Source organism: Aquiflexum sp. TKW24L (assembly GCF_023502205.1).
Classification (GTDB): Bacteria; Bacteroidota; Bacteroidia; order Cytophagales; family Cyclobacteriaceae; genus Cognataquiflexum.
On sequence record NZ_JAMFLG010000003.1, the window covers coordinates 1 to 57,671 of the forward strand.

The 57,671-nt window shown below is 40.1% G+C and carries 48 protein-coding genes and 1 tRNA gene (1 of these 49 running past the window's edge); 32 read left to right on the top strand and 17 right to left on the bottom strand.

Annotated features, from left to right (window positions below; all coding sequences use genetic code 11):
* Nucleotides 1-165 precede the first annotated feature (165 nt).
* The 3 genes from M3O96_RS02935 to M3O96_RS02945 all read left to right on the top strand — a co-directional run bounded on the left by M3O96_RS02935 (nt 166) and on the right by M3O96_RS02945 (nt 3,715).
* Nucleotides 166-1,212 (top strand): LacI family DNA-binding transcriptional regulator, encoded by a 1,047-nt coding sequence (locus M3O96_RS02935; RefSeq protein ID WP_249718609.1) that lies wholly within the window; start codon nt 166-168, stop codon nt 1,210-1,212.
* Nucleotides 1,213-1,290: 78 nt separating this feature from the next.
* The gene (locus M3O96_RS02940; RefSeq protein WP_249718610.1) at nt 1,291-1,506 is read left to right on the top strand and encodes a hypothetical protein; all 216 of its coding nucleotides are present in this window, start codon (nt 1,291-1,293) and stop codon (nt 1,504-1,506) included.
* Nucleotides 1,507-1,705: 199 nt separating this feature from the next.
* Entirely contained in the window at nt 1,706-3,715 is a 2,010-nt protein-coding gene (locus M3O96_RS02945) for an alpha amylase C-terminal domain-containing protein (protein ID WP_249718612.1), read from the top strand.
* Nucleotides 3,716-4,030: 315 nt separating this feature from the next.
* Here M3O96_RS02945 and uxuA read toward each other — a convergent pair whose 3' ends face one another.
* The 3 genes from uxuA to uxaC all read right to left on the bottom strand — a co-directional run bounded on the left by uxuA (nt 4,031) and on the right by uxaC (nt 7,735).
* Nucleotides 4,031-5,212 (bottom strand): mannonate dehydratase, encoded by a 1,182-nt coding sequence (gene uxuA / locus M3O96_RS02950; protein ID WP_249718614.1) that lies wholly within the window; start codon nt 5,210-5,212, stop codon nt 4,031-4,033.
* A gap of 274 nt (nt 5,213-5,486) precedes the next feature.
* Nucleotides 5,487-6,293 carry an SDR family oxidoreductase gene (locus M3O96_RS02955; RefSeq protein WP_249718616.1) on the bottom strand — a complete coding sequence of 269 codons (807 nt, stop codon included), beginning with the start codon at nt 6,291-6,293 and terminating at the stop codon, nt 5,487-5,489.
* A gap of 11 nt (nt 6,294-6,304) precedes the next feature.
* Complete coding sequence (gene uxaC, locus M3O96_RS02960; RefSeq protein WP_249718619.1) at nt 6,305-7,735, bottom strand: glucuronate isomerase; 1,431 nt, start codon at nt 7,733-7,735, stop codon at nt 6,305-6,307.
* A gap of 197 nt (nt 7,736-7,932) precedes the next feature.
* Between uxaC and M3O96_RS02965 the strand changes: the two genes are divergently transcribed.
* Nucleotides 7,933-8,946 carry a LacI family DNA-binding transcriptional regulator gene (locus tag M3O96_RS02965; RefSeq protein WP_249718621.1) on the top strand — a complete coding sequence of 338 codons (1,014 nt, stop codon included), beginning with the start codon at nt 7,933-7,935 and terminating at the stop codon, nt 8,944-8,946.
* 67 nt (nt 8,947-9,013) lie between these two features.
* On the opposite strand, the gene M3O96_RS02970 is transcribed toward M3O96_RS02965, so the two are convergent.
* Nucleotides 9,014-10,369, bottom strand: a complete 1,356-nt coding sequence (locus M3O96_RS02970) for a Gfo/Idh/MocA family protein (protein WP_249718623.1) — start codon at nt 10,367-10,369, stop codon at nt 9,014-9,016.
* A gap of 14 nt (nt 10,370-10,383) precedes the next feature.
* Nucleotides 10,384-11,766, bottom strand: coding sequence for a 3-keto-disaccharide hydrolase (locus M3O96_RS02975; protein WP_249718625.1), 1,383 nt, complete (start codon nt 11,764-11,766; stop codon nt 10,384-10,386).
* A gap of 318 nt (nt 11,767-12,084) precedes the next feature.
* On the opposite strand from M3O96_RS02975, the gene M3O96_RS02980 reads away from it, so the two are divergent.
* Both M3O96_RS02980 and M3O96_RS02985 read left to right on the top strand, forming a co-directional pair.
* On the top strand, nt 12,085-13,929 hold the full coding sequence (locus M3O96_RS02980) for a glycoside hydrolase family 2 protein (protein WP_249718627.1): 1,845 nt from the start codon (nt 12,085-12,087) through the stop codon (nt 13,927-13,929).
* Nucleotides 13,930-14,195: 266 nt separating this feature from the next.
* Nucleotides 14,196-15,017 carry a maleylpyruvate isomerase N-terminal domain-containing protein gene (locus M3O96_RS02985; protein WP_249718629.1) on the top strand — a complete coding sequence of 274 codons (822 nt, stop codon included), beginning with the start codon at nt 14,196-14,198 and terminating at the stop codon, nt 15,015-15,017.
* A gap of 271 nt (nt 15,018-15,288) precedes the next feature.
* Here the strand turns inward: M3O96_RS02985 and M3O96_RS02990 are convergent, their stop codons facing one another.
* From M3O96_RS02990 to M3O96_RS03000, 3 genes are read right to left on the bottom strand one after another with little or no spacing between them, the layout of a single operon-like run.
* Nucleotides 15,289-16,701, bottom strand: coding sequence for an efflux transporter outer membrane subunit (locus M3O96_RS02990; RefSeq protein ID WP_249718630.1), 1,413 nt, complete (start codon nt 16,699-16,701; stop codon nt 15,289-15,291).
* Nucleotides 16,667-19,816, bottom strand: a complete 3,150-nt coding sequence (locus M3O96_RS02995; protein ID WP_249718632.1) for an efflux RND transporter permease subunit — start codon at nt 19,814-19,816, stop codon at nt 16,667-16,669. The genes M3O96_RS02990 and M3O96_RS02995 overlap by 35 nt, the downstream gene beginning before the upstream one ends.
* A gap of 31 nt (nt 19,817-19,847) precedes the next feature.
* Nucleotides 19,848-21,002, bottom strand: a complete 1,155-nt coding sequence (locus tag M3O96_RS03000) for an efflux RND transporter periplasmic adaptor subunit (RefSeq protein WP_249718635.1) — start codon at nt 21,000-21,002, stop codon at nt 19,848-19,850.
* 331 nt (nt 21,003-21,333) lie between these two features.
* On the opposite strand from M3O96_RS03000, the gene M3O96_RS03005 reads away from it, so the two are divergent.
* The 16 genes from M3O96_RS03005 (at nt 21,334) to M3O96_RS03080 (ending at nt 38,130) form a co-directional block, all read left to right on the top strand.
* Nucleotides 21,334-21,750, top strand: coding sequence for a c-type cytochrome (locus tag M3O96_RS03005; RefSeq protein ID WP_249718637.1), 417 nt, complete (start codon nt 21,334-21,336; stop codon nt 21,748-21,750).
* 857 nt (nt 21,751-22,607) lie between these two features.
* The gene (locus M3O96_RS03010) at nt 22,608-22,811 is read left to right on the top strand and encodes a hypothetical protein (protein ID WP_249718638.1); all 204 of its coding nucleotides are present in this window, start codon (nt 22,608-22,610) and stop codon (nt 22,809-22,811) included.
* Complete coding sequence (locus tag M3O96_RS03015; protein WP_249718640.1) at nt 22,808-23,041, top strand: PIN domain-containing protein; 234 nt, start codon at nt 22,808-22,810, stop codon at nt 23,039-23,041. Before M3O96_RS03010 ends, M3O96_RS03015 begins: the two co-directional genes overlap by 4 nt.
* 33 nt (nt 23,042-23,074) lie before the next feature.
* Nucleotides 23,075-23,248, top strand: a complete 174-nt coding sequence (locus M3O96_RS03020) for a hypothetical protein (RefSeq protein WP_249718643.1) — start codon at nt 23,075-23,077, stop codon at nt 23,246-23,248.
* A gap of 1,419 nt (nt 23,249-24,667) precedes the next feature.
* On the top strand, nt 24,668-24,970 hold the full coding sequence (locus tag M3O96_RS22175) for an HNH endonuclease (protein WP_502798896.1): 303 nt from the start codon (nt 24,668-24,670) through the stop codon (nt 24,968-24,970).
* 324 nt (nt 24,971-25,294) lie between these two features.
* On the top strand, nt 25,295-26,281 hold the full coding sequence (locus M3O96_RS03030; RefSeq protein WP_249718647.1) for a toll/interleukin-1 receptor domain-containing protein: 987 nt from the start codon (nt 25,295-25,297) through the stop codon (nt 26,279-26,281).
* A gap of 237 nt (nt 26,282-26,518) precedes the next feature.
* A complete protein-coding gene (locus M3O96_RS03035; protein WP_249718648.1) occupies nt 26,519-27,556 on the top strand; it encodes a nucleotidyltransferase family protein in 1,038 nt (345 codons plus the stop codon).
* 1 nt (nt 27,557) lies between these two features.
* On the top strand, nt 27,558-28,493 hold the full coding sequence (locus M3O96_RS03040; RefSeq protein WP_249718650.1) for an STING domain-containing protein: 936 nt from the start codon (nt 27,558-27,560) through the stop codon (nt 28,491-28,493).
* A 290-nt stretch (nt 28,494-28,783) separates the two neighbouring features.
* Nucleotides 28,784-30,421, top strand: a complete 1,638-nt coding sequence (locus tag M3O96_RS03045) for a type I restriction-modification system subunit M (protein ID WP_249718652.1) — start codon at nt 28,784-28,786, stop codon at nt 30,419-30,421.
* The gene (locus tag M3O96_RS03050) at nt 30,422-31,666 is read left to right on the top strand and encodes a restriction endonuclease subunit S (RefSeq protein WP_249718654.1); all 1,245 of its coding nucleotides are present in this window, start codon (nt 30,422-30,424) and stop codon (nt 31,664-31,666) included.
* Nucleotides 31,667-31,692: 26 nt separating this feature from the next.
* The gene (locus tag M3O96_RS03055) at nt 31,693-32,283 is read left to right on the top strand and encodes a transposase (protein ID WP_249718656.1); all 591 of its coding nucleotides are present in this window, start codon (nt 31,693-31,695) and stop codon (nt 32,281-32,283) included.
* A complete protein-coding gene (locus M3O96_RS03060) occupies nt 32,276-35,188 on the top strand; it encodes a type I restriction endonuclease subunit R (RefSeq protein ID WP_249718657.1) in 2,913 nt (970 codons plus the stop codon). Before M3O96_RS03055 ends, M3O96_RS03060 begins: the two co-directional genes overlap by 8 nt.
* Nucleotides 35,189-35,227: 39 nt before the next feature.
* Nucleotides 35,228-36,292, top strand: a complete 1,065-nt coding sequence (locus M3O96_RS03065) for a hypothetical protein (RefSeq protein WP_249718659.1) — start codon at nt 35,228-35,230, stop codon at nt 36,290-36,292.
* Between the two features lie 7 nt (nt 36,293-36,299).
* Nucleotides 36,300-37,211: a hypothetical protein gene (locus M3O96_RS03070; protein ID WP_249718661.1), complete on the top strand. Its 912-nt coding sequence runs from the start codon at nt 36,300-36,302 to the stop codon at nt 37,209-37,211.
* 215 nt (nt 37,212-37,426) lie between these two features.
* Nucleotides 37,427-37,828 (top strand): HEPN domain-containing protein, encoded by a 402-nt coding sequence (locus M3O96_RS03075; protein WP_249718662.1) that lies wholly within the window; start codon nt 37,427-37,429, stop codon nt 37,826-37,828.
* A complete protein-coding gene (locus tag M3O96_RS03080; RefSeq protein WP_249718664.1) occupies nt 37,807-38,130 on the top strand; it encodes a nucleotidyltransferase domain-containing protein in 324 nt (107 codons plus the stop codon). Before M3O96_RS03075 ends, M3O96_RS03080 begins: the two co-directional genes overlap by 22 nt.
* A gap of 277 nt (nt 38,131-38,407) precedes the next feature.
* Here M3O96_RS03080 and M3O96_RS03085 read toward each other — a convergent pair whose 3' ends face one another.
* The 4 genes from M3O96_RS03085 to M3O96_RS03100 are packed head-to-tail and all read right to left on the bottom strand — an operon-like array spanning nt 38,408 to nt 42,302.
* A complete protein-coding gene (locus tag M3O96_RS03085) occupies nt 38,408-39,286 on the bottom strand; it encodes a 3-hydroxyacyl-CoA dehydrogenase (protein WP_249718666.1) in 879 nt (292 codons plus the stop codon).
* Nucleotides 39,287-39,289: 3 nt separating this feature from the next.
* Nucleotides 39,290-40,318 carry a phosphotransferase family protein gene (locus M3O96_RS03090; RefSeq protein WP_249718668.1) on the bottom strand — a complete coding sequence of 343 codons (1,029 nt, stop codon included), beginning with the start codon at nt 40,316-40,318 and terminating at the stop codon, nt 39,290-39,292.
* Complete coding sequence (locus M3O96_RS03095; protein ID WP_249718670.1) at nt 40,315-41,523, bottom strand: acyl-CoA dehydrogenase family protein; 1,209 nt, start codon at nt 41,521-41,523, stop codon at nt 40,315-40,317. The genes M3O96_RS03090 and M3O96_RS03095 overlap by 4 nt, the downstream gene beginning before the upstream one ends.
* 11 nt (nt 41,524-41,534) lie before the next feature.
* Nucleotides 41,535-42,302 carry an SDR family NAD(P)-dependent oxidoreductase gene (locus tag M3O96_RS03100; RefSeq protein WP_249718672.1) on the bottom strand — a complete coding sequence of 256 codons (768 nt, stop codon included), beginning with the start codon at nt 42,300-42,302 and terminating at the stop codon, nt 41,535-41,537.
* 145 nt (nt 42,303-42,447) lie between these two features.
* On the opposite strand from M3O96_RS03100, the gene M3O96_RS03105 reads away from it, so the two are divergent.
* Complete coding sequence (locus tag M3O96_RS03105; RefSeq protein ID WP_249718674.1) at nt 42,448-43,416, top strand: zinc-dependent alcohol dehydrogenase family protein; 969 nt, start codon at nt 42,448-42,450, stop codon at nt 43,414-43,416.
* Nucleotides 43,417-44,343: 927 nt separating this feature from the next.
* Here M3O96_RS03105 and M3O96_RS03110 read toward each other — a convergent pair.
* The 3 genes from M3O96_RS03110 to M3O96_RS03120 all read right to left on the bottom strand — a co-directional run bounded on the left by M3O96_RS03110 (nt 44,344) and on the right by M3O96_RS03120 (nt 46,612).
* A complete protein-coding gene (locus tag M3O96_RS03110; protein ID WP_249718675.1) occupies nt 44,344-45,045 on the bottom strand; it encodes a TetR/AcrR family transcriptional regulator in 702 nt (233 codons plus the stop codon).
* Nucleotides 45,046-45,130: 85 nt separating this feature from the next.
* On the bottom strand, nt 45,131-45,769 hold the full coding sequence (locus tag M3O96_RS03115) for a hypothetical protein (RefSeq protein ID WP_249718677.1): 639 nt from the start codon (nt 45,767-45,769) through the stop codon (nt 45,131-45,133).
* 330 nt (nt 45,770-46,099) lie between these two features.
* The gene (locus tag M3O96_RS03120; protein WP_249718679.1) at nt 46,100-46,612 is read right to left on the bottom strand and encodes a DUF6266 family protein; all 513 of its coding nucleotides are present in this window, start codon (nt 46,610-46,612) and stop codon (nt 46,100-46,102) included.
* A 592-nt stretch (nt 46,613-47,204) separates the two neighbouring features.
* Between M3O96_RS03120 and M3O96_RS03125 the strand changes: the two genes are divergently transcribed.
* Nucleotides 47,205-49,055, top strand: coding sequence for a serine hydrolase domain-containing protein (locus M3O96_RS03125; protein ID WP_249718681.1), 1,851 nt, complete (start codon nt 47,205-47,207; stop codon nt 49,053-49,055).
* 355 nt (nt 49,056-49,410) lie between these two features.
* On the opposite strand, the gene lhgD is transcribed toward M3O96_RS03125, so the two are convergent.
* Complete coding sequence (lhgD, locus tag M3O96_RS03130) at nt 49,411-50,616, bottom strand: L-2-hydroxyglutarate dehydrogenase (RefSeq protein ID WP_249718683.1); 1,206 nt, start codon at nt 50,614-50,616, stop codon at nt 49,411-49,413.
* A gap of 261 nt (nt 50,617-50,877) precedes the next feature.
* Between lhgD and thrS the strand changes: the two genes are divergently transcribed.
* From thrS to rplT, 4 genes are all read left to right on the top strand, one after another.
* Nucleotides 50,878-52,827 (top strand): threonine--tRNA ligase, encoded by a 1,950-nt coding sequence (thrS, locus tag M3O96_RS03135; protein ID WP_249718685.1) that lies wholly within the window; start codon nt 50,878-50,880, stop codon nt 52,825-52,827.
* An 86-nt stretch (nt 52,828-52,913) separates the two neighbouring features.
* Nucleotides 52,914-53,465, top strand: coding sequence for a translation initiation factor IF-3 (infC, locus tag M3O96_RS03140; RefSeq protein ID WP_249718687.1), 552 nt, complete (start codon nt 52,914-52,916; stop codon nt 53,463-53,465).
* Between the two features lie 20 nt (nt 53,466-53,485).
* A complete protein-coding gene (gene rpmI / locus M3O96_RS03145; protein ID WP_249718689.1) occupies nt 53,486-53,683 on the top strand; it encodes a 50S ribosomal protein L35 in 198 nt (65 codons plus the stop codon).
* 109 nt (nt 53,684-53,792) lie between these two features.
* On the top strand, nt 53,793-54,137 hold the full coding sequence (gene rplT / locus M3O96_RS03150) for a 50S ribosomal protein L20 (protein ID WP_249718691.1): 345 nt from the start codon (nt 53,793-53,795) through the stop codon (nt 54,135-54,137).
* 306 nt (nt 54,138-54,443) lie between these two features.
* Here the strand turns inward: rplT and M3O96_RS03155 are convergent.
* Nucleotides 54,444-54,517 (bottom strand) — tRNA-Met (locus M3O96_RS03155).
* 92 nt (nt 54,518-54,609) lie between these two features.
* Here M3O96_RS03155 and M3O96_RS03160 point away from each other — a divergent pair.
* From M3O96_RS03160 to pnp, 4 genes are all read left to right on the top strand, one after another.
* On the top strand, nt 54,610-55,005 hold the full coding sequence (locus M3O96_RS03160) for an START-like domain-containing protein (RefSeq protein ID WP_249718693.1): 396 nt from the start codon (nt 54,610-54,612) through the stop codon (nt 55,003-55,005).
* Between the two features lie 76 nt (nt 55,006-55,081).
* A complete protein-coding gene (locus M3O96_RS03165) occupies nt 55,082-56,953 on the top strand; it encodes an LptF/LptG family permease (protein WP_249718695.1) in 1,872 nt (623 codons plus the stop codon).
* A gap of 64 nt (nt 56,954-57,017) precedes the next feature.
* Entirely contained in the window at nt 57,018-57,293 is a 276-nt protein-coding gene (gene rpsO, locus M3O96_RS03170) for a 30S ribosomal protein S15 (protein ID WP_249718697.1), read from the top strand.
* Between the two features lie 108 nt (nt 57,294-57,401).
* Nucleotides 57,402-57,671: the 5' end (the start) of a polyribonucleotide nucleotidyltransferase gene (gene pnp, locus M3O96_RS03175; RefSeq protein ID WP_249718699.1), read on the top strand. Its footprint extends 1,872 nt past the window's final position; 270 of the gene's 2,142 nt are visible here — the first part of the coding sequence; it begins with the start codon at nt 57,402-57,404; its stop codon lies beyond the right edge, outside the window.

Sequence of the window (57,671 nt, forward strand, 5' to 3'; positions counted from 1 at the left end):
TTAAAATCAATTTTTCAAATTTTGCTTTTTTCTATTTCCTGACTTTCTCAATCGAATGAAGTCAACCTTCATTTTTTACTTGAATTAAAACAAAAAAGAATTAATCAAGTAAGAAATAGGAATTAAACCCCAAAGACCTTATTATTAACGTAGTCCCAAATTAACATGTTAGAAAAGAAGAAATTAACTCTAAAAGATATTGCGAAAGAACTGAAAATATCAGTCTCAACTGCTTCTCGGGCTTTGAAAGAACATCCCGATATTGCCAAAGAAACCATTCGAGCTGTTAAAGAATATGCTGAGGCCCACCATTATGTTCCCAATTTTTTGGCTGTCAACTTTAGGAAAAGTAGAACGTTCAACATCGGCCTAATCGTACCTGAATTGGTTCATCATTTTTTTTCGACCGTCATCAGCGGTGCGATCGATGAAGCAAAAAAATGTGGTTATAATGTATTGGTTAGCCAATCGAACGACTTGCTCAAAGATGAGATTGTTGCCTGCCGCACCATGTTGGCATCAAGTGTAGATGGACTCTTGATTTCCATCTCCAATGAAACTTTGGAGGGGGATCATTTATTGGATTTCATTTCCGAAGGTAAACCCGTCATCCAATTTGATAAAATCACAGACCAACTAGACACTCCCAAAGTAACGGTAGACGATTTTGAAGGGGCCCACCACGCTGTATGCCATTTGATCGATCAAGGATACCGGCGGATCGCCCACCTCCGAGGAAGGGAAAATGTCAAAAATGCAAAAGAAAGATATGAAGGCTACCGAAAAGCATTGTCTGACCATCAGATGGAGTTTTCTGAAACTTGGGTAAAATCCTGTATCTCTATAAGTGAACAAGAGGGGTTTGATTTTGCAAAAGAACTGATGGAAAGTCCCAACCCTCCGGATGCATTTTTTTGTATTACAGACCTTGTGGCATTGGGTGTGATCAAGTACCTGAAGGAGAAGGGATATACCATACCGGATCAGGTCGGCGTCATGGGATTTAGTAATTGGAAACTGGCCGAAGTAGTAAGTCCCGGATTAAGTTCAGTGGACCAACATGGCTATGAAATGGGAATCAAGTCTATGAATATGCTAATTGAATTGATACAAAATCATGATGTGGAAACGCATGAAACATTTGAAATCAAAACCAAGTTGGTGGTAAGAGGCTCTTCCTTAAAAAACCTTGGCAAGGAAATATTCTCTTAACATTATTTTAAAGATTTTTTAATATAGTTTATCAAAAATTGAATTGAATGCTATATTTGTGTATTCAAAATTCAGATCATGGAGATTTTCTTCACCCTAGCCCTATTAACGATCATTTACTCTTTATTTTTTTTGTCTATTTACCCGGACAAATACCTTAAAAAAGTCAGTCATATTTCTGACCACAGGAATGTACCGGAGTACAGCAAATTCGCATTGAGCGGTCCGATATTTTTCTCTTTTTTGCTTGGTTATTCTTTGGCTGCCACCATGGTTTTTCTTTTTATCCTGTAAAATTACAGGGCCCTCTTGGCCAAGAGTCTTTTCCCATATGAGTCTAATTCCAAAAGTTTAATGAAACCCGGCTTTCAAATGAAAATGATTTCCTAATTGCCCGGACAAATAGGATGATGCTTTTTAATTTTTTAATGGTAAGACATTTGGTTTGCGGGTCGAATATTATTTAAATTAGAAAATTACTAATAGGTTTTTCGTGAACAATCCTGAAATTTTACAAATAATAAAGGACTCTCCCTGGCTTGAACCACATGCCTTGGATATCCAAGAAAGGTATGAAAGATACCTAGCCACAATCCAATTTATTAATTACGATTATGGTAGCCTTTTGGAGTTTGCAAGGGCGCATGAATATTATGGTATCCATTTCGATACTTTCAGAAGAGGGTGGGTTTATCGTGAATGGGCACCAAAAGCTTATAATCTTTTTTTGATGGGGGATTTCAATGGATGGAATAGGTATAGCCATCCCTTAAAAAAGGATCACAGAGGAGATTGGGAAATATTTTTACCGTATGAAGAATATAAGAATTCATTTGTACATCAAAGCAAAATAAAAATCCACGTCGAAGGAGAAAATGGGGCTTTGGACAGGATACCTGCTTATATAAGAAGGGTGATCCAAGATGAAGCCACGCATGATTTCACCGGTCAGCTTTGGTTTCCTGAAAACCAATTTAAATGGTCTGATCAAAGTTTTGATCCAACTCCAAACTTAAATCAACCACTCATTTATGAATGCCATGTCGGTATGGCCCAAGAAAAACTAGGGGTTGGTACCTATCTGGAATTCGCTGAAAATATCCTTCCCCGAATTAAAGCAGCAGGATATAATACCATTCAGATGATGGCGGTCATGGAGCATCCTTATTATGGTTCATTTGGCTATCATGTTTCCAATTTCTTTTGTCCTACATCTCGGTTTGGAACACCCGAAGAATTGAAGTTTTTGATCAATAAAGCCCATGAAATGGGAATTTCGGTGGTGATGGACCTCGTTCATTCGCATGCTGTCAAAAATGTGTTTGAAGGACTGAATAAATTTGATGGTTCTGAGCATCAGTACTTTCATCCCGGAGATAGGGGATATCACGAAGGTTGGGATTCTAAGCTTTTTGATTATGGTAAATTGGAAGTGAAACATTTCTTACTTTCAAATATCCGCTATTGGCTAGAAGAATTCCATTTTGACGGATTTAGATGGGATGGAGCTACGTCTATCATTTATATCCATCACGGTAACCTTTCATTTGATAACCTGAGTAAATACTTCGATGAAGGTGTTGACGTGGATGCAGTTATTTATCTCCAGTTGGCCAATAAATTGATTCATGATTTTTCCCAAAATGCTATTTCAATTGCCGAAGAAGTATCCGGGGTGCCGGGACTTTGCCGCAAAATCGAGGATGGAGGAATCGGATTTGATTACCGACTTGCTATGGGAATTCCGGATTTTTGGATCAAAACATTGAAACATCAACCAGATGAGCATTGGGACCTGTTCAATATGTGGCACGAGCTGAGCAACAGACCTGCCATTGAAAAAACTATCGCTTATGCTGAATCTCACGACCAAGCTTTGGTAGGGGATAAGTCCATCGCCTTTTGGCTGATGGACAAGGAAATGTACTCCAGCATGTCCAAGCTACAAAGCAGTCTCGTGGTAGATAGGGGAGTGGCATTGCATAAAATGATCCGGATGATTACCATTTCACTAGGTGGAGAAGGCTATCTCAATTTTATAGGTAATGAATTTGGGCATCCCGAATGGATTGATTTTCCTAGAGAAGGAAACGATTGGAGCTATCAATATGCAAGAAGACAATGGTCGCTTGTGGATACAGATCACCTTCGTTACCATGATTTGTTTGAATGGGACAAAGCTATGATCAAATTGGTTACTGATTATCAAGTTTTGGCATCACCACCAGCTAACCAACTACACTTGGATCCTGATAAAAAAATCCTTGTTTTTGAAAGGGCAGGGTTGATCTTCACATTTTGCTTCCACGTTTCGGAATCCTATTTTGGGTTTGAATTCAAAGTGCCAGAAAAAGGAAAGTATAAAATCATTTTGAACTCAGATCATAAAAAATTTGGGGGCTTTGAAAGGATCGATGGTGATCCAACTTATCCAACTGACAAGAAACAACAACTTCAGATTTATCTTCCCAACAGGACTTGTTTGATTTTCAAAAAGCAATAAAGGGGCATATAGCCCCTTTATTTTTATACAATAACGTCGTCAACTAAACTACAAGAAAATCCTTACTCTCCGTATGAGCAGAAAGGGATTCTGGGTCATTGTTATAATTTGTACAACGAACTAAAACCCCTAAAGTTGAATTAAATTTATTAATAGGTATCATTGTTTTTTTAATGGTTCTATATAAAAATGAGTTGGAGTTTGTTTGGATCAATTTTTTGGAATTAATGCCAAAGTTCCCATGTCTAGAAATAAAAGAAATGAAATTATCGATGAAATTGTGGGAAGATGACTTAATATAATCCTCTCTTTAGATCACTTTAATATTCCTGAATAGATCAACCCGGACTCTACACCCCTGATTTCTGCCAAACCCTTCAACCTTCCAATTGCGGTATATCCTGGATTGACAATTGGTTTTTGGATATCATCCAACATCTGATGTCCATGGTCAGGTCGCATGGGAATGGAAATTTGACGTTTCTGTTGAACCTTTAAAATCTGATGGATGACAGCTTCCATGGGAACGTCACCCGTCAAATGGTCATCTTCATAGAAGTTACCCTCAATATCCCTTCTTGTACTTCTGAGGTGGATAAAATGGATATGGTCTCCAAACGCTTCCACCATTGCGGGAAGGTCATTGTCAGCCCGGACACCGTAAGAACCGGTACAAAACGTAAAACCGTTGCTAGGACTTGCATTATCTGCAATAAGCCTTTTCATGTCTTTTGCGGTACTCATCACCCTCGGTAATCCAAACACATCAAATGGAGGGTCATCAGGATGGATCGCCATTTTGACTCCGTTTTTTTCGGCAATTGGAAGTATGGCATCCAAAAACAGTTGCAAGTTTCTCTCCAACTCTGCATGGCCAATTCCCTTGTAAGAGTCTAAAGCAGCTTGGAACTGCTCCATGGTATAGCCTTTTTCAGATCCGGGAAGACCCTTGAGGATATTGTCATTTACCCTTTTTAGGGTTTCGGCAGATGCATTTTCGAAAAAGTCTTTAGCCCGTTGGATTTCATTTGAAGTATATTCACTTTCTGCATCTTTTCTTTTTAACATATATAAATCAAAGGCAACAACTTCCTTTTTCTCAAACCGAAGGGCTTTGGCACCGTTGGGAAGTTTCCAAGCCAATTCGGTTCTGGTCCAATCAAGGATCGGCATAAAATTATAACAGACGATATGTATGCCTTCCGATGCAAGATTCTCTAAGGTGGTTTTGTAATTTTCTATGTTTCGAAGGAAGTCCCCTGACCTTGTTTTGATATTTTCATGGACTGGGACAGATTCTACCACGGACCAAGTCAGTCCGGCTGCTTCAATGAGATTTTTTCTGATGCTGATTTCCTCTTTTGTCCAAACTTCTCCATTTGGAATATGATGAAGGGCAGAGACGATTCCTGTGGCACCTGCCTGACGGATATCTGCCAGACTCACCGGATCTTTGGGACCATACCAACGCATGGTTTGCTCCATTTTATAGGCCATAGTATTTTGTTATAAGGGTTGTAGCGGTTGTAATGGTTGTAGGGGTTGTAATTGTTGTAGTGGTTGTAGTGGTTGGAAATGTTGTAGTGGTGGAAATGTTCTCAGGTTCTCAAGTTGTCTGCTGCGCGTTGTCAGGTTCTCGGGCTGTCTGCTGCGCGTTGTCAGGTGGCTTGGTACTTAATACTTTGTTCAATTAAGATTACTTCTTGCCTCTTTTTATTCTCAAATCTCACATCTTTCATCTTGAGTCTTTTGTCTTATGTCTAGCGTCTTTTTATACACCCGAATAAGCACCGAATCCACCATCCACAGCGACGATAGTCCCGGTTACAAATTTGGAAGCGTCAGAACATAGCCATTGAAGTGTACCCAAAAGATCCTCAGGTTTTCCAAATCTTGCCATCGGAGTGTGGGAGATTATCTGATTTCCTCTTGGGGTTAGGCTACCGTCTACTTCGGTGAGCAATGATCTGTTTTGCTCTGTCAAGAAGAATCCGGGAGCAATGGCATTGACCCGAAAGTCAGGCCCGTATTTGGTATTGAGCTCTACTGCCATCCATTTGGTGAGGTTATCGATGGCTGCCTTGGCTGAGGCATAACCCATCACTCTGGTCATCGGTCTGCTCGCCGCCATGGAAGAAATATTGATGACATTTCCTCGTCCATTAGGAAGCATTAATGGAATGAAGTGTTTGATCGGAATAAATGTGCCCTGATAATTCAAATCCATGACATTCTTCATGGCATCAACAGACAAATCACCAATGGTTTGATCTGGCCTCACGACTGCCCCCGGCATATTTCCTCCGGCAAGGTTAATGAGAATATCAACTGTTCCATATCTTGATTTGATCTGTCGGGCGGCAGCTTCCACTTGATTCTCTTTGGTCACATCCGCCAAAAAACCATCAGCCTTTCCGTTTTGGGATCTAATTTCGCTGATCAATTTTTCGACTTTTGATGCTGTCCTGCCAATAATCAAGACATATGCTCCTTCTTTTGCAAGGTGAAAAGCCATGGTCTCGCCCAATACTCCTGTGGCGCCGGTAATGATGATTTTTTTATCTGTGATATCAAACATGCTCTTTTGGGTTAATTGCCGAAATCAAAAAATTCGTTGGCATTGTGGTAACAGATATCGCTGATGATCTTTCCAATCCACTGCTCATCATTTGGTAACTCCCCATTTGCAATATCCCTTCCAAACAAGTTGCATAAAATCCTTCGGAAATATTCATGTCGAGGAAAGGAAAGAAAACTTCTGCTATCTGTAAGCATCCCGACAAAACAGGAAATCAAACCAATATTAGACAGGGAATTGATCTGTTTCTCCATGCCATCTTTCTGATCCAAAAACCACCAAGCCGACCCAAACTGGATTTTCCCTTTGACGCTTCCATCATTGAAATTTCCCGCCATGGTAGCGATTACTTCATTGTCAGAAGGATTGAGGTTATAGATGACGGTCTTAGCCAATTGGTCTGTTTTATCCAATTCATTGAGGAAACCGGATAGGGCAGAAGCCTGACTGAAATCCCCGATGGAATCAAATCCGGTATCAGGTCCCAATTTGGTAAGACTTCTTGTGTTGTTATTTCTCAAGGCACCCAAATGGAACTGTTGCACCCAACCTTTGGCATGGTACATTTTTCCCAATTCGATCAAGGTCCTGTATTTGAAAAATGAGATTTCCTCTTTTGTTAAAATTTGTGCGGTGATGGCTTTTTTGAATATGGTATCCAAATCCTGTTTTGAATCAGGTTCAAAATACAGACTCTCCAAGCCATGATCAGAAATCCTTCCACCCACTTGATGAAAAAAATCAATCCTGTTTTGAAGCGCAGCCAAAAGATCCGAGTAGGATTTGATGGAAATGGAACTGGCTTCTGAAAGCTTTTCGATGTAGCTGTGGTAGGTCAGTAAATTTTCTACCCCATAGGCTTTATCAGGTCGAAAAGCCGGTTTCATTTTTAAATCTTTTCCTTGTGATGCGAAATTCTGATGATGGAACAGGTTGTCTGTAGGATCGTCCGTGGTGCAGACCACCTTCACATTCATTTTAGACAACAAACTCTGGGTACTATAGTCAGGAGATTGAAGTTGACTGTTGGTCAGATCAAAGATTTCCCTGGCATTATTTGGGTTCAAGGTATCATGAACCCCAAAATACCTTAGCAACTCCAGATGTGTCCAATGATAGAGCGGATTTCGCATCGTGTAAGGAACAGCGTAGGACCATTTTTCAAACTTCTCCCGGTCACTCGCCTGTCCTGTGATGTAATGTTCTGAAATCCCCAAAGCCCGCATTGCCCGCCATTTATAGTGATCGCCTGCCAGCCAAATAGATGATATGTTGTCAAATATTTTATTGTTAGCAATTTGGTCAGGCGCTAAATGGTTATGGTAATCTATGATCGGTTGCTTCGCAGCATACTCATGGTATAAGATTTTAGAATACTTATTTTCCAGCAAAAAATCCTCGGTTATAAAAGATGTGTTTACATTAGAAATTGGCACATGCATAGAACAAGATGGTTACAAAATAAACGTCAATTTAAACCTTTAAAGAGAATTGCAATTAACCATAATTCAAATTTTGATGCAAACGATTTCGTGCCAAAGGGTCAATTTGAACTCCAAGATCAAAGATTTGTGATTATTTTGCTGATTGGCCAAAAGGATGGTTATATTAAATTCGAATTATTGGTTTGCAAAGAAAAATGGCCGAAGTCAACATCAAATACCTCGCTGAAAAACTGAAACTTTCGCCCTCGACAGTCTCAAGAGCGCTCAATGACAGTTATGAAATCAGTCAGCCTACCAAAGAGAGGGTCATTGCAATGGCCAAAGAGCTTAATTATCAGGCCAATCCATTTGCAAGAAGCCTAAGGGAACAGAAGAGTAACACCATTGCGGTCATTATTCCCGAAAGGATAAATAACTTTTTTAGCCAAGTGATAGACGGTATTGAAGAAATCACCCAAGAATATGGCTATCACCTTTTGGTCTACAGTACCCATGAAAATGTGGAGACGGAAAGGAAAATAGTCTCTTACCTTTTGAATGGTAGGGTGGATGCTATTGTGATGTCTGTTTCAAGTCAGACAAAGAAAATTGATCACCTTGAAACTGTCTTCGAAAAAGGCGTACCACTGATATTTTTTGACCGGATATGTCAGGAGATTGCTACTACCAAATTTATCAGCAATGATTATGAAAATGGATTCAAAGCAACCGTTCATCTCATCGAAAAGGGATGTAAAAAGATTTTCTTTTTGATGTTGTCTAAAGAAATATCCATAGGAAAAGAAAGGCTAAGAGGATACCTGGACGCTCTCAAAAAACACGGATTGTTATTTGAAGAAGAATGGATCATCCAATGCAGTCAATCTGAGGAAGCCAACATCAAATTGATTTCGGGATTACTATTTGGTATGGACAGGCCGGATGGAATATTGGCCTCAGTAGAAAAGTTGGCGATTGCGACCTATCATGCGGCAAGGGAAACGAAACTTGAAATGCCCAAAGACTTCAGGATGGTAAGTTTTTCCAACATGAAAATCGCAGGTTTATTGAAACCGTCATTGACTACCATTTCCCAACCTGCTTTTGAGATCGGTTCAGAAATAGCCAAACTCCTGATGAAAAAGCTGATTAAACCCAATCAGCCTGCATTTGAAGACAGGATTATTGTCATGCCTTCTCAGATTGAGTTAAGAGAATCATCAAGTTGAATACTTCCAACAAAAAACCCTACCGAAGATTTCCGATAGGGTAGTTTAATAGGTCTTAAAAGAGAAATTAGATTTTCAGTTTTGGTTCCCAGCCTTTTTCATATTGTCTTGACCATAGCGCCATTCCTTTTTTATTTTTTATGTGTCCGTTTGTAGGATCACATTCAAAATTTTCACCGATTCGATGGGAGATATTTGCCAAGTGGCACAGCAAGGTACTGACTGCGCCTTCATCGATTGTTGAGTTTTGTTTTTCTTTGCCTCTGATGGCTTCAAAGAAGTTCATCACATGGACTGTGGTCATGTCGCCACCACCACCAAGGTTTGTACTTCCTTCGACATTGCCCGTTTTCACTTCCTTGATTTGCTTGCCATTACGGTCATAAAGTCTGTATAATTCCCGGTTGACAAAAACGGAACCCTCAGAGCCATAGATGATTGTTCCTCTGTCGGAACCATAAGTGGCGTAGTTGTTCCTGCTTTTTCCATCCCATACAATAGTTTTGTCACCTTCAAATTTGAAAGTAGCAAGCATGGTATCATACATCGTCCATCCGTCGTTGACAAAATGGTATTTACCCGAATCTACGGTCACATGTTTGGGAAATTCTACCTGAAGTGCCCAGCGTGCGACATCCAACTCGTGGGTAGCATTATTACCTGTTTCGGCAGTGCCATAGTCCCAACCGTACCAATGCCAGTTATAGTCCCAGGTATTGTGTGTGTATTTTCTTCTTGGTGCCGGACCTTGAAACAGTTCCCAATCCAATCCTTCAGGCGGGTTTGCATCAGTCTGCAGTGGAACTTCGCCTCGGCCATTGATATAAAAAGCTACTGCTCTAAAAGGTTTACCAATGATGCCATTGTGGATTTGGTTGATAATTTCAATAGTATGGTCAGAAGAGCGCTGTTGGTTACCCATTTGGACTACCTTATTGTACTTGTTTTTGTAAGCAATCAGCAATTCACCTTCCCAAGGATTGTGGCTGCATGGTTTTTCTACATAAACATGTTTGCCTGCTTCCACAGCCATCCAAGTCCCAGGCGCATGCCAATGGTCCGGTGTCGCATTGATCAACACATCGACTTCCTTGTCCTCGATGACTTTTATGATGCTGTTTTCAAGTTTAGCTGTATAATCGATGTGCTTGGAAAAACTTGCGGCAGCCTTATCCCTTTGGGACTTCATGACATCGCACAGCGTCACAAGGCGGACGTTGCTTTTTGGCAAAGCAATCGGCTCGTAAAAAGCTCCCAATCTTCTTCCCAAACCTGCAATTGCGACATTGAGACGGTCATTGGCCCCAATGATGTTCCCGTAGCTTTTTGCTGAAAATCCCACTGCCCCCAAATAAGAAACTCCTGCTGTGGCCAAAGCTGTTTTCTTGAGGAATTCCCTCCGGTTGTTTTTGTTGTTTTCCATGGTTATTGGGTTTTTTACTTCAGTTCCTTGATTTTTATGTTTTTGAAATGTACTTCATTTCCGTGGTCTTGGATCAGGATATGACCTTCGGGAGCCTCACCAAAATTTTCCCATACTTTATACTTACTGATTGAGACCAATTTTTTGTACTCTTCAGAACCTCGGACATATTCTAGTACCTTGACACCGTTGAGATAGTGTTCGACTTTGTTGTCGGGATACACCACAACACGACCTTTGTTCCATTCTCCGGGTCCTTTCACAGGACTTACCTTCTTATCAGCCTTAATCAAGTCGTAGAGGGAAGCCAATGTCCTGTTTCCTTCAATTCCCATTTTGGCATCTGGATGGTTTTTATCATCCAAGATTTGGTATTCTAATCCGATTGCAGAACCGGAAGTCTGTTCATTTAAAGTCACGAAATACTTCAAACCGCTATTCGCCCCTTCGGTAAATTTGAAATCAAAAACCAAGTCAAAAGTGCTGTATTTGTCAACTGTCACAATGTCTCCAAAATTACTTGATTCCCCACCATCGGCACTTTCTACTCTTAAAATTCCATCTTGGATATGCCATCCTTTTTCCGGAAATGTCTCTTTGTTGGCACTTTTCCAACCATCAGCATTCTTTCCGTTAAATAGCAATTTCCATCCTTGGGCTTTTTCCAATTCAGTCAATTCATTCAGCCCTGTATTGACCACAAAAATTTCACTTGTGAATGGGGTAGGAGTCAGGTTTTCAGTTTTGATCCTTACATTTCTGAAATAGGTTTTATTTCCCTCATCCTCCGGTTTTTTTATACTGTGGACCTGAAGACCAATAAAACCTTTGGCATCCATGTCATCTACCACATAGGCAACTTCTTGTCCGTTTACCCATGTTTTAATTTCATTCCCAATGGCTTCAATTTTATAGGAATTCCATTCATTCAATTTGAAAGCAGACTTTGCAGCCGGATTCAGATCCAAAGGATAAATCCAACCTCTTCTTGCCTCATCGTACAAACCTCCAGACCATGCCCTGTCTGTCGGATCAGCCTCGATCTGATACCCAAAGACCAAACCTTTGCCATCTTTTCCCGCCGGATCAAATTGTCCCCTTGTCATGATGCCGGAGTTGGTCGACAAATCCTCTATTTTGAGATCAAGCTCCAAAACAAAATCCCCATATTCCTGCTCAGTCACCAAAAAAGTATTGGGAGTATTTGCTTTGGCGTAACCCACTATTTCGCCGTTTTCGATTTTGTATTCAGCCTCACCGCCTAGGGATTTCCAGCCTTCAAGGTTTTTACCATTGAATAAATCTGTCCAACCTTCCTCTGACTTATTTCCCTTTGGTTGACAAGAAAAAATTGTTGTTAAACATACTAGAAATAGAAATTGAATTGAGATTCTCATTATAAATTGGGGTTTGTTTCAGATACCAAAGTCCTTAAAAACGAGTTCATTTTCAAGGTTGGAGAGTTTTAAATTACGCAATCGATTTCGAGTTCGGATTTTTTCTAATTTAAGGTAGTCAAGGTAAAAAATTCCAAAAGAATTAAATTATTAGACTTGACAGGTGGAAGAAAGCTTGTTTAAGCCTGAACTTAAAAATGAAGAAATTCTAATCTTTTATCCTTTTCGCCTTTAAGCATTTCTTTCTTTCGGATTGGCTTAGTTTCCATTATATTGAAGATTATATCAATTGAATTCAATCTCCCAAAAATAAAACCCATGAAAACCAAAACCTTAAAATACTTCTCGATCGTCCTGAGCTTCCTCCTTGGAACATATTCTATTTCTTTTGCGCAGCAGATCAATACCAAACCAATTCTTTCTCCTTGGGCTGAAAATGTAGACAAAACCTTACCGCATCCCGAATATCCGAGGCCACAAATGGTCAGAGACAATTGGAAGAATTTAAATGGTCAGTGGGATTATGCCATTCAGGAAAAAGGAAAAGCGGCTCCCTTATCATTTGATGGAAAGATCACAGTTCCTTTTCCTGTGGAATCTTACCTGTCTGGCGTGGCCAAATCAGTAGGAGCTGAGAAAGAACTGTGGTATAACAAAGTCATTCAGGTTTCCAATTCCGAAAGAAAAGGAAAGGTACTGTTGCATTTTGGAGCTGTAGATTGGGAGTCGGAAGTTTTTGTAAACGGAAAATCAGTAGGAAAACATCAGGGAGGTTATGACCCTTTTTCCTATGATATCACTGATTTCCTGGGCAAAAGCGTAGATCAGAAAATCACAGTGCGGGTTTGGGACCCAAGCGATAAAGGCCCTCAGCCACGCGGGAAGCAAGTCAACCAACCAAGAAGTATCTGGTACACGCCGGTGACTGGGATATGGCAGACTGTTTGGGTGGAATTTGTGCCAAACTCCTATATCAGCCATGTCAAAACCACACCTGATTGGGATAAAGGAGCTTTTATATTTTCTATAAATGCCATCACTTCAGACCCAACATTGACCTACACCATCGTTGCGATGGACAAAGGCTCCAAAGTGGCTGAAAGCTCAGGGAGCTTTGGGAAAGAAACAGCCCTTAAAATCCCCAATCCAATCAGTTGGTCATTGGAGAATCCCCATTTATATGACTTTGAAATCAGCCTGCTAAAGGGAAAAAAGGTCATTGACAAGGTAACTTCTTATGGAGCATTGAGAAAAGTATCCATCGTCACCGACGCCAAGGGAATGCAACGGTTTTCGCTGAATGACAAACAGATTTTCCATTATGGACCTTTGGATCAAGGTTGGTGGCCTGACGGATTATATACCGCGCCTACGGACGAGGCTTTAGCTTTTGACATCATCAAAACAAAGGAAATGGGCTTCAACATGATCAGAAAACATGTCAAAGTTGAGCCGGCACGCTGGTATTATCATTGTGACAAGCTGGGTATCATGGTTTGGCAGGACATGCCGAGTGGTGATATGGGAAATAGATGGGAACAAAAGCTAGGGGTCATCGGAAAAGGAACCGACAGGGAGAGAACACCTGAATCAGAAGCCATTTTCAAAAACGAATGGAAAGCCATCATCGATGCCAATTACAACTTTCCTTCCATCGTGGTTTGGGTTCCTTTCAATGAGGCTTGGGGACAGTTCAAAACCCATGAGATTTCCAACTGGACCAAGGCGTATGACCCCTCGAGGTTGGTCAACAGTGCAAGTGGCGGGAATTTTGAGTTGAAAGGCGCAAAAATCGCTGGCGATATCTTGGATATTCACAACTATCCGGATCCTGTGATGCCTTCTCCAGAGTTATTTGGAAAAATTCAGATTTTGGTTTTAGGGGAATTTGGGGGATTGGGATTACCGGTAGAAGGAAATACTTGGCAGGAAAAAGACAATTGGGGATACCAGAGTTTCAAGTCTAAGGAAGAATTGTTGGCGAGGTATCAAATTCTGATGAGAGACTTGAAAGATTTGATTCCAATGGGTTTGGCAGCAGCTGTCTACACCCAAACGACCGATGTCGAAATAGAGACAAACGGGATTATGACTTATGATAGGAAAGTCATCAAGATGCCGATTGATGTTTTGAAGAAGTTGCATGGGGAGTTGTATAAATAATTTAATATGGTTATCCGTTTCTTTGCCAGTAACCCTATGTTATTCTTCAAGCGTGACGGAAGACCGAAGTACCGGGCATTTCAGTTTGGAGGCAAGATTTAATGTAGATAACCAATCTACAGGCATCATTGCGGACATACATTAATTTTATTCACTAGAATTAAATCAACCTAAGTATGAATCCATTTTCCTATCCATTAATTTTAATCAAATTTCAATCAGATTAAAGCTATTTTTGTTACCAATCCATTGTAAAACAATCGATTATGATTGAAGTAAAGCATTTGTTTCATGAATTGGATATTCTTCTTATTGACTTACTCAAAAGTCTGGAGGATTCTGGTTGGGACAAACCTACTTCAGCCAAACTTTGGACTGTGAAAGATGTTGCATCGCACTTATTGGACACAAATCTTCGGACATTGAGTATCCAAAGAGATGGCCATTTTGGAGAAAAACATCTCAAAATCAATGGTCATGAGGAATTGGTTTCATGGCTTAACCAATTGAATGCTGATTGGATCAAAGCCACCAAAAGATTGAGCCCAAATGTATTGATTACATTTTTGGAATGCACGGGAAAAGAAGTCTCGGATTATTATGTGGACCTTCCGGATATGGAAAAAGCAATTTTCTCCGTTGCCTGGGCAGGGGAGGAGACAAGTTTGAATTGGATGCATCTCGCTAGGGAATACACCGAAAAATGGCATCACCAACAACAAATCCGTGACGCAGTTGGCAAAGAGGGACTTTTGGAAAAGAGATTTTTTGAACCCTTGATGGATACTTTCATGATGGCTTTGCCTTTTACTTTTGCCAAAGAAAATGCAGCAAATGGCACCGTTATAGAAGTCAAGATTATCGGAGAGTTTTCAAAATCCTGGTTTCTCGAAAAGTCCGAACATCATTGGAAATTATTCGATCAGGTAAATAAACCTCCAACTACAATTGTCCAATTGGAAGACAAAATCGCTTGGAAACTATTTTGCAAAAACCTTCGGCCCGATGAGATTATGGGACAGGTGAGTATTTCAGGGGAGATCAATTTAGGAAGAAGAGTTCTTGATATGGTGCCAGTTATGGCTTGACAAATCCAATTAAAGCTCAGTACCAATGATATGAATCTCCGAGCTTGTCGAAGGGGAAATTTCCATTTCTGTCATTTGTAGTGTAGGGAAGAGTCTCTTTTATTCTGAGATCTTTCATCCTTCCCGAATTAAACGGGACTGCCTGTACCTCGGATTCAAGATGACGCAACAACCGTCATTCCTTTTCCGAACATTTTAAAATGTTGGGGACTCAGCATGACGCGAAACCAATCGTCATTACAAAAAGTAAAAAGGAAGTGGCCGGAGAATCCTACCAACCACCTCCCAATGCCTTATACAACCGTACTGTTGAAATCAATTGGTTTTGCAGCGCCAAGGATTTTTCATATTCTGAATTGAAATATTCGCGCTCTGCGTCTAATACTTGGAGAAATGAGGTATAGCCATTGTCATAAAGGGCTTTGGATAACATCAATGATTTTTCTGTTGCATAGACCTGCGTTTGTCTAGCACCAAATTCATTGCTGTATGTCCGGATTTCTGCCAAAGAATTCTCAACCTCAGCAAAAGCAGTTAAAATGGTCTTTTCGTATTGAAAGCTAAGTTGTGTTGCTCTAGCTCTTTCGGCCTCAACCCGTCTTTTGTTTTGACCAAATCGGAAAAAAGGTCCTGCTAACTGACCTGAAATAGATCCCAAAAAGGCCTGACTTCCAAACAAGGTCGAAATCTGTGGACTCGCAACTCCAAATAAAGCTGTCAAACTCAGTGAAGGAAACCGCAATGCGACTGCTACCCCAATGCGCTCGGTTTGAGCAATCAACTGCTGTTCGGCTAATTTTATATCCGGCCTTCTTTCAAGCAATTCAGATGGTAACCCGCTTGGGATTTCTAAAGGCAATTGCTGTTGGTTGTTTTCCAAGCCCCTGTTTATTGGTAAATATGTTCTGCCAAGAAGCACATTCATGGCATTTTCGGTCCGGATAATATCTCTTTCTAAGCTGTATATCTGGGCCTTGGCCGATGCGGCTATTTGCTCGGCTTGAAGTTTATCCAATTCAGAAACATTTCCTTTTTCAAATCTCGCGGTGATGATATCCAAATATTCGAGCCGGGTTTCATACGCCCTTTGGGATATAAATAATCTCTCATCCAAGCCTCTAAGCTGGAAATAAAGTTCAGCTACTTGCGCCACCAAGCTGATATAAACTGATTTTCTAGACTCCTCAGTTGCCATCAACTCAGCATAAGCAGCACGGTTGGCATGACGGAGTTTTCCCCAAAGGTCAATTTCCCAGGAAACATTCCCCAAAAGTCCCACCATATTTGGTGAAAAAGTCACACCTGCCTGATCGGATAAATTTCTGAATTCGGAGGCCCTTCCCGTAGCACTATAATCGAGGAAAGGATAGAGATTGGCTTTGTTATATCCCAAAACAGCTTTAGCCTCTTCCACCCTGTAAACTGCGCTCATCAAATCCAAGTTTGAATCAATTGCTGTCTGAATCAGACTTTGCAAAAGGCTATCCTGGTACACTTCCCACCATTTTAGATTGGTGACCTCATTGGTCTGAATAGGTGATTGGATATAGGTTTCTTGCTGTTGGATGTCAGGCCTGCTATACCTCGGACCAACCGCACAGCCCGAAAAAACCAACATTACAATTACAAGGTAGTGGATATACTTCATTTCAATGAGTCGGTTCTGAGGTTGAAAGAGGTTCATTTGGTTTTTTCTTTTTTGATCCTATGCTTTCGATGAGCACATATAATCCCGGAACCACGATCACCCCGATGATGGTGGCTATCAAAGTTCCACTGAAAACTGCCATGCCCATTACTTTGCGGGCTTCTGAACCTGCTCCTGAAGCTGTCAACAAAGGCACAACGCCAAGCATAAAGGCAAGAGATGTCATCAAGATTGGCCTTAACCTAAGCTTGGCTGCTTTGAGTGCAGCATCTAATAGCGGTGTTCCGGCTTCATATTCCATTTTGGCAAATTCTACTATGAGGATGGCATTTTTGGCTGTTAGGCCAATCAACATGACCAATCCAATCTGGGAAAAAACATTGTTGACATAACTTGTGCTCCATAATCCTCCCATCCAAAGACCGAGGTATGCTCCGAAAATCGCAGCAGGCACTCCCAGCAAAACGCTAAAGGGCAATTTCCAGCTTTCATATTGCGCAGCAAGGATCAAAAACACAAAAATCAAGGCCATCAAAAACATGGTTCCTCCGGTGCCTTCAGCTGCTTTTTCCTGATAAGACATGTTGCTCCAGGCAATGCTGAGTTCTTTTGGAAGTCCGGCTGCCACTTCTTCCAATGCGTTGATGGCTTGTATGGAACTGTATCCTTCCTTCGGAGCGCCTGAGATTTCCGCTGCGCGGTACATGTTAAACCTGTTGGTGTTTGCCGGACCGGTAATGTCTTCTACCGTGGTAAATGTGCCCAGCGGGATGATTTCACCTGACTTGCTCCTCACATAATATTTGCTCAGGTCCGAAGGCTGAAGTCTGTCCTCGCCTTCAGCTTGGACAAAAACCTTATATTGTCTACCAAACCTGTTGAAATCATTGAGATAAGCACTTCCCAAGTAAGTCGACACTGTACTTGTTATTTCTGCAAGGTCAATCCCGAGTTTCTCCGCTTTATCATAATCTATCAAAATTTTCTTTTGAGGTACATTGGATCGGAAAAGTGTAAATACATTCCCGATTTCGGGACGTTTTCTTGCTTCGGCGATAAAAAGCTGGGCTTGCTCGTCCAAGAACTGTGGGGTATTCCCGGACCTGTCCTGAAGCTGAAGGGTAAAACCTGCAGAAGTTCCAAGGCCCTCAATCGGCGGTGGACCAAAGGCAATTGCGGATGCTTCAGAAACGATATTGCGGAAAGCTAGATTTGTCTCCGCAATCAATTGTTTGGAAGTTCGCTTTCTCTCATCCCAGGGTTTCAATGAAATGAATACAAAGGCATTGTTGGTAGAATAAGAACCTGTGATCAAACTGAAACCCAAGACCATGGTGGAATACTCTATTTCCTCATATTGGGCAAGGATATTTTCTACTTTGGCGGCAACTTCATCAGTACGCTCGAGAGAAGCGGCATCTGGCAGTTGAATGTTTACCAAGTAATATCCTTCATCTTCTTCAGGAACAAATCCTCCGGGAATATCCTTTCCAATGATCAGGGCAAATACCATGACTATACCAATAATAATTGCAGAGCGGATAGATTTTCTTGCTACGATTGCGGCAACACCTGTATATCCTAAAGTGAATCTGTCAAATACCCGATTAAAACCATTGAAGAACCTTTGTAACCCACTATTCGATTCTTTCTTTGGTTTCAAAAGTAAAGCACAAAGAGCAGGGCTTAAAGTCAATGCATTGAAAGCAGAAAACAAAACAGAAATGGCAATGGTGATGGCAAATTGCTGGTAAAGACGTCCTGTAATACCTCCTGCAAATGCGACTGGAACAAAAACAGCAGCAAGAATCAGCGCAATGGCGATTACCGGACCACCTACTTCCTTCATGGCTTTTTGTGTAGCCTCTTTGGGTTTCATACCATGTTCGATGTTGTGCATGACCGCCTCCACGACCACAATGGCATCATCAACCACGAGCCCGATGGCCAAAACCAAACCGAGCAAAGACAAAACATTGACAGAAAAACCCAGCATTGGGAAAATGATGAATGTTCCTATCAATGAAACCGGTACCGTCAGCAATGGAATCAAAGTTGCCCTCCAATCTTGCAGGAATAAAAAAACGACTAAAATTACCAAAAAGACCGCCTCAAAAAGGGTATGAATAATCTCTTCGATGCCCACTGAAATCGCTCGGGTAGTATTTAAAGAAATGTCATATTTGAGGTCATCAGGAAAAATGTTCACCAATTCATTCATTGTCTTTTGGACTTCTTCCGATACCTCCAAGGCATTAGAACCGGGTATTTGGAACACAACAATAGTCGCTGCCGGATTTGCATTTAATCTGCTAGAGGAACTGTAATTGTCCAGACCTAATTCAATTCTGCTGATATCTTTCAGTCTGACAATTGATCCTTTGTCATCCGATTTGACAATGATATTTCCAAATTCCTCCTCTGTCACCAACCTTTCCTGCAGCGTAACGGTGTAGGTATATTCGACACCGGGAGGGGAGGGGGCAGCTCCGAATTTTCCTCCGGGAGAGATTGCATTTTGCTTTCTTACCGCATTGGAAACATCATTCACTGTCAGGTTAAGCTTGGTAAGCTGATCAGGATTGAGCCAGATACGCATAGAATAATCTGCACCTCCAAATAAAAATACATCTCCGACACCGCGAAGTCGCTTGAGCTGATCAACAATATTGATGTTGGCAAAATTGTTGAGAAAAGGCCCATCATAGGTTTTGTTGGGTGAGGAAAGTGATACCAGCATCAAAGGAAAAACCAGCGATTTTTTGGTTGTCACACCGAAATTCTTGACTTCATTGGGCATTTTTGCTGTTGCCTGAGAAACCCTGTTTTGGGTGAGCATATTGGCATTGTCAAGATCAGTACCCACCTCAAAAGAGACCTGTAAGGTCAGAGACCCATCGGCGGCATTGATAGACTTCATATACAGCATGTTTTCGACGCCGTTTACCTGCTGCTCAATCGGTGTTGCCACTGCCTGTTCAACATTGACAGCATTGGCACCGGTAAAATTGGTGGTCACTTGGACCATCGGAGGTGTGATGTCAGGGTATTTGGAAACAGGAATTCCCCTTAAAGTAATTAGGCCAATGATGATCATCAAGATCGAAATCACCATGGCAACTATTGGCCTACGTATGAAAAATTCACTCATAAAAACTTGGTGTCAGGTAGAGGTTTTAATTTTATTTGTTTTGTGAATTCTCAGGCCACTTTTGTTCTACAATTTCAATCTTCGCATTTGGATTCATCGTTGATGAACCAATGATGGCGATCTTGTCACCTGCGCTGAGCCCTTTGGTGATGATCCAGCCATCATCATATTTTGGTCCTATTTCTACAGGGATTGCTTTGACAGTACTCGAATCTGTAACTAAAAAAACCTGGCTAATATGCTGAAGTTGCGTAACAGCCCGCTGTGGGACTAAAATTGCATTTGGTAGCGTTCTGAACAATACCCTTGATTTCACAAACAAACCAGGTCTTAAAACTCCTTTTGAATTGGGAAATCGAGCTTCAATAGTCAAAGTTCCTGTTTTGGGATTCACTTCCCGGTCAGCAAAATCAACCTCCCCGGCTTCAGCGTAAACGGTTCCATCTGCCAATATCAAATGGACATTTTTCTTTGCCATGCTCAATTCTTCAGTTGTCATCTGTGCTAGACGGAGGTATTCCCTTTCACTGATCTGGAACCTGACCCTAACTGCACCGATATTGGAAATGGTAGTCAAAACTGACGTGGTACCTGATCTTGTCACAAAATCACCTACCCGAAAATTGGAAATTCCTACTAATCCGTCGAATGGAGCATATACTCTTGTGTACCCATATTCGATTTTGGTGTTCTCCAATGATGCTTCTGCGGCGCGGACTTGTGCTTGGGATGCTTCGTATTTCGCTTTGGCATTGTCTAGGTCCTGCTTGCTCAGGGCATTCATATCCGCCAAAGGTTTAACCCTGCTAAGTTCGCTTTGGGCACGGACCATTTCTGTCTCCATGGCTGCTAATTGGCTTTTTTCACGATCCACCCTAGTTTTGTATTGGATGTCATCTATGACATAAAGCAGGTCTCCTTTTTTTACAAAAGATCCTTCTTTAAAATTTACAGAAGTCACCCATCCTTCTACCCTGGCTCTGATATCTACATCAGATTCCCCAAATACCTGGGCAACATATTCCTCATAGACAGGCACATCTTTTTGGATGGCTTTCACCACATTGACCTTTATGGGAGGTAAGATGACTTCTTCTTTTTTTGCGCATCCAACAGCAAAAAAAAGAGACAAAAAAACCAAGGTATGCTTTATTGCATATCGGGCGGATGTTGGGTAAAATCCCATAATACTTAATTTGATGAAAGTGTAGAGGAAGAAAATAAAATAAACGCTTAACAAAATTAAGCTTTACTAGTATTTTTTACCAATTATACGAGGACTAAACAACAATTCCCAATGTTCAATCTTCAAAAAAATATTGTTAAAGTCATATTTGTATTTTTTTTTATCACCTTCTCACCCAAATCCTATATTATTTATTTTTAGGCATTTAATAATATCGTATTTTGGCAATATTTGAATTGTGATTTAAATGTCGGCGAATTAGTGTAATGGAAAAATGATATTTAGGTGTGAATGTTTACGAATCGATTTGATCAAATTATAACATTTAAAAATGGTTAGAATTCTATACATACTGTTGATTTTTTGTATTGGAATATCCTGCCAAAAGAAAGAGGAGCAAGAAGCATTGACTTCTCAAACAAAGACTGAAAGAAAAGATTATATCAGGACGATTAATGGGGAAGACGAAATCTTAAACAAGGATCTCGTCAAGAAAGGGAAGGTATTGATTGCTTACTCAGATTGCTACGATTGCCACAGTGAGGAAAACCGAGCCAAAGGCCCTGCATTCAGGGATATAGCTAAGCGATATCCCGCCAATCAGATTTATGTAGAACATTTAGCCGGTCAGGTTATTCGGGGAAGCAGCGGTTCTTGGGGTTACCCTGTCATGACACCCCATGCTGAAGTTAAAAAAGAGGATGCAAGGGCCATGGCAACTTTCATCCTCTCTCTGAGAAGTCAGTGATCTAGATCTGATTTTACCGCAAAGGACGGTAAGCTATCGCAATGGTCTCCCGTTATCCTGCTTCTCCAGAAGCCGGATCTAAGGGTTTTACCACAGAGCTCACAGTGAGCACAGAGGTAATTCACCATTCTTCCTTTCCTTTTTCTCCCCGGCTCCTGCGTGAGGTGATATTTTTTACCGCAAAGGACGCTAAGGTTTCGCAATGGTCGCGAAGGGGGATTATAATTTTACCACAGAGCTCACAGTGGGCACAGAGGTAATTCACCATTCTTCCTTTCCTTTTCCTCTGCGGCTCCGCGTGAGGAAATATTTTTCAACCGCAATGAACGCCATTGTTTCGCAATGGTCGCGAAGGGGGATTATAATTTTAGCACAGAGCTCACAGTGAGCACAGAGGTAATTCACCATTCTTCCTTTCCTTTTTCTCTGCTGCTCCGCGTGAGGTGATATTTTTTACCGCAATGGACGCTAAGGTATCGCAATGGTCGCGAAGGTTTTGCCCCCTAATCCCCCTGAAGGAGGACTAAGGTCTAAAAAATATAATTTTGGTGGAAGTAGTTGTGTTTCATTGTGGGATTTTTCTAAAGTAGGTGATCCCCGACAATCATTTCTCCCAGTTTCATGACTTAGATGTTTTTGGAAGAAAAGTCCGCCGCTTCGGAGCGAAATATCGGTAGCCTGGGTAAGGTGATAAATCTAACTTTATACTTACATAAATTCCCATGCACCGCAGCCCATGGTATAATGGAACAACAATTATGGATTTGAGTGTGAGTAGAATTATGTTATGCTACAATTATAAATAAGTTTAAAATTTTAACCTTAGCTTCAAAATTCGTATAATTGATAAAAAAGCCATGATCATAGAAAGAAGCAAAGATGAGGTGATATTCAGGTTACCTGGCAACACCAACATAGACGATCTACAAGATTTGACTGACCTTTTTGAGTTTAAGGAAATATCCGGGAAATCGAAAGCTAAACAAAAAGAGGTGGATGATCTTGTGAAGCAAATAAAAAAAGGAAGATGGGAGAAATCCAAAAATAAACTTGAATTATGAGAATTGTAGTTGATACCAATGTGGTGTTTAGTGCAATGTTAAATTCAAACAGCAAAATTGCCAAGATTTTTCTCCATCCCAAAAGTAAATTTAATTTTTACGCTACCGAAAGGTTATTAGATGAAATTGATGAACACTCCGAAAAATTAATAAAGCTATCAGGATACTCCGAAGCTGAGTTTAAAAGGATTTTGGCTATTTTTACCCATAAAATCAGGTTTATAAATTAAAGATTAATTCCTAAAAATGTTTTTGAAAAAACTTTGGTCCTCACTGAAGATGTCGATATCGACGACACAGAATTTGTAGCTTTGACGGAACACATTAAGGGTAAGTTTTGGAGTGGGGACAAAGCATTGCAAAAAGGACTCAAAAATAAAGGATGGGATAAATTTATTACAACAGATCAGCTTTTTGGGATAATTGATTTAAAATAAATGTAAAATAAACTTTTTTAGGCAAATTAAAACTTAGCCGGAAGTTCAAAAATAGGAGAATCCTAATTACCGAAATGGTAGGGGGAGTTTTTTTACCGCAATGGACACGAAGGTTTCGCAATGGTCGCGAAGGTTTTGCCCCCTAATCCCCCTGGAGGGGGACAAAGGTCAAACAAATAGGAATTTGGTTTGAGTTGGGGTGAAATGAAATCCTAATCGCCGATGTTTATGTTTCCTCAAAAGTGAATTTGAATGGTTTGGGGCAAAAGCCACATCGTGGCGAAATATTGGTAGACATGGGTAAGGTGCTAAAACCATCTTGATACTATCACAAATCTCCCTGCACCGCAGCCCATGGTTAAACAGGAATGCCGTTATTTTTATTTCGGTCCCGGATTTTGTAAATAGAAGAATTTTCAATACCGAAATGGAGGGGGTGTTTTTTCAAATTCAATTGATTATTTCATTTTTTACGTATTCTTCTTGTGTCACTTTTTGTCCCCGATAAATACGGGGCAGGCTTTGAAACAAAAAGTAACCAAAAAGTTCAAGCGCAATAATCCTTCCCCGCTCAAGGCCACCGCCGGCCCGGAATTGCGCTTCCTTCGCGCAGTTGTTCCATAGTATGAATTTTTCGAAAGAGGAAGATTACTAACTGCCAATGTTTGTGTCGCCACAAATATTCTTCCTTTCCTTTTTCTCTGCGGCTCCGCGTGAGGAAATATTTTTTAACCGCAAAGGACGGTAAGGTATCGCAATGGTCGCAAGGGATTTGATTTGACAAAACAAGGCACTTTGAAAAGATCCCGGAGGGATCAAATATCTAGTTACCCCGCATTGCAATGCGGGGATAAGAAAACTATATAACAAGGCTACACCAATCCTGAAGGGATTGAATGTATCTGCATATCCCAGGAATTTTTTGCCTGCCCTATACATCATGGGTGACAAAAGAATTGAATAAGGATTGGACTTGCATTGGACATGAATTGGTCAAGCACTGGTCAATGGGTAAGGATACTACAGGACTGACTTTACTTTGAGGTAAGGGAACCTCAGGACTGCTACAGGGATAAGTAGGGGATGGGAGTAGGGGAATCTAAGGATTGGGGGTAGATAGAAAGTAGCTCAAGGGTAACCCAGAGGCGGAGTATCTATAGCTAGGACACGGAGTATAGGTAACTAGGACACGGAGTATCCCTAGCTAGGACACGGAGTATGGATAGGGGGAGTATAGGGGAAGGTGGGAGGGACTATACCTGAAGGGTAGGGGAACATGCACCCAAACCCATGACACAAACCTTTTTTTGATTATCAGGCCTTTACTTATTTTTTGAAAAATACCCTGATCACGTGATAGGGAACAAAGGGAATTTAGGAGTAGATTAGCAATACAATAATAATTCTATAACCGGTAACATGGATTATCAGATTTTAATTTTTCTAATTATCATAATCGTAATTCCGATAATTAAATGGTTGCTGTTTGAGGAAAAGAGAAAGCGTCGGCGGGATTATTATATCAACGAATACCTCAAATCAGATTCATGGAGCCGCAAAAGATATATAGTGCTCAAAAGAGATAATTGGACCTGTGTGTATTGTGGAAATAGAGCGACCCAAGTTCATCATAAAAAATACGGAAAAAACAACATCGGGAAAGAACCAATAGAATGGCTTGTATCCATCTGCCAATCCTGCCATGAAGCCATGCATAGGTAAGAACAGGAGCGAGTAACACCGCTCTCTTTTTTTGTCTTTTCATAAAAGGTATTTTCTGTTTTTCTTTAGATCATCTCCGTTTTTGGTAAATAATTCTTTCAATAATTAAAAAATACCCTGATTAAGGTATTTTTATGTTCTTAGGGAATGGGTAAGTTTGAAAATCGGTTGATGGAGATTGAGGTGATAATTTGGGATCAATTTTGATAAAAATCCAATTTGATTTTGTGAATGGAAACTAGGCCTATTTCTACGATTTAGTAAGATATGTCTGGGAAAACCAGATATATAATTGAGTTAGCCAACAAACTGAAACATGACACTATGGAAGTCTTAGAAGAAATAACAACAGCAAGAGGTAAAAAACTGCAGCTTTTGAAAGGCGATTTGACAAAGATTCCCGAAAGCCATAAAGTTGATGTTTTAGTTCTTTCTGCGTATCCCAATGACTATATTCCTACTCCATCTTCTTTGATAGGTGCACTTTTTAGTGCAGGTCTCTCTGTTAGTGCATTAGCAAGAGATAAAGAAATTGATTTGAGAATGCAATTTCATTGTTGGTTATCTAAAGAAATTAATTTTCAAAACATTAGAAGAGTTTTGTGCTTTGAACCAACGGAAAGATGGAATCCCTACAGCTTAATCGCTGGAATATTTCAAAGTATTATGCCATTTACTATCACTCATTCCATTAAAACAGTGGCAATGCCATTGGTTTTGACCGGCGACCAAGGATATTCGAGCCTGGAAGTTGTAAAAGAGCTTGTAAAAACATGTCTATTCTGGTTGGATAACGACTCTTCTTTAGAAGTGATTAAAATAGTTGAGAGAGGTGGTTTTAAAATCGACCTACTAAGTGAAGCATTTAAATCTCAAAAACTGATTTACAATCAGCAAATTGGCAATATAAATAAATACGATTTTTTTATAAGCTATAGCAGAAAAAATGCAAATCATGCTCACGCAATTGAAAAGAAACTTTCAAGCAAATTCAAAGTGTTTTTTGATACGCAAAGCATTGACGTAGGTACGAACTGGTTAGGAAAGATAAACACAAGTTTAAAAAGTTCAGAGAGATTTATAGTGTGCATCTCGCCAGACTATCTTGATTCTAAAATGTGCAGATACGAGTATTTATTTTGCAACCTAAAGTTCATAAACCAAGGGGATGATTATGTGTTGCCAGTTTATTTGTACAATGCAGATTTACCATTCGAAATGCAAGTCCTAAATTTCTACGATGCTAGAGAAGGACTAAGTCATAAAATAGATGACTTCTGTGGCAAATTAATTGAAAAGTACGAAGGCTAACACGCGTTTGGCTGCAATGGGGGTTTTAGTGCAAAACTGCAACCTTGTTCGTACTTTAGTACGTCGTACTGGTAGTCAAGTGTGGTGCTCCTTATCCCCCACTGCGCCAAGCGCGAGAACGATACCGGAAAGGCTTTGGCTACATTTATGGCATCAACTGACTTGCTTTTTGCTGACAATTTTTCAGAGAATTACAAAAGGCACAATGGTTGAATAACACTTTAAAAATTTCATAAAATGGCAACATTAAATTACATCAAACGACTTGCTAATCTTCAGAACAGAAGGTTTGATAAAGAACTTAACGAATCGCTTATTTCAAAATCATTTAGTGCACCAGACATTCCTGACAATGTAAAATACATGGTAGAATCTATGTTGCCAATCAACCAGAAATACAATAGCAGAACGATTGATGCTGCAATCAGAGTTCAAAAACACTTGCAAGACGGATTTAATCTTCATTTCAATAGGGCATATCGTACACAAGGTTCGGTCAGAACTGGGACTAATATTAAAGTTCATAGTGATTTCGATTTGCTCACAATCATTGACAAGTATTTCTATCCAGAAGTTTCCAATGGAAATACATATACCGATTCTGACCCTAAGGATGATATAAAAGAACTTCGGAGACAAGCCACAAAAATATTGAAAGGCATTTATGATGATGTAGATGATACCCATGACAAATGTGTTTCAATATTTAATAAGTCATTGAACAGAAAAGTAGATGTTGTATTTGGATTTTGGTATAACTCACAGAAATACGAACAGACGAAAGTTGAGCGAAACGATGAATATTATCGTGGAATATATCTTTATAAATTTCCAAACGGACCAAGAGAGTTGGATTATCCTTTTGCTCACATTCATCAAGTTAATTCCAAGGGCGACACAACAACAGACGGTTCACGGAGAGGAATTCGTTTACTTAAAACACTTCGTGCCGACAGTGATACAGAATTAAAAAGTTTAAAGAGTTTCCACCTCACAACAATTGTTCATGCAATTGAGAATAACAACCTAGCATATTCACGAGGAAATGAATTAAGCATTGCTAAAGCAATATCTGAAGAATTGAATAAACTGATTCAAGACCCAACTTACAGAAAGGGAATCAAAAGTCCTAACGGCACAGAGACACCTCTAGAGAAAGATGAAATTGTTCCTGAAATAAAAAGTTTAAAAGCTGATTTGGATACTCTCATTGAAGATTCAGCAAGAGAAATTTTAAATAGCCAAGTAATCAAGAAAGCAATTTTAACTTACTAAAATGACAGACCTGAAACCAAAAATATTTATCGGCTCTTCCAAAGCAGGTTACTCCGTTGCTGAAAAAGTAAAAAGCAATTTAGCAAGTATTGGCGACTGTTTTCTATGGCAAGACCCTAATGTTTGGGAGCTAAATCGCAGCACCTTTGAAAACCTACTTAGATTGGTTTCTTACTTTGACTTCGGTGTATTTGTAGCGACTGCCGACGACCTGACTTTAACATATGATAAAATCGTAATTGAACCGAGAGACAATGTAATTTTAGAAATGGCTTTGTTCCTTGGTGCAATGGGGAGAGACAAATCTTTTCTTTTAGTGGAAGAAGGAATAAAATTACCCACAGACTTTAGCGGAATTTATATGCCCCGTTTTGACAAGGGTGACGACACAAAAATAAAAATCGCTTGTGATGAATACGCCGACAAAATTGAAGAGCATTATAAGTTAGGACATCTTAGCCTTTATCCGACAACAGCCTTAGCAATTGGTTACTATAAAAACTTTGTTGCAGGTTTGGTTGAGAGTGCACAAGACGCAGAAGCTTTAGAGATTGACGGAGTAAAATATTCTGATTTCAAATTGAAAGTTGTAATTCCAAAAAACTTACATGGAATGATAAGAGAAAAAGCAGCACAGTTTTACAAGCGACATGGTTTTGTCGAAAATGCCATGAAAACAAAGTTTAGAAAACATCCAGCATGGTTTCAACTTGACCCAAAACAAGCGCCCACAGCGATGCTTTTTGATATGCCAAGCACATTGACAGGAATTGATGATGCAATAGAACTAATTTTACAAAAGGGGTTTCAAGGACGCACCAAAATGCAAGAAGTAATTGAGCAGAGGGAATTAAACAACTTTAGGAGAGTGTTGCAAATGCAAATTGACAAAAGCCCTTTTGCTCAAGAAACAGTTGAAATCATAGACGAGTTTTAACTTTGAGCCAAACCGACTGCAGACTTTTTAGAACAAACCAACGGACAGACAACGTTCCAGCAGGTAACAGCACCTACAAGAAATTGGCGGTTCAGTAGTTAAATGAATTTTTCTACTTCAATCAATAATAAGAGCGACCTTCCCCCGCTCTTTTTTTTTGCCTATACTATTCTGAGTAGCTCGTTTATGCTTTTTTCTGCTTTATGGAAAAATACCCTGATAAGGGGATAGGGAAAAAAGGGATTTTAGGAGTAGATTAGCCAATCTAAATTACAAACCTCTCAGTACCCATGTCAGAAGATCAAAAGAAAATCCTGGAACAACAGCTGTGGAACATCGCCAACACACTCCGGGGGAAAATGAATGCAGACGAATTCCGTGATTATATATTGGGATTTATTTTTTACAAGTACCTGAGTGAAAAAATGGAGCTCTTTGCCAACGGGATCCTGACGCAGGATAAGATCCGTTTTAGGGATATCAATACCGCATTGCCTCAGGCAGAAGAAATCCTCGAAGCCATCAAAGAGGAAGCACTCGAAAAACTCGGCTACTTTCTACGCCCTGAGGAGCTTTTTACCGAAGTGGCCAAGCGTGGCATGGGCAATTTCAGTACAGACGCCCTACAGGGCGTCTCTCCAAAGGAAGTCTCCGAAACCGAAGAACCCATCGTCACCAATTTCATCCTTGAAGACCTTCAAAAAATCCTGACCAATATCCAACTGAGTACGATGGGGACCGACAGCGAGGAGGATTTTGACAACCTCTTTGAGGACATGGACCTGAACAGCACCAAGCTTGGCAAAACACCTGATGCCAGGAATACCATCATTGCCAAGGTGCTGACGCACCTGGATAAGATTGATTTTAAGTTAGAAAACTCCGAATTGGATGTGTTGGGCGATGCTTATGAATACCTTATCGGACAGTTTGCGAGTGGTGCAGGCAAGAAAGCCGGGGAGTTTTATACCCCGCAGGAAGTTTCCAAAATCCTTGCAAAGATAGTGACCACAGGAAAGCAAAAACTCAAAACAGTCTATGACCCTACCTGTGGTTCGGGTTCATTGTTGCTTCGGGTAGCGAGGGAAGTGAAGGACGTGGCGATGTTTTACGGACAGGAGATGAACCGGACGACCTACAACCTTGCCCGGATGAATATGATTTTGCATGGGGTGCATTACCGCAAGTTTGACATCAAGCAGGAAGATACCCTTGAGCATCCACAACACATCGACCAACAGTTTGAAGCGATTGTGGCTAATCCGCCTTTTTCGGCGCAGTGGAGTGCAAATCCCATCTTTACCAGTGATGACAGGTTTAGCCAATATGGAAAACTCGCCCCGGGCAGCAAAGCCGATTTTGCCTTTGTGCAGCATATGGTGTACCACTTGGCAGAAAACGGAACGATGGCCATTGTCTTGCCGCACGGGGCACTGTTTAGGGGAGGGGCGGAGCAACATATCCGAAAGTACCTGATCGAAAACAAAAACTACCTCGATGCCGTCATCGGCCTGCCTGTCAATATATTTTATGGCACAAGTATTCCCACTTGTATCATGGTGTTCAAAAAGTGCCGTGAGCATCCCGATGATGTCCTTTTTATAGATGCAAGCAATGACTATGACAAAGTAAAAACGCAGAATGTCTTGCGGGAAGAACATATCCACAAGATCATCGACACCTACCGCAACAGAATCGAAACAGAAAAATACAGCCGTAAGGCCCCTATTCATGGCGGCTCCGATTCCATAGCTGCACAGGATTACAACTTAAACATCCCCCGCTATGTGGATACCTTCGAAGCGGAAGGGGAAATAGACATTGAAGCCATTGCCATGGAAATCAAAGCCATAGATGAAAGAATCAAGACCACTGATCAAAACATCGTGGTTTTTTGTATAGAGTTAAATATTGCTACCCCTTTTTGAATGATGGAAAAGCAAAAGAATAAACCAAGATTGCGTTTCCCTGAATTCGGAGGAGAATGGGAAAGGAAGAAGTTGGGGGAAGTGGGGACTTTTCTCGGGGGAGGAACACCTTCAACTCAAAATATAGAATTTTGGAATGGCAATATTCCTTGGATTTCGAGTTCAGATCTGATTGATGATAGTATTTATCAAATTAGAATGAATAGGTTTATTACAGAAAATGCAGTTTCAAATTCAGCGACAAAAATAATTCCTAAACATAGTATATTAATTGTTTCCAGAGTAGGTGTTGGTAAAATTGCTGTAAGTGAAGTTGAACTTTGTACAAGTCAAGATTTTACAAACCTAATCCCGACGAGGGACGACCATATTTTTCTTGCATATCTTCTAAAAATAAAAACAAATAAATTACTTGAATTTAATCAAGGGACATCAATTAAAGGATTTGTAAAAAGTGATTTAGAATCATTAGGAGTGGAGATTCCCTCCCTCCCTGAGCAAACCAAAATCGCCTCTTTTCTTACGGCAGTTGACGAAAAACTCCAATCTCTGAAAAAGAAAAAGGACCTATTGGAGGAATTCAAAAAAGGTGTGATGCAAAAATTGTTTTCTCAGGAAATTCGCTTTCAGGATGACACTTCGACTTTGCTCAGTGCGGGTAATGGAAAGGATTTTCCGGATTGGGAAATGAAGAAGTTGGGGGAGGTGGCTATAAAAAGAATAATTAAAAACAAGGATAACAAGATTAAGAATGTCTTTACAAATTCAGCTTTATTTGGTATTGTTAATCAAAGAGACTTTTTTGATAAAGACATAGCAAACCAGAATAATTTATTAGGATATTATGTAGTGGAAAAGGATGATTTTATATATAATCCAAGAATTTCAAAATATGCACCTGTAGGTCCTATCTCTCGAAATCATTTAGAAACAGGTATAATGTCTCCTTTGTATTCTGTATTTAGATTTTTAGAGGGAGACCTCAAATATTTAGAGTTTTTCTTTAGTTCTACTTTTTGGTATAAACATATGGAAGACATATCTAATTATGGAGCTCGAGACGATCGAATGAGTTTTCTAACAAATGATTTCTATGAAATGCCGATTCCTTACCCCTCCCTTCCCGAACAAACGAAAATCGCCAATTTCTTTTCTGCCCTAGACGAAAAAATAAATCATTCACAGGCACAGATAGAAAAAACGGAAATATGGAAAAAGGGATTGTTGCAACGGATGTTTGTGTGATATCGCCAATCCATAATATTGAACCAATGGACAAATACAAAAACAAATACCGCATTCCATCGGCCCGGTTGCAACATTGGGATTATGGCGCCAATGGTGCGTATTTCATTACGATTTGTACGCAGGACAGGCAATGTTTTTTTGGGGATATTGCCGGAAATCCACAATCCATGAAATTGAATACAATCGGTCAATTGGCCGAACAATTTTGGATGGAAATCCCCAACCATTTTCCATTTGTGGAATTGGGGAATTTTGTCGTCATGCCCAACCACGTTCATGGGATATTGATTATTGATCGGGGGGAAACGCCAATGGAAAAAACGCCAATTGTAGAGACGCCCAATTTGGGCGTCTCTACGGGGCCACCGCCAACGCCGTCGCCGTCGCCATCCCACGGTGGCAAAAACGACAAATGGAATCCGGGGACAATCGGGGTAATCATCAATCAATACAAACGGATGGTGACCATTCATGCGCGTAAAATCCACGCAGATTTTGGTTGGCAATCCCGGTTTCATGACCATATCATTCGGAATGCACAATCATTCGAAACCATTCAATCCTATATCGAAACCAATCCATTGAATTGGGAAAAAGACAAATTCTATGGCTAAACAATCTGAACAGATCTTAGAAGAACAACTGATTGTCCAATTGCAAAAATTGGGTTATGGATACACTGTTCTCAACAGTGAAGCGGCATTGTTAAATAACCTCAAAAGCCAATTAGAAAAACACAACAACATTACCTTCTCGGCCTCTGAATTTGACAAGGTGCTTAACCTGCTGAATAAAGGTTCGGTGTTTGAAAAATCAAAGACCCTCCGGCAAAAACAGCATATCATCAAGGATAATGGCGACAACCTTTATTTTGAATTTCTCAATACGGAGCATTGGTGCCAAAACCAATATCAGGTTACCAACCAAATCGCACAGGAAGGCAAATACAAAAACCGCTATGATGTCAGCATATTGATCAATGGTTTGCCTTTGGTGCAGATCGAACTCAAACGGAGGGGATTAGAACTCAAAGAAGCATTCAATCAGATCAACCGTTATCAAAGACATTCCTTTGGTTCCAATTCGGCTTTGTACCAGTATGTCCAGATTTTTATCATCAGCAACGGGGTAAACACAAAGTATTATGCCAACAACCGCAACCAAAGTTTCAAACAGACTTTTTATTGGACAGATGTAGATAATAAGCGGCTGACCAATATCCTCAACGGTTTTACTGATGCCTTTCTGGAACCTTGCCATATTAGCAAGATGATCTGCAAGTACATCGTGTTGAATGAAGCCTACAAAATACCGATGGTCTTGAGGCCTTACCAGTTTTATGCGGTGGAGGCTTTAATAGAAAGGGTAAAGAATTCAACCAAAAACGGCTATATCTGGCATACCACGGGTTCGGGCAAGACCTTGACGAGCTTCAAGGCAAGTCAGATTCTGATGAACCTGCCGCAGGTACACAAAGTGGTGTTTGTGGTGGACCGCAAGGACTTGGATTACCAGACGACCAAAGAGTTTAACAGCTTCAGTGATGGCTGTATTGACGGCACGGACAACACTTCCAATCTGGTAAAGCAGTTTGTCGGCGCATACAGAGACAAAAAGGGAGAAGCCAAAAACAGCAAGCTGATCGTCACGACGATACAGAAACTCAATACTGCCATCAGCAAGATGAAGTATGAAAGCCGGATGTCAGACCTGAAAGATAAGAGAATCGTATTTATTTTTGACGAGTGCCACCGCAGTCAGTTCGGCGAAACCCACAATAGGATCAAAGACTTTTTTACCAACAACCAAATGTTTGGCTTTACGGGCACGCCTATTTTTGCCGACAATGCAAACAAAAACGAATTGGGCAAGCGGACGACCAAGGACCTTTTTGAAGATTGCCTGCACAAGTACGTGATCACCGATGCGATCAAGGATGAGAATGTGTTGAAGTTTTCGGTGGAATATGTGGGCAGGTACAAGCAGAAGGAAACCGCCACAGAAATTGACATTGAAGTCGAGGACATTGACACCAAGGAGTTGATGGAAGATGTGGGCAGACTTGAAAAGATCGCAGACTACATCATCGCCCATCATGGCAGGAAAACCCACAACAGGGATTATTCAGCCATGTTTTGTGTGGACAGTGTAAAGTCCCTGATCAAATACTATGATATATTCAAAAGGAAGAAAGCCGAAGGGCTACATACTTTGAATGTAGCCACGATCTTTAGCTACGCCGCCAATGAAGATGATGCAGATGCCAATGGCTTTATACCCGAGGAAGTCTCTGTGGTAGAAGAACCAAAAGCGCTCTATGGTCTTCAGGCCCATAGCCGTGAAAAACTGGATGAATACATCGAGGATTACAACCAGCTTTTTGGTGTGAAGTATTCGACCAATACGAGTGAAGACTTTTACAATTACTACAATGACATCTCCAAAAAGCTCAAAGACCGTGAGCGGCAGCCCGAGAATACAGGAAACAGGATTGATATTCTGTTGGTCGTCAATATGTTTTTGACGGGATTTGATGCCAAGAAGGTCAATACGCTTTTTGTGGACAAGAACCTGAAATACCATGGATTGATCCAGGCTTTCAGCCGAACCAACAGGATATTGAACGAGCAGAAATCACAGGGAAATATTGTGGTTTTCCGCAATCTCAAAAGCAAGACAGACCAAGCTATCACGCTTTTTAGCAATAAGGAAGCGATAGAAGTAATCATCATGAAACCCTATGAGGATTACACCGAGAAGTTTGATCAGGCATTTGCAAAACTCCTTGAAATCACCCCGACGACGGATAGCGTCAATGAACTCCTGACAGAAGATGATGAGCTGGAGTTTATCAAAGCTTTCCGCGACCTGATGCGGGTCAAGAATGTGCTGGCTTCCTTCTCGGATTTTAATTGGGCGGACCTGCAGATGAGTGAGCAGCTTTTTGAGGACTTCAAAAGCAAATACCTTGATCTTTATGATAAGACCAACGGCAACCATCAGAAGGAAAAAGTCTCGATCTTGGAGGATGTAGACTTTGAGCTTGAGTTGATCCACAGGGATGAAATCAATGTTGCTTACATCATCCAACTGCTGATCAAACTTAAATCTGACAAAAACAAAGATGCCGGCAAAGCTGAGCAGGAGATTTTTAACCTGTTGAGTACTGAGGCCACACTGAGAAGTAAGCGGGAACTGATCCAGAAATTTATATTGGAAAACCTTCCTGACATCTCAGATGCTGATGACATCACACCTGCTTTTGAGAAGTTTTGGAGTAAGGAGCAGCAGCATGAGTTTGAGAAGATCGTGGAGGAAGAAAATCTCTCTGCCGAAAAGACTGAAAAGTTGATTGAGGATTATCTTTTTGCAGAGCGAGAACCTATGCGCGATGAGGTATTGGATCTGATAGCAGGAGAGAAGCCCACCATCATGCAGCGCAAGAAACTCGGCGACCGAATCCTAAAAAGGATTGTAGATTTTGTGGAGACGTTTATTGAAGGAATGGGGATGGGGTGAGGTTATAAATATAACTTAAAAAGGAAAAAAGGATTTTTGATGAAAAGTGATAAGAATTGCAAACTATGTCGGAGCAAAGAGGCTGATAAAAAGGGATCTCATATGGTTCCGTTCTTATTGATGAAATACATCGATAATGAGGTGGGATCTTTGAAAAGAGATAAAGAATTAGGATTTGTTATTTCAAACAATGAAACCAAATCATATATAGGTAAATCTATACTCCCGGAAAAATTGGAGGAAGTTTTTGGGGATTTAACTGATGAGGAAATTATACAAAAAAGTTCAAAACCAAATGTTGTAGATCATGTGTTCTGCTCTGAATGTGAAAACCGATTTTCTTTAATAGAAAGTCAATTTTCTCAAATTCTTAATAAACCTGATTCAATATTTGAAAATACTGATAATGAGGGTATTTGTGTCGTAAAAGATTCATGCAAAGTAAGTTTGTTTTTTTGGCTTAGTGTATTTTGGAGGTTTTCATTAAATAATGAAAAACCCATATTGACAACAAATGAGATGGAAACAATCAGAAGGATATTGGATAAGCACCTTCCAAAACATTCTGATAGGTCAATTGAAAATATTCCAATATATGATAGAGACTTATCTAAAGTAAAATTTAAAGTTATTTATTGTCCTGGATATTCAACTGAATTTGCAGGCTTCTTAAATATGGATTTTAATTTTTCAAAACCCAAAATAATGATTATTGGAGATTTTATTATTCAATTAAGTATTCGAGGAAAATTTGATCAGGTAAAAGAGAAAGATTTTTATGGTTTTAATGAAATTTTAAATAAAGCACCTGAATTATCAATAAACTCAAATGAAAAATATTTAATCATTGAAAAGAAAGTTTTAAGGGGGGTAATTGATGGAGTTATAATGAGATTGACCAATGCAAGATTTGAAAAAATAAATCAATCATTGGATCAAATTCATGTGAAACTGGGCGGGGATGGGAAAAAAATGTCTTTGGAACTTAAAAATGAAATTTTTCAGAAGCTATCTGAGGATCAGATCAGATTAGGGAAAAAGTATACCAAAGAACATCAAGTTGAAGTGATTTCCGAAGTCTTAAAAAGGTTTGTCGTTGAGTAATATTTTTATGAATTCGAATATCTATTGGCCTGTCTATAGAAGCATAGAAAGTGAGATTGAAAATCTTATGTTTCACATCCATGTGGATGACGCACATTTGAATGTCTATTCGGCAAAGATTTCTGATTTGGTAATGAGGTGCGCTGTTGAAATTGAATCTATTTCTAAGGAGTTGTATAAGGTAAATGGTGGTCCTCAAAAGGAAAAACTAAACTATGATGAGGATGCTTTAAAGTTTTTGAACTCCAAATGGAAACTTGATGAAAAATCAGTCATTATCAGTTCAGGTAATTGCTTTCTTACAAAGAGAGAATTAAAACCATTCCAAAAGACCGAAAATAGAACAAATTCCAACAGGCCAACTTATACTTGGAATAATGCCTATCAGAATCTTAAACATGATAGAGTCAGTTCTTTAAAGTTTGGAAGTGTCAAATACCTATTTGACATAGCTGCTGCTCTCTATGTTTTGAATTTGTATTTCAAGGAAATCACATTTCCATTAGGCTCGGATAGTTCAGCAAAGACTTTTGATCTAAGTCTTGGTTCATCAATCTTTTCAGTAAAACTTCATAGAAACTTTATAATTGATTTTGAGAAGAGGTACATCAAAAATATTGATTTTGATGAATGTATTTACCTCCTTACGTTCGATGACAGATCTTTCGAAGATTTAAGTAAAGCTTTTAAATTGCATATGAGGATTACCGAAAGTGAGCCTCAATATGATGTACTTAAGGAGTTAAACAAAAAATATCCAAATAGTGATTCATTTATTGATGATGTGGTAATTGCTCAAATTGATAGATTGGCCCAAAATGGATTGTGGGGAAAATTAAATAAAGGTCCTATTAGTCAAATTGATGTTCAGTTTTTAAAAATGAAATTTGAAGCAAGGATTAATAAGGGTGAGTTTTGATTAATCCATGATAATTAAAGATCCTTCACTCGTACCTCGTTCAGGATGACGGGAAAACCTCTTAATTTTACCTTTCACCTCATTATTTGAACCCTTCATCCTTATCTTTTAATCCTCTTCCTCTCTCCTTATAATCCCCTTCAAATTCCTAGTCAATCAGACTCTCTTAGATCTTGGTAAATGATCCCCCAAAAAAATCTTGTATCTTCACTACGTTGGACGACAAACTTGAAAATATCGATAAAGTAGTAAAGTATTGGAAAGATACTTCTGAAAAAGACTATCAGACCATGCAAAATCTCTTGAAGTCAAAAGATTTCAGTTGGGCGATGTTTCTTGGGCACTTGGTATTAGAAAAACTATTGAAAGCATATTATGTAAAGAGTCAGGAAAAACACACGATATTTACTCATGATTTACTGAGACTTGCATCAAAAACGGGACTTGAAATTAGTGAAGAATATGAAGAATGGCTTGATGAAATATCAACATTTAACATTAATGCGAGGTATGATAACTATAAGCAGGATTTTTATAAACTATGCACAAAAGAGTTTACAGATCTCTGGCCAAAACGAATCAATATATTAAGACAATGGTTGATCAACGAGTTATAGATACTGCGAAGCGATATGTCATGATTATTCCAAAAAACCTTGGAGTAAAAAAAGCATTTCTTTTTGGATCCTTTGCGAAGGGGAAGGAGAGGGAAGAAAGCGATATAGACATCGCATTGGTTTTGGAAAATATGCCTGATTTTTTTTCTACCCAAAGGCATTTAATGAAATTACGTAGAAAGATTGATCTGAGAATTGAGCCTCACCCAATTAAAGAGCAGGATTTTAATTCTTTAAATCCGTTTGCCCAAGAAGTCGTGCAGACAGGAATTGAAATTACAATTGAAAACCCCTCTATCTAGGACCTTTAAAATTCATCCGCTATCAGATCATTTTGACTCCTCCAATATTCTGAGGTAGATCAAAAAAAGATGTAGGGCTAAATACCCAACATCCCATTTTGTAAATGGATATTAAAATCTATTCAATGATATCAGTAAAATGATAATTCAATTTAATCCTTGGAAGGAAACTGAAATGGACGGTACATCCGTCTTCCGACTTCGGTCTTCCGTCCTGTTGGTAATAGAATGCTGGTTAATTGACAAAGTAGCATATATCCATATAATAACTTCTTCCTTAAACCAAGAAATCAGGGTCTTTATATTTTGGTTTGGGGTATTTGTAGAATCCCTCTCCGGATTTTTCTCCGAGTTTTCCTGCATCGACGTAGGTTTTCAGGAGGGCGGCAAAAGCTTGGGAGGCTTTGTCAGGCTGGTTTTTGGTGACATGCCAAGCGGTCTCTAACCCGATGGTATCCAAGATTCCAAAGGGTCCTGCTGGCATGTTGAAGTTGACCATCCAAGACTTGTCAATATCCTCAATCGAGGCGATGTCGTTTACCAAGAGCTTTCCTGCGGCACCTATAAATGACATCAGCATGGTATTGAATAAGTACCCGTTGTTTTCTTTTTTGACCAAAACGGGAACCTGTTCCAAGGACCTGCCAAAATCCATCAGTACCGGAATCAGCTCAGGATCTGTGCCTGGATGCGGCATGATGTCGACCACTTTTGCAATAAATACATCATGGAAATGCAGGGCACAAAACTTAGCAGGACGGCCTGAAACTTCCGCAAACATGGAAGGTAACAGGTAGGAGGTATTGGTGGTAAAGATGGTTTTTTCAGGAGCGATTTCTCCAAATAGTTTCCATACTTCGGTCTTTATTGAAACATCCTCGGATACACTTTCATTGATAATATCTGCCTCATAGACAGCTACTTTAGGATCTTTGGTGAAAGTGATTTTTTCTATGGCCATCAAACCTGATTCGGATTCCAAGCCACTTGCTTTTGCGAGCTTGGTGACTATCCTTTCCATCACTTCTTTTGCGCTTTTCAGGGATTTGAGGTTGATGTCATAAATAGAAACCTCATATCCAGACAAGGCAGCCTGAAGGGCAACACGGGTTCCCAATGTACCGGCACCTAAAACACAAACTTTTTTGATTTTCATAATTCAAATTTTTTGGGAATGAATACTTTGCAAGGCTTTTTTTCCGCAGGCTTCAACCACAAGAATCAATCCAGAGAATCTCGGATCTTGGGCAAAACCAAGTTTAAATCGCTTATAAATCTGTTGGGCAATCACAGCTACTTTGAATAAACCATAGGTATAATAAAAAATCATATTTTCCAAATTGAGTGGGCTTTTGGAGGCATAATATTCAACGACTTCAGACCTCGTCATATTGCCTTCCAAGTAACTCAGGTTAAACATTTTCAGAATATCCGCATCGCCCGGCTCCGCCCAATAGGCCAAGGAAGTGCCCAAATCCATCAATGGATCTCCGACCGTCGCCATCTCCCAATCCAAGACAGCTTTTATTTTAGCATTAGGCCCTGACAATACCAGGTTGTCAAATTTGTAATCATTGTGGATAAATCCAATGTTCTCGTTTTTGGGGAGATTTGATTTGAGCCAGTCAATGACCAGTTCCAATTCGACCAATTCATCGGTTTTGGCATTGAAATACCTTTCTGACCAACCCAAAACCTGTCTTTCCACATAGCCTTCAGGTTTACCCAATTTGGCCAATCCGGATTCTTCCAACTCAAGGTGATGAAGCTCCAATAATCCATCTATCGTGTTTTTAGACAGTTCTTTGAAATAGTCCTTTCCGAGAATCATGTTCTCGGGAATTTTATTCCTCAGGATCAGACCATCCACTTTTTCCATGATGAAAAATGGCGCGCCGATCACAGCTTCGTCTTCACAGCAGAGTATCGGTTTTGGGGTTTTATCGTATCCAGCTTTCTCCAGCGCCTCCAAAATCCGGAATTCCCGGACCATGTCATGGGCTTTGCTGATTTTCATTCCGAGAGGCGGCCTTCTCAGGACAAATTGCCCATCAGGAGAATTGATCAAAAAAGTAAGGTTGGAATACCCTCCCTTGAATTGGGAAATCACCGTACTTTGAGGATCGAGATTCAGTTTTGCTTCCAAAAAAGGAAAGAGGTTTTCGAGACCATGAGGTTCCTTGTTCATCCCTGAGAATAGTTTTTTAGGATTCTTTTGGCCAAAACTGATTTATGAACCTCATCCGGCCCATCGTAAATCCTTGACCCACGCTCATGTCGGTACCAAAATGAAAGTAAAGTGTCATCGGTAATTCCCAATGCGCCATGCACCTGTATGGCTTTGTCCAGGGTAGTCATCAGGACATCAGAGACAAAAAACTTGATTGTAGAAATATCCTCTTTTGCGGCTTTCGCTCCTTCCTGCTCGATCTTGTGTGCAGTCATCATCACCATCAGACGGGAAGCTTTGATACCGGCCGCGGCTTCGGCAATCCAATTTTGGATGGTTTGTTGGTAGGCGAGGGGCTTGCCGGGATCCAATTGTCTGGACAAGGCACGCCTGCACATCATTTCCAAAGCACGTTCGCAGATTCCAATCCAACGCATGCAGTGGTGGATTCTACCCGGTCCCAATCTTTCCTGTGCCAAAGCAAATCCTTGTCCTTCTTCCCCAATCAGGTTGGAAATCGGAACCCTGCAATTGGTAAACATCACTTCACCATGAGAAAGGTAATCTTCCCCAACATCACCCATGATGGGGATATTTCGGATCAATTTGTACCCGGGATTATCCAAAGGAACCAATATCATGCTTGCCCTTTGGTATGGATTGGGATTAGCCGGATCTGTCAAAGCCATGACGATGGTAAAATGTGCCCCATCTGCCGCTGTCGTAAACCACTTATGACCATTGATGATGTATTCATTTCCTTCTTTGACAGCGGTGGTAGAGAGGTGAACAGGATTGCTGCCCGGGTTATTGGGTTCGGTCATGGCGAAGCAACTCCGGATTTCTCCCCTTTGAAGAGGAGCAAGGAATTTTTCCTTAAGCTCTTTGCTGGCAAAGCGATGCATCAGTTCCATATTCCCGATATCGGGTGCATTGCAATTAAATATGTAATGTCCAAGCGGGCTTTTCCCCAAAACTTCAGAAATGCTCGCAAACTCGGTCAAATCCAAGCCCAATCCTCCGTCTTCTTTGGATAGGTGGGGAGCAAAAAGGCCTTCCTTTTTTGCCAGTTCCCTTAAGGATTTCAACTTCGGCAAAACAGCTTTGAAAGAGCCATAAATTGCTTCCTGTTCGAGGGGATGTACATGTGTTTTGAGAAACAAGTCGTACCGGTATACCAACTCCTGCACCTCTTTCGAGGCAAATATTTTATTGAATTCCATAAGGTTGATAGTTAAATTGTAAAACCACCATCGGCTGTCAAGGTAGCGCCGGTGGTATAGGAAGAGGCTTTGGATGCTAAAAAGAGCGCCATGGCACCGATTTCCTCACTTGTTCCCACCCTTTTGATAGGAAGGGCTTTCATCATGTGTTCCATGATTTTTTCGTTGCTCCAAAGTGCTTCCGAGAATTTTGTTTGGATCAATCCCGGGCAGATGGCATTGACCCGGATTTTATGGTCGCCCCATTCTTTGGCATACACTTTTGTAAGAGAAATCAAGGCAGCCTTACTGACACTGTAGATTCCCAATCCCTGTTCAGGCGAAATTCCGCCGATCGAACTGATGTTGATGACTGCCGCACCCGAAGAAGCCCGCAGGTAAGGAAAACATAAATTCATCAGGTGAAAAGGGGCTTTCAGATTGACATCCATGATCTTGTCAAAAGCCTCGGGAGTCGTATTATGAACAGGACCAAAAACCGGGTTGACGGCAGCATTGTTGACCAAAATATCTATTTGGCCATACTTTTCGATTGTCTGTTTGACCAAGCTATCCAATTCGTCCATGCGACCCACGTTGCAGGCAATAGCAGCAACCTCATAGCCTTTCCCCCTCAGTTGGGTAGCCATTTCATCCAAAGCGTCCTGCTTTCTGCTGCTAATGACGACTTTGGCTCCTGCAGCTGCAAAAATCTCTGCGATACCGAAACCTATACCTTTGCTGGCACCTGTGATGATGGCTACTTTGTTTGCCAGTGAAAATAATGCAGATAAATCCATAATTGTTATTTGGGTTTTTAGATAGGCTACAAGATAAAAATTAAAGGCTTTAATGGCTATTCGGAGAAGAAAAATATTATGCATACCGAGTATTTTTTCCTAATTTCAATCTTGAAAACCAGTAAAAAACTCATTTTAAATAATTATGAAACAAGTAATTTTTCACCAAACAGGTCTTCCTGCAGAAGTTTTGCAGCTAGAGGAAGCACCAATGCCACAGCCAAAGGCACATGAAGTCAGGATCAAAGTAACCGCACGCAACATCAATCCATCAGACATCATGTTTGTAAGGGGAATGTATGGCATCACCCCAAAACTACCCAGCAGCGCTGGGTTCGAGGCAGCCGGAGTCGTAGATTCATCAGATGAAAGCAATACCGTTCCGGTAGGGACACGGGTGATTTTTACTGCTATAGGTACTTGGAAAGAATATCTATGCATTCCGGCAGCAATGGTGATTCCTACACCGCAGGGAATGACAGATGAAGTTGCCTGTCAGGCATTTGTCAACCCTTTGACGGCATATGGGATGATCGAAACGAGTGGATTGAAGGCAGGAGATTGGTTGTTGATCACTGCGGGAGCCTCTGCGTTTGGCAAATTGGCCATCCAAATGGCGCATCAAAAAGGCATCAAAGTCGCCTGCACAGTTCGCAGGGACGATCAAAAGGAAATGCTACAATCCATCGGTGCGGACCTTGTCATCAATACTGAAAAGGAAAAACTCCAAAAGGTAATTGCCGAGCATACGGGTGAAGGTGTATCCGTTGTGTTTGATGCGGTAGGAGGGGTCCTTGGGGGCAAAGCCATCGCATGCTTAAAATCCGGTGGAAAAATGATGGTTTTTGGATTGCTGAGTCTGGAAAATATCCCTTTGAATTCAGGATTATTGATCTTCAAAAACCTGAAAGTAGAAGGGTTTTGGTTGACAACTTATATGGAAAGCCTGAGCGCCGAACAAAGAAAAACCGTTTTTAAAACTGTTTTCACCTATTTGCTTTCCAATAAAGTGAAGGTGGATGTGCAGGATTCATTTCCCTTGGAGCAATTCAAAGAAGCGCTTGAAGCCTACGAAAAAGGTGGAAGAAACGGGAAAGTATTGTTGGTTTCATAATCAAATAAAGGGGAGTATTTTCTCTCCTTTATGCTTTTTTCTGATGAAGGTTGTTCCTCCGTCATCCTGATTTCAATAGGAATGAGCCCATTCACAAATTAATGCCTAGCAAAAAATCGGCTTTAGCCAAAATAATGAGATTGGATTTATGAAGTTGTTTAGGGTATGGCTAAAGCTGGGGAGATCTGTGTTTTTATTTCCCCTCCAGCTAAAGCAGGAGGAAATTTAATCGAAATAATAAGTCTTATTGAAATCAGAATCAAGATATTCTAAGCTCCGGTGATGTCATTGGTAGTTCAATAGGAATAAGCCCATTCAAAAATAAATGCCGAGTAAAAAATCGGCCTTAGCCAAAATAATGAGATTGGATTTATGGAGGTGGATAGGATTTGGCTAAAGCCGGGGAGATCTGTGTTTTTATTTCCCCTCCAGCTAAAGCAGGAGAAAATTTAATCGAAATAATAAGTCTTATTGAAATCAGAATCAAGATATTCTAAGCTCCGGTGATGTCATTGGTAGTTCAATAGGAATAAGCCCATTCACAAATAAATGCCTAGCAAAAAATCGGTTTTAGCCAAAATGATGAGATTGGATTTATGAAGTTGTTTAGGGTTTGGCTAAAGCCGGGGAGATCTGTGCTTTTATTTCCCCTCCAGCTAAAGCAGGAGGAAATTTAATCGAAAAAATAAGTTTTACCGAAATCAGAATCAAGATATCCTAATCTCCGGTGATGTCATTGGTAGTTCAATAGGAATAAGCCCATTCACAAATAAATGCCGAGTAAAAAATCGGCTTTAGCCAAAACGATGAGATTGGATTTTTGAAGGTGGATAGGATTTGGCTAAAGCCGGGGAGCTCGGTGGTTTTATTTCCCCTCCAGCTAAAGCAGGAGGAAATTTAATCGAAAAAAAAGAATAACCACATTCACTAAAACAAACTCCCCTGAACAGGTTGGATTTTTTGGGCTTGGAAAGTTCCTTTCAGCATGTCCTGAAGCAAGCGGTTGAAGGACGGTTTCCAGGTTTCAAGATTGATCTTGGCATCTTTTCCTTCATATCCGATTGGTCCCAATAACTTTTCATATCCGATCAACATGGCCCAAATTGTGTAAAAAGTAGCCTCCGCCTGTAATTCAGGTCGGATGCTTCCATCTTTGATTCCTTGGGTGACCATCTGTGTCCCAATTTTTCCACAATCGTGGTGGACTTCAAGCAGCTTTAGAAAATGTTCACTCTCCAATACCAAAGGATCAATTTTTAACCTGAGACTTTCATCATTATAGAGCTGGACCAATCCCATAAAATTCAAAACAGCTTCGTAATACATCCGGTTTGTTTTGGCAAACTTGAAGTAATTATTGGATAGCTCAATCAGCATGTCGAGGCCGTTTCTTCCTTTCACTTTGATGATATCACGGAATACATCCTTCAGTTCATCAAAAGCTTTTTTGGTCACTGCCATGTACAGGTCTTCTTTGTTTTTATAATAAAAATAGGTGAGTCCCTTGCTTATTTTGGAAGCCTTGGCCACGTCATCCATCTTGGTGGCGAGATAACCTTTTTCTGTAAAAAGCTTGATTGAAGCCTCTAAAATCAATTTTTCCTTCTGTTGTCTTTCCTGAGCTCCCATAGTTGAATTTTATTCGAATTAGGTTCAAATATATTAAACTCAGGTCAGAATAAAGTGTAAATTTTTGGAAGAATAAAGTAATTGCCTAACTGTCAATGCACATGATAAAAATCTGCCACTGATCGTTGTCCAAAATGACACTTATCTCCGTGACGAGGGTGTGAAGACAGGTCCTGAAATTATTGCTGTAAAAATTCTTGATGCCCAAATAAGAAGCCGCAAATCTTTCCCTCAAATCGTCCATTTCAGTATCGCTTTCGGATTCGGTGATGATTCCCTGTTCAAATCTTTGGATTATCTCCAATCTTTCGGTTTCACTTTTTTCAAGCAAAACCTTTATTTCTGCGATATAGGACAAACCTACAGCATACCTGCAAACCGAAAATGTATTGCTTGCACCATTGATTTTGATTTTTTGGAGAATTCCGGGGTTAAGGGTATTTACACAATTATACAAAGAAAGATTTTCCCCTTCCAAGTTTTCAAGTTCAGCCCTTCTGACACCGTAAATGCCATCCATTCCTTCATTTTTAATAGAAAATGCCTGTTCCCTCGTACCTCCCTGTATAGAAAAAACAAAGAATCCTTCATGGATATTGTTGACAACCCGATCTATTTCATCCGCTGTGGCCTCAGGAGTTTGGGGTTCTTCTTTGATACAGGATAGTAAAATGCCCGAAATAAGAAGTAAAAAAAGAAACAAAAAAAAGGAAGAAATTCGCATAATTGAATAGCCTGTGCCTTCTAAAGGTAAAAATAATACCCTTAAAAACGCATGATTAATAGGATTCCGCTTTCAAGAAATAAAACTTCTGTTTTATTTCTAGGAGGTAGGAAGGTTAAGAAATTCACTCTTCGAGGTGGAAATCCGTGTTTAGCTACGCGCAATAAAGCGGATACTCATATTAAAATTAATACGTATCCTTGAACAAATCAGCGTCCCTGCGCTTGTTCTGGTAACTGGTACTCGACTTAGAAGGGGCCTTGGAGGTCTGAGGTTTTTGGTGCAAACCCAAAATAGCTATTTTGGGCAAAAAGTAGGGCCTCTCAACTTTTATTTAGGACGGTATTGTTCCGATATCATATCTTCAGGATTATGAAGGACTACAAAAGCTTTGTCCCAAGGTTTTGAATTGGATACATAAGAATTGTTATGCCAAGTGATCAAAATACCATCGCCTGTTTTTTCTGCTTTTGGATCTTGGGGTGGTAGGAGATTACCTCTGCTTATCTTAAACAGTGATGGGTCTAAGGCAAAGTTTCGCCCTTCAGAGACGAAGGCATTGTATAAAGTGTAGGAAACACAGACATGGAATGGCCTTTTGGCACCATCTGCAAAATTCTGAAAACCAAAAGCTATGGCTCCTGTAAGCGATTTCAAGTGACTTTGCGTTAAAGTCATTTTACTCTGGTATAGCATTCTGAGCTCAGAAGTCTTTTGCTTTTTAGCTTTTGTCTGCTTGGGTGGTGCTTGTCGAACGTAGGTTTTGCCTCCAACCTGGTAATAAACCAACCCGCCAACCTTACCCTTGAACTTTCCTCCGGATGAATCATTTACGCTTGCCATGTGGGTGATAATTAAAAATGAAAACTTAATATATAGATAATAAAGTAAAACTACCAACATAAGGGGCAATTATATTACCTAAATACAACATGCTTTATGCTTCACTCACCAAAAATATATAGTTCTGGGACTGGTGTTTGATTGGAGTTTGATTGGTCAATGATTGGTCAATAGGTAACTGATGGGTAAATGGGAGTCTACTATGGTGTAAGGGAGACTTAGGACTAGTATGGCTTTGAGTCAAGGGGAAATGCGGTTAAATTATATTAAGTAAATTAAATATTCATACAAAGAATATTCCCGCAGATGACACAGATGGACGCAGAAAAAATGAAAAATCAGATAGAAGGGAAATGAAGAATTCAAAATGATGAGTTCTGATTGGATTCAGTAGCAACGAATAGTCGTTTTAAAAATAAGGCAGCTAGGCTCGAGTCAAGAATGAATGGAATTCAATTGGATGAAACTTGTTCTTGCAAATGCTTTGAGCGGTAATAATTCTTCCGTATTTCGGCTGTATTTTCGGACTGTACATCGATTGCTTGCCAGAAGAATTGACAACCAATAAACCTATTTAAACCAAAAGCCAGATATGAATCTTTTCAAGAAACATGCGATTCTAGGGATTCTTCTTTTATTATCCCTATCGGTATTTGCACAAAAAGCACCTGGTCCAAAGCTAATTGTAAGAGGGGATGACATGGGTTCGTCCAGGTCGGCCAACCTAGCGAGTATAGAAACCTATGAAAACGGCATTGAGACTTCTATCGAGGTCATGGCAATTGGGCCGTGGTTTCCCGAAGCAGCTCAACTGCTTAGAAAACATACCGGAATCGATTTGGGGCTTCATCTTGTCCTTACCAGCGAATGGGACAATATCAAATGGAGACCATTGACAGACTGCCCAAGTTTGGTGGACGATAACGGCTATTTTTTCCCGATGATGGGTCCAAATAAGAACTATCCCGGTTTGGCGATAACCGAGAACAAATGGAATCTGGAAGAAATTGAAAGGGAGTTTAGGGCACAGATTGAGTTCGCCCTCAAGGAAGTTCCCCAAATCAGCCACCTTTCCGGGCATATGGGTTCGACTGGTTTTGATCCCAAAGTGGTGGAAATGGTGGACCGCTTGTCAGCAGAATATGACCTGCCTGTGATGAGTAGGGCAGTGATGCAGGGTTTGGGGATTTCTGGGGTCTCTTATGATGGGGCCAAAACTACCTCAGCGGAAAAAGAAGTGGCATTTCTCCGCATGTTGGAAAAACTTGTGCCTGGCAAAAGTTACATGTTTGTGGACCATCCCGCTTATGATAACATTGAAATGCAGGGTGTGGGACATATCGGCTATGAAGATGTAGCAGTGGATCGTCAAGGTGTGACCGATACCTGGACAAGTGAAAAGGTCAAGAAAGCCATCTCCGAAAGGGACATTGAACTTGTCAATTTTCCTTCTTTGGTAAAGGCATTGCCCAGAAGCACCCCAACTGATGAAAATGTAAATCCAAAAAATATTGAAATTTACCTCGAAGCGGTAAAAGCAAGTGGACAGGAATTACACAGCCTGATGATCCTTCGCCATGGCAAAGTGGTTGCGGAATATTGGTTTGGGGAAAATGCTTCCAACAAACCCCATGTTCTGCACTCAGTCAGTAAAACCTTTTCTTCAACGGCTATTGGATTTGCGGTACAGGAAAATCTTCTGAAAGTCAGCGACAAGGTCATTTCTTTCTTTCCTGACAAACTCCCCTCCGAGGTAAGTGAAAATCTAAGGAATATGGAAATCAGGCATTTGCTGACCATGACTGCCGGACATGACACGGATCCTTCCCGCGCTATCCGTGCTGAAAAAGACAAAGATTGGGTAGAGGCTTTTTTGACAACACCTGTGGAACATAAACCCGGAACTCAATACGTGTACAACAGCTTGGCGACATACATGCTTTCAGCCATCTTGCAGCAAGTAACCGGAGAACGGGTGATTGATTATTTGCAGCCAAGATTTTTCAGGCCTTTAGGAATAGTAGGAGCAATGTGGGAAGAAAGCCCACAGGGTATTCCTGTTGGTGGTTGGGGACTTTACCTGAAAACGGAAGATTTGGCCAAGTTGGGACAATTTTATCTCCAAAAAGGAAAATGGAACGACAAACAGTTGCTTTCAGCATCTTGGATTGAGGAGGCGAGTTCTAATCAGGTTCCATCCTTACCTGCAGGAGTCAAAAAGGAAAACCTCAAAGTAAAAGCAAAAGACAGCGATTGGTTGCAAGGGTATGGCTATCAGCTTTGGAGAAGCCGTCATAATTCATACCGCGCAGATGGTGCCAATGGGCAGTTTGTATTGATCCTCCCTGAAAAGGATGCAGTCATCGTAACCACAGCCAACATTCAAGACATGCAGGGTGAAATCAATTTGATTTGGAAACACCTCTTGCCGGCATTGAAGTAATCAATTAACTTGATTTAATGAATGGGATATATTCAGGCCTCCTGTGGGGTTTAGTCAATAGGAATAAGCCCAATCACAAATAAATAACAAGCAACAAATCGGCTTTAGCCAAAATAATGAGATTGGATTTTATGAAGTTGGATAGGATTTGGCTAAAGCCGGGGAGATCGGTGCTTTTCTTTCCCCTCCAGCTAAAGCAGGAGGGAATTTAATCGAAAAAATAAGTTTTATCGAAATCAGAATCAATACCAATCACTATTCCTATTTCGGAACCTTACTCTGAAAATGGTCAAAAATAAGACTGACGGCAGCTACTTTTGGTCATACATCCGTCATCGGTCATCTGTCATCCAGACTACTTCCCAAATCTCTTCAATGCCAATTCACAAACAGTACCACCAATGGACAAAGAACTCGTCGCAGCAGGAGAGGGGGCATTCAGGACGTTGATGGTAAACTCATTTTCTCTGATACTGAAATCGTCCAATAATCCTCCCGTTCGGTCACAGGCTTGGGCACGCACACCCGCACCGCCCTCTACCAAGTCAGATTCATTGATATCAGGGATCAATTCCTGTAATGCTTTGGTGAAAGCGGCTTTTGAAAAAGAACGGTACATTTCGCCCATTCCTGTTTTCCAGTATTTGGCAGCTACTTTTTGGAATCCCGGCCAAGCCAAGGTTTCCCTCAATTCTGAAAGATTGAAATCGGAACGTTTGTAACCTTCACGCTTAAATGCCAAGACCGCATTTGGTCCGGCTTCTACGCCACCTTTCATCATTCTCGTAAAATGTACTCCTAAAAATGGGAAATTGGGATCCGGAACAGGATAGATCAGGTTTTTGACCAGGTATTCCCTTTCTTTTTTGATCTTGTAATATTCTCCTCGGAAAGGAATGATTTTGACGTCGATCTCTTCTCTTTGGTTCATTTGCGCCACCTTATCAGAGTAAAGCCCCGCACAGTTAATCACCAATTTACAGGAGAATTCATGGTAGGCTGTTCGGACATAAGAAACTCCGTTTAAAGTCTTGATCTGATTTACTTTATGTTCCAAAAAAATCACTCCACCAATTGATTCAAATTTTGAAGCATACGCCTGTGCGACCACCTTGTAATCAACGATCCCTGTTTGGGGTACATGGATGGCAGCCACTCCGGCGCAGTATGGTTCATATTCTTTCAATTCATCCAAACTGATCGACCTTGTTCCCGTCAGCCCATTTTGAAGACCTCTTTCCAGTAAGCCATTCAAAATGGTAACTTGATTAGCTTTGGTAGCCACTACCACTTTGCCTGTCAACTCAAAAGGAACATTTTCTTCTTCACAAAACCGGATTAATTCATGGTAGCCATTGATGCAGTTAATGGCTTTCAGCGATCCCGGCTTGTAATATAGCCCCGAGTGGATCACTCCGCTGTTATTGCCGGTCTGATGCTTGGCTACTTCGGATTCCTTTTCAAGGATTGCAATTTTCAAATCAGGTTTTTGTTGTTTGATTTTCAAACCTGTCGCCAGCCCGACAATTCCTCCTCCTATAATGATAATATCGTATGTCATTTTTGTATACAATTTCTGCTCAAATATAAACAGGTGATTGATTTTTATCAGAGTGTCTATGGAATTATTAAAATTGCTCCAAATCATCCATTTAGGGGATTGAAAACATCCCGTATGATTTTTTTTAAGTGCATAAAACTCAAAAAAATAATTGAGTTTGTTAATTTGATAATAAAAAAAGCCAACATCAATTCGCATATTTGCAAATCAAAAACACACCTGTTTGTAAAGGTGTGATGTTTCATCAAGTAAAAATTTTAAATGTCTAACCAACAGATCAACATTACCCTTCCTGACGGTTCTGTCAGGGAGTATGAAAAAGGAGTTTCGGGGCTACAAATTGCACTTAGTATCAGCGAGGGTCTAGCCAGAAATGTACTTGCAGCAAAAGTAAACGGTGAGGTTTGGGACTCTAGCAGGCCGATCCACCAAGATTCCAAAGTCCAACTTTTGACTTGGAATGACACAGAAGGTAAAAACACTTTTTGGCACTCTTCCGCCCACTTGATGGCAGAAGCTTTGGAAGCCCTTTATCCCGGCACAAAATTCGGAATTGGTCCTCCGATTGAAAATGGATTCTACTACGATGTGGATTTTGGAGACAAATCTCTTGACGGCGCAGAGCTCGAAAAGATTGAAACCAAAATGATGGAATTGGCCAAACTGAAAAGTGACTTTATCAGAAAGGAAGTCCCAAAGAAAGAAGCCATTGCTTACTTTACCGAAAAAGCAGACCCCTACAAACTTGATTTGTTAGATGGCCTTGAAGATGGTTCAATCACTTTCTACGAGCAAGGTAATTTCACTGACCTTTGCCGTGGCCCGCATATTCCCAACACAGGATTTATCAAATCTGTTAAACTTCTCAATATCGCAGGAGCTTATTGGAGAGGGGATGAGAAAAACAAGATGCTCACACGTCTTTATGGCATTACATTTCCCAAAGCCAAGGAGCTTCAGGATTACCTTTTTATGCTTGAAGAAGCCAAAAAACGTGATCATAGGAAGTTAGGAAGAGAATTGGAGTTGTTTACTTTCTCCGAAAAAGTCGGAATGGGATTACCGCTTTGGTTGCCCAAAGGTGCCTTGCTTCGTGAGCGATTGGTGAATTTCATGAAAAAGGCTCAGGATAAATCGGGATACCAACAAGTGGTGACACCGCATATTGGACATAAAGCACTTTACGAAACTTCGGGACATTACGAGAAATACGGAAAGGATTCGTTTCAGCCAATCCGCACTCCGAATGAAGGAGAGGAGTTTTTGTTGAAGCCGATGAATTGCCCGCATCATTGTGAGATATACAAGCACAAGCCAAGGTCATATAAAGATCTTCCGATCAGGTACGCTGAGTTTGGAACCGTATATCGCTATGAGCAAAGTGGGGAATTGCATGGATTGACCAGAGTTCGTGGGTTTACTCAGGACGATGCGCATATTTTCTGTAGACCTGATCAGGTCAAAGAGGAATTCATCAAGGTCATTGACTTGGTTTTATATGTATTCAAAGCCTTGGGTTTTGATGATTATACTGCCCAGATTTCTCTAAGAGATCCGGCAAAAGGAGAAAAATACATCGGCACAGATGAAGCTTGGGAAAAAGCAGAATCTGCGATTGTAGAAGCTGCTGCCGAAAAAGGCCTTGAAACGGTCACTGAATTGGGAGAAGCGGCTTTCTATGGACCGAAACTTGATTTCATGGTCAAAGATGCTTTAGGCAGGAAATGGCAACTTGGAACGATTCAGGTGGATTATAACCTTCCCGAAAGATTCCAATTAGAATACATCGGCTCGGATAACCAAAAACATAGGCCTGTCATGATTCACAGGGCACCGTTTGGTTCCTTAGAAAGATTTGTGGCTGTTTTGATCGAGCATTGTGCAGGAAATTTCCCATTGTGGCTTTCTCCGGAGCAGATTACAATTTTGCCAATTTCTGAAAAATTCATTGAATATGCTGAGGAAGTAAAAGCAATCTTGGAAGATGAGGATATCATCGGGATGATAGACAACCGGGATGAAAAAATCGGTAGAAAAATCCGTGATTCGGAAGTTAAGAAAACACCATTTATGCTGATCGTCGGAGAGAAGGAACAGCAGGAAGGTAAGATTTCAGTAAGGAAGCATGGAGAAGGCGATTTAGGAAGTCTCTCGCCGGCTGAATTTGTATCCTATTTCAAAGGAATAATAGGAGAATCATTAAAAAATTAAATTAATCGGTATTAATGAGGCAGATTTTTTAAATCTGAAATTAATTCCGATATTTGCACGCAATTTCATTAAATAACGATAAGAATTTGAAAGGAAAACCACCGTTCAGGCAGAGACAAGAGGAACCATATAAGGTTAACGACAGGATCAGAGCTAGGGAAGTAAGGGTCGTAGGAGACTACGTTGAAGGCGGAAACGCTGTTTTGACGCTTGCTCAGGCTTTGAAAGTAGCTGAAGATAACGAACTTGATCTCGTAGAAATTTCTCCAAACGCCACTCCACCTGTATGTAAGGTGATTGACTATGCGAAATTTAAATACGAACAGAAGAAGAAGCAGAAGGAGATTAAAGCCAATGCTGCCAAGACTGTTCTCAAAGAGATCCGATTTGGACCCAATACAGATGACCATGATTTCAATTTCAAATTGAAACATGCGATCAGCTTCCTGAAAGAGGGGGCCAAGGTAAAGGCTTATGTCCATTTTGTGGGAAGGTCAATCGTATTTAAAGAAAGAGGAGAGATGTTGTTATTGAAGTTTGCGCAGGAGCTGGAGGAATATGCCCAAGTAGAGCAACTTCCAAAACTGGAAGGGAAAAGGATGTTTCTGTTCTTGGCTCCGAAACCATCAAAGAAATAATTCAACAAACAAACACAGTTATGCCTAAAGTAAAAACAAAATCAGGTGCAAAAAAGAGGTTTACCTTAACGGGAACCGGCAAAATCAGAAGAAAGCATGCTTACAAAAGCCACATTCTGACCAAAAAATCAACCAAAAGGAAGAGAAATCTTACCAAGATGGGTTTGGTTCATGAGTCAGATGAAGGAAGAGTAAAAGCAATGTTGAGAATCGGTTGATCCGAATTCATTTCTTTTGAAAATTAGGTTTATTTATTCACCAGGCGCTTCGGTCTCCAAGATCAACTGAAACAAAGGTTGACACCAAGGGTCAAAAAATCAAAAAATTATGCCAAGATCAGTAAACGCGGTTGCTTCAAGAGCACGTAGAAAAAAAGTACTAAAAGCTACAAGAGGTTATTTCGGAAGAGGTAAAAACGTATGGACAGTAGCCAAAAACAAGTACGAAAAAGGATTACAGTACGCTTATAGGGACAGAAAAGCAAAGAAAAGAGAATTCAGAGCTTTATGGATCCAGCGTATCAATGCAGGTGCCAGACAATTTGGCATCTCATACTCACAATTTATGGGATTGTTGAAAAAAGCGGATGTCGAATTGAACAGAAAAGTTCTTGCAGATTTGGCTATGAATCATCCCGAGGCATTCAAAGCTGTTGTTGAAAAAGTAAAATAAGAACGCACTTTCTTATTTTAATATAAAAGCCCCGTAAATCGGGGCTTTTTTTATACCTATTATTTGAAAGGATAAGGACAGTTTACAATAATTTCTTATATTACAATTGTACAAGAAATACCTGAACCAATCTTTAAAATCTATCAAATGTTAGATTTTGAAGGATTGGTTTTTAAATAAAAAAAAGCTAATAAACGATTTCAATAGTCATCGGGAGAACCCAATTGACGCTCAGGGAATGAAAACTACAAAGGTTTTTGTTTGAAATAAGTAAAAAAAAAGCTTCTCTAAAAGAGAAGCCTTGTGTAGCGAGGAGGGGAGTTGAACCCCTGACCTCAGGGTTATGAATCCTGCGCTCTAACCGACTGAGCTACCTCGCCAAATCGGATTGCAAATATGAGGTCTTAAGTCTTGAATTGCAAACAAAATGTTTCAAAAAAGGTGACTTTTTGTTAACTAAATTAAAGTAATAATGGTAAAAAATAAGTTTGTTGCTGATTATCAAATCAATACTTCAAGGAAAATTTTGTTTCCCTATTTAAGTACTGCCAGTGGCTTAGCCGAGTGGTTTGCGGATGATGTAAATATCAATGAGGATAAAACCTACAAGTTTCATTTTGATGGGGAAGACCACCATGCCAGGATTACAGCATTGAGGACTAACATACATGTTAAGTTCGAATTTTTTGATCCAACTAATCCTGAAGAAAAGGACAATTCCTTTATTGAATTTAAGGTGGATGAAAATGAACTCACTCAAACGATGTTTTTGAAAGTCATTGACTATAGTGATTCCTATGATGATGATGAATTGGAATCCATCTGGGAAAGTTTAATCCATACTCTTAAAGAAATTATCGGTGGATAAGCTGTGTATTTTCCGGTTTTATGAAAATATTTCCAACCTTTGCCGTTACAATCCCAAGTAGAGGTTTTCATAATTAATGAAAAAAATTGATAAATTGATTTTGGGGTCTTTTATAGGCCCCTTCTTTTTGACCTTTGTGGTGGTGGATTTCATTCTGCTTACTGTGAATATGCTCAAATATTTTGACGAAATCTTTGGCAAGGGCCTGAGTTTTTGGATTTATATGGAGCTGTTTTCTTATTTTGTAATCAGTATTTCTCCTATGGCTTTGCCATTGGCCGTATTGCTCTCAGCTTTGATGACTTTTGGAAATTTAGGGGAACATTTTGAATTGACAGCTTTAAAAAGTGCCGGTATTTCTTTGGTCAGAGCCCTATTGCCAATTGGCGTTTTTGTTGTTTTTCTTACTTTTGCCGCCTTTTTTTCCAATAATTTTGTTGTTCCGAAAGTAAATCTCAAAACTTTTGGTCTGCTCTACGACATCCGGATGAAGTCACCGGCCCTTGATATAAAGGAAGGCGTATTTTACAATGGGATCCCGAATTACAGTATTAAGGTAAATAAGAAGCTAGATGAAGTCAGATTGAATGACATTATCATCTACAACCATGCTGATGGACAAGGTAACATCAATGTAATCATGGCCGATTCAGGCAGAATGGAGCCATTTTTTAACAACAATTATATGAAGTTGACACTATATAATGGCGTCAGCTACAAGGAATCTAGATCGCAGAGGGGAATTACCGAAAAACCCGCTGAACTGAGCCGGACATTTTTTTCAGAAAACCAGATTGTATTTGACCTTGCTTCATTTCAACTAAATAGAACTCCTGAGGATCTATGGTCAACAAACCGTTCGATAAAAAATATCGCCCAACTTAAGGTGGGACTAGATTCAATGAATTCCGAAATCAATCAAATCGTATATTATAATTTCCTGAATACAGAATCTTCCTATCCCTATTTTACACGGGAAAGGAAATTAATTCCTCCAGTTGAAGTCGTAAGGAGAAAAGAAAGAGATGATTCTGTCAAGATCGCCAAAGCAACCGAAAGAAGTCAAATTGAATTAAAGGCAAGCGTGACCGGTTCACAATCGGTTGATTCTCTAATCCAAAAATCGCTGACAGAACCTTTTGACTCCGTTATTACATTGGATCGTGAATTGGTCTTTAAAAAAGATTCAATTCCTGATTTATCCAATCCCACATCCGATTTGGTAACCGAAAGGCCAATTTTAAATAAGGAGAACTCTCAAAAAGTAGACACTTTTGTTTCAAGGAAAACTATCAACAGGAAACTAATAAAAGGAAACCAATCAAATTCAATAACGGATTCAATCATCTCTAAAATTGAAATTGATAGCCTTGGTAGCCCCGAACTTGTTTTGAATAACACGGTTGAACCCAAAAAGAAATTTGAATTTACACCGGAAAAAAGAGCAGCATTTGATTCGGTAATTTTAAAAGGAGATTTCAATACCAAAGCCGCAACAGTAGGAATGAATAATGCCAGAACCATAAAAAATAACTTCAGCACAAAATTGACCCAAATAGACGCTTTAGAAAGGGAGTTTCGAAGATTTGAGATTGCTTGGTATCAAAAGTATACAACCGCCTTTGCATGCATTGTGATGTTTATGATTGGAGCCCCCTTGGGTGCCATTATAAAAAAAGGAGGCTTGGGTATGCCAGTCTTATTATCCATAATCTTCTTTATTCTATTTTATATGTTGACTATAACGGGAGAAAAATGGGCAAAAGAAGGAGTCACCAACTCACTTTTTGGAACATGGTTTTCAAATTTAGTCCTATTGCCGTTTGGGTTCTTTTTCCTTAGGCAGGCTAGGAAAGACGCAAGGTTGTTTGAACCTGATACTTATATTGAGTTTTTCAAAAAAATTAAAGCCAAATTTCAGGTTAAATCTCCTAAATCCCTTCCTTGATTTTTGAAATTCCATTATAAGGATTACCTTTGTACCTGTTTTAAAATTAATTAATTAACTAGGCATGTATTTAACATCAGAGAAAAAAGCGGAGTTGTTTAAAAATCATGGCAGGTTAAAAGCTGATACCGATACTGGTTCCCCGGAATCACAGATCGCGCTATTCACCTTTAGAATTCAGCATTTGACAGACCATTTGAAGACAAACAAAAAAGACCACTCATCAAGACTTGGTCTTTTGAAACTAGTTGGTAAGAGAAGAAGCCTTCTCAATTACCTGATCAAGAATGATATCGAAAGATATCGATCTATAATTACCGAATTAGGAATTAGAAAATAATCAGATCAATGTAAGGTTCTCATGGGAGAACCTTACTTTTTTACTTACCCCTGATATTAAACCTTACTTTTATAACTATTCTACACTCATTATTATTTACAAAATTGTATGTTACCAAACGTAATTTCTAAAACTATTGTCCTTGAGGATGGTAGAGAAATCATTATTGAAACAGGCGCATTGGCAAAACAAGCTGATGGAGCCGTTGTTGTTCGCATGGGAAATGCCATGTTGTTAGCAACCGCCATGTCAAAAAAAGAAGCAGGTGAAGGAGTTGATTTTCTCCCAATGTCTGTGGATTACCAAGAAAAATTTGCCGCTTCTGGAAAAATTCCGGGAGGATTTTTGAAAAGAGAAGGAAGGCTTTCCGACTATGAA

Excerpts from the sequence above, each read along its gene's own strand:
- M3O96_RS03100 (WP_249718672.1), bottom strand. The coding sequence starts at position 42,302 with ATGGATTTATCTGCATTATTTTCACTGGCAAACAAAGTAGCCATCATC.
- thrS (WP_249718685.1), top strand. The coding sequence starts at position 50,878 with ATGTCTAACCAACAGATCAACATTACCCTTCCTGACGGTTCTGTCAGG.
- M3O96_RS03125 (WP_249718681.1), top strand. The coding sequence starts at position 47,205 with ATGAATCTTTTCAAGAAACATGCGATTCTAGGGATTCTTCTTTTATTA.
- M3O96_RS03000 (WP_249718635.1), bottom strand. The coding sequence starts at position 21,002 with ATGGGATTTTACCCAACATCCGCCCGATATGCAATAAAGCATACCTTG.
- M3O96_RS02985 (WP_249718629.1), top strand. The coding sequence starts at position 14,196 with ATGATTGAAGTAAAGCATTTGTTTCATGAATTGGATATTCTTCTTATT.
- M3O96_RS03105 (WP_249718674.1), top strand. The coding sequence starts at position 42,448 with ATGAAACAAGTAATTTTTCACCAAACAGGTCTTCCTGCAGAAGTTTTG.
- M3O96_RS03080 (WP_249718664.1), top strand. The coding sequence starts at position 37,807 with ATGGTTGATCAACGAGTTATAGATACTGCGAAGCGATATGTCATGATT.
- M3O96_RS22175 (WP_502798896.1), top strand. The coding sequence starts at position 24,668 with ATGGATTATCAGATTTTAATTTTTCTAATTATCATAATCGTAATTCCG.
- M3O96_RS02940 (WP_249718610.1), top strand. The coding sequence starts at position 1,291 with ATGGAGATTTTCTTCACCCTAGCCCTATTAACGATCATTTACTCTTTA.
- M3O96_RS03030 (WP_249718647.1), top strand. The coding sequence starts at position 25,295 with ATGGAAGTCTTAGAAGAAATAACAACAGCAAGAGGTAAAAAACTGCAG.
- M3O96_RS03110 (WP_249718675.1), bottom strand. The coding sequence starts at position 45,045 with ATGGGAGCTCAGGAAAGACAACAGAAGGAAAAATTGATTTTAGAGGCT.
- M3O96_RS03045 (WP_249718652.1), top strand. The coding sequence starts at position 28,784 with ATGTCAGAAGATCAAAAGAAAATCCTGGAACAACAGCTGTGGAACATC.
- M3O96_RS03040 (WP_249718650.1), top strand. The coding sequence starts at position 27,558 with ATGACAGACCTGAAACCAAAAATATTTATCGGCTCTTCCAAAGCAGGT.
- M3O96_RS03115 (WP_249718677.1), bottom strand. The coding sequence starts at position 45,769 with ATGCGAATTTCTTCCTTTTTTTTGTTTCTTTTTTTACTTCTTATTTCG.
- M3O96_RS02990 (WP_249718630.1), bottom strand. The coding sequence starts at position 16,701 with ATGAACCTCTTTCAACCTCAGAACCGACTCATTGAAATGAAGTATATC.
- M3O96_RS03095 (WP_249718670.1), bottom strand. The coding sequence starts at position 41,523 with ATGGAATTCAATAAAATATTTGCCTCGAAAGAGGTGCAGGAGTTGGTA.
- uxaC (WP_249718619.1), bottom strand. The coding sequence starts at position 7,735 with ATGCATGTGCCAATTTCTAATGTAAACACATCTTTTATAACCGAGGAT.
- M3O96_RS02970 (WP_249718623.1), bottom strand. The coding sequence starts at position 10,369 with ATGGAAAACAACAAAAACAACCGGAGGGAATTCCTCAAGAAAACAGCT.
- rpsO (WP_249718697.1), top strand. The coding sequence starts at position 57,018 with ATGTATTTAACATCAGAGAAAAAAGCGGAGTTGTTTAAAAATCATGGC.
- M3O96_RS03055 (WP_249718656.1), top strand. The coding sequence starts at position 31,693 with ATGGACAAATACAAAAACAAATACCGCATTCCATCGGCCCGGTTGCAA.
- M3O96_RS02995 (WP_249718632.1), bottom strand. The coding sequence starts at position 19,816 with ATGAGTGAATTTTTCATACGTAGGCCAATAGTTGCCATGGTGATTTCG.
- M3O96_RS03015 (WP_249718640.1), top strand. The coding sequence starts at position 22,808 with ATGAGAATTGTAGTTGATACCAATGTGGTGTTTAGTGCAATGTTAAAT.
- M3O96_RS02965 (WP_249718621.1), top strand. The coding sequence starts at position 7,933 with ATGGCCGAAGTCAACATCAAATACCTCGCTGAAAAACTGAAACTTTCG.
- M3O96_RS03165 (WP_249718695.1), top strand. The coding sequence starts at position 55,082 with ATGAAAAAAATTGATAAATTGATTTTGGGGTCTTTTATAGGCCCCTTC.
- rpmI (WP_249718689.1), top strand. The coding sequence starts at position 53,486 with ATGCCTAAAGTAAAAACAAAATCAGGTGCAAAAAAGAGGTTTACCTTA.
- M3O96_RS03090 (WP_249718668.1), bottom strand. The coding sequence starts at position 40,318 with ATGAACAAGGAACCTCATGGTCTCGAAAACCTCTTTCCTTTTTTGGAA.
- M3O96_RS03085 (WP_249718666.1), bottom strand. The coding sequence starts at position 39,286 with ATGAAAATCAAAAAAGTTTGTGTTTTAGGTGCCGGTACATTGGGAACC.
- M3O96_RS02955 (WP_249718616.1), bottom strand. The coding sequence starts at position 6,293 with ATGTTTGATATCACAGATAAAAAAATCATCATTACCGGCGCCACAGGA.
- lhgD (WP_249718683.1), bottom strand. The coding sequence starts at position 50,616 with ATGACATACGATATTATCATTATAGGAGGAGGAATTGTCGGGCTGGCG.
- M3O96_RS03050 (WP_249718654.1), top strand. The coding sequence starts at position 30,422 with ATGATGGAAAAGCAAAAGAATAAACCAAGATTGCGTTTCCCTGAATTC.
- M3O96_RS02935 (WP_249718609.1), top strand. The coding sequence starts at position 166 with ATGTTAGAAAAGAAGAAATTAACTCTAAAAGATATTGCGAAAGAACTG.
- M3O96_RS02980 (WP_249718627.1), top strand. The coding sequence starts at position 12,085 with ATGAAAACCAAAACCTTAAAATACTTCTCGATCGTCCTGAGCTTCCTC.
- M3O96_RS03060 (WP_249718657.1), top strand. The coding sequence starts at position 32,276 with ATGGCTAAACAATCTGAACAGATCTTAGAAGAACAACTGATTGTCCAA.
- M3O96_RS03120 (WP_249718679.1), bottom strand. The coding sequence starts at position 46,612 with ATGGCAAGCGTAAATGATTCATCCGGAGGAAAGTTCAAGGGTAAGGTT.
- M3O96_RS03070 (WP_249718661.1), top strand. The coding sequence starts at position 36,300 with ATGAATTCGAATATCTATTGGCCTGTCTATAGAAGCATAGAAAGTGAG.
- M3O96_RS03160 (WP_249718693.1), top strand. The coding sequence starts at position 54,610 with ATGGTAAAAAATAAGTTTGTTGCTGATTATCAAATCAATACTTCAAGG.
- M3O96_RS03065 (WP_249718659.1), top strand. The coding sequence starts at position 35,228 with ATGAAAAGTGATAAGAATTGCAAACTATGTCGGAGCAAAGAGGCTGAT.
- M3O96_RS03035 (WP_249718648.1), top strand. The coding sequence starts at position 26,519 with ATGGCAACATTAAATTACATCAAACGACTTGCTAATCTTCAGAACAGA.
- M3O96_RS02975 (WP_249718625.1), bottom strand. The coding sequence starts at position 11,766 with ATGAGAATCTCAATTCAATTTCTATTTCTAGTATGTTTAACAACAATT.
- rplT (WP_249718691.1), top strand. The coding sequence starts at position 53,793 with ATGCCAAGATCAGTAAACGCGGTTGCTTCAAGAGCACGTAGAAAAAAA.
- uxuA (WP_249718614.1), bottom strand. The coding sequence starts at position 5,212 with ATGGCCTATAAAATGGAGCAAACCATGCGTTGGTATGGTCCCAAAGAT.
- M3O96_RS03010 (WP_249718638.1), top strand. The coding sequence starts at position 22,608 with ATGATCATAGAAAGAAGCAAAGATGAGGTGATATTCAGGTTACCTGGC.
- M3O96_RS03005 (WP_249718637.1), top strand. The coding sequence starts at position 21,334 with ATGGTTAGAATTCTATACATACTGTTGATTTTTTGTATTGGAATATCC.